The sequence below is a fragment of the Brevibacterium sp. p3-SID960 genome (genome assembly GCF_025144725.1).
GTDB lineage: Bacteria > Actinomycetota > Actinomycetes > Actinomycetales > Brevibacteriaceae > Brevibacterium.
Genome location: NZ_JALXKS010000019.1, coordinates 1 through 48,897 on the forward strand (window position 1 = coordinate 1; position 48,897 = coordinate 48,897).

At 67.4% G+C, this 48,897-nt stretch carries 49 protein-coding genes and 1 other annotated feature; of the genes, 19 read left to right on the plus strand and 30 right to left on the minus strand.

The genetic code is table 11. The features are described from left to right. Window positions 1-15 precede the first annotated feature (15 nt). Genes M3B11_RS07225 through M3B11_RS07235 form a run of 3 tightly spaced genes read right to left on the minus strand, consistent with a single transcriptional unit; the run spans window position 16 to window position 1,681 of the window. Window positions 16-174 (minus strand): hypothetical protein, encoded by a 159-nt coding sequence (locus M3B11_RS07225; protein ID WP_259876271.1) that lies wholly within the window; start codon window positions 172-174, stop codon window positions 16-18. After that, window positions 171-746: a CDP-alcohol phosphatidyltransferase family protein gene (locus M3B11_RS07230; protein WP_259876280.1), complete on the minus strand. Its 576-nt coding sequence runs from the start codon at window positions 744-746 to the stop codon at window positions 171-173. Before M3B11_RS07230 ends, M3B11_RS07225 begins: the two co-directional genes overlap by 4 nt. Beyond that, on the minus strand, window positions 743-1,681 hold the full coding sequence (locus M3B11_RS07235; protein ID WP_259876282.1) for an ABC transporter substrate-binding protein: 939 nt from the start codon (window positions 1,679-1,681) through the stop codon (window positions 743-745). Before M3B11_RS07235 ends, M3B11_RS07230 begins: the two co-directional genes overlap by 4 nt. Window positions 1,682-2,015: 334 nt before the next feature. Between M3B11_RS07235 and M3B11_RS07240 the strand changes: the two genes are divergently transcribed. After that, the gene (locus M3B11_RS07240; RefSeq protein WP_259876284.1) at window positions 2,016-3,332 is read left to right on the plus strand and encodes a C45 family peptidase; all 1,317 of its coding nucleotides are present in this window, start codon (window positions 2,016-2,018) and stop codon (window positions 3,330-3,332) included. 90 nt (window positions 3,333-3,422) lie between these two features. Then, a complete protein-coding gene (locus tag M3B11_RS07245) occupies window positions 3,423-5,723 on the plus strand; it encodes a thioredoxin domain-containing protein (RefSeq protein WP_259876293.1) in 2,301 nt (766 codons plus the stop codon). A gap of 103 nt (window positions 5,724-5,826) precedes the next feature. Here M3B11_RS07245 and M3B11_RS13400 read toward each other — a convergent pair whose 3' ends face one another. The 6 genes from M3B11_RS13400 to M3B11_RS07270 all read right to left on the minus strand — a co-directional run bounded on the left by M3B11_RS13400 (window position 5,827) and on the right by M3B11_RS07270 (window position 10,934). Continuing rightward, window positions 5,827-5,976, minus strand: a complete 150-nt coding sequence (locus M3B11_RS13400; protein WP_396121550.1) for a VOC family protein — start codon at window positions 5,974-5,976, stop codon at window positions 5,827-5,829. Window positions 5,977-6,216: 240 nt separating this feature from the next. Continuing rightward, complete coding sequence (locus M3B11_RS07250) at window positions 6,217-7,020, minus strand: VOC family protein (RefSeq protein ID WP_259876296.1); 804 nt, start codon at window positions 7,018-7,020, stop codon at window positions 6,217-6,219. Between the two features lie 113 nt (window positions 7,021-7,133). Further along, window positions 7,134-7,859, minus strand: a complete 726-nt coding sequence (locus tag M3B11_RS07255) for a helix-turn-helix transcriptional regulator (RefSeq protein ID WP_259845377.1) — start codon at window positions 7,857-7,859, stop codon at window positions 7,134-7,136. A gap of 100 nt (window positions 7,860-7,959) precedes the next feature. After that, the gene (locus M3B11_RS07260; protein WP_259876297.1) at window positions 7,960-8,526 is read right to left on the minus strand and encodes an endonuclease domain-containing protein; all 567 of its coding nucleotides are present in this window, start codon (window positions 8,524-8,526) and stop codon (window positions 7,960-7,962) included. Between the two features lie 589 nt (window positions 8,527-9,115). Then, window positions 9,116-9,373 (minus strand): hypothetical protein, encoded by a 258-nt coding sequence (locus M3B11_RS07265; protein ID WP_217006749.1) that lies wholly within the window; start codon window positions 9,371-9,373, stop codon window positions 9,116-9,118. A 163-nt stretch (window positions 9,374-9,536) separates the two neighbouring features. Next, on the minus strand, window positions 9,537-10,934 hold the full coding sequence (locus M3B11_RS07270; RefSeq protein ID WP_259876304.1) for a M18 family aminopeptidase: 1,398 nt from the start codon (window positions 10,932-10,934) through the stop codon (window positions 9,537-9,539). Between the two features lie 20 nt (window positions 10,935-10,954). On the opposite strand from M3B11_RS07270, the gene M3B11_RS07275 reads away from it, so the two are divergent. From M3B11_RS07275 to M3B11_RS07285, 3 genes are all read left to right on the plus strand, one after another. Further along, on the plus strand, window positions 10,955-12,364 hold the full coding sequence (locus M3B11_RS07275) for an MFS transporter (RefSeq protein WP_259876312.1): 1,410 nt from the start codon (window positions 10,955-10,957) through the stop codon (window positions 12,362-12,364). Between the two features lie 73 nt (window positions 12,365-12,437). Next, on the plus strand, window positions 12,438-13,940 hold the full coding sequence (locus M3B11_RS07280; RefSeq protein ID WP_259876313.1) for a DUF1684 domain-containing protein: 1,503 nt from the start codon (window positions 12,438-12,440) through the stop codon (window positions 13,938-13,940). A 45-nt stretch (window positions 13,941-13,985) separates the two neighbouring features. Beyond that, entirely contained in the window at window positions 13,986-14,249 is a 264-nt protein-coding gene (locus M3B11_RS07285; protein ID WP_259876315.1) for a hypothetical protein, read from the plus strand. A gap of 117 nt (window positions 14,250-14,366) precedes the next feature. Here the strand turns inward: M3B11_RS07285 and M3B11_RS07290 are convergent, their stop codons facing one another. Next, window positions 14,367-16,325 (minus strand): M13 family metallopeptidase, encoded by a 1,959-nt coding sequence (locus tag M3B11_RS07290; protein WP_259876317.1) that lies wholly within the window; start codon window positions 16,323-16,325, stop codon window positions 14,367-14,369. 179 nt (window positions 16,326-16,504) lie between these two features. After that, the gene (locus tag M3B11_RS07295) at window positions 16,505-16,993 is read right to left on the minus strand and encodes a DinB family protein (RefSeq protein WP_259876319.1); all 489 of its coding nucleotides are present in this window, start codon (window positions 16,991-16,993) and stop codon (window positions 16,505-16,507) included. 384 nt (window positions 16,994-17,377) lie between these two features. On the opposite strand from M3B11_RS07295, the gene M3B11_RS07300 reads away from it, so the two are divergent. Continuing rightward, complete coding sequence (locus M3B11_RS07300; RefSeq protein ID WP_259876321.1) at window positions 17,378-17,923, plus strand: low molecular weight protein-tyrosine-phosphatase; 546 nt, start codon at window positions 17,378-17,380, stop codon at window positions 17,921-17,923. Window positions 17,924-18,017: 94 nt separating this feature from the next. Continuing rightward, window positions 18,018-18,692, plus strand: a complete 675-nt coding sequence (locus tag M3B11_RS07305) for a copper resistance CopC family protein (protein WP_259876323.1) — start codon at window positions 18,018-18,020, stop codon at window positions 18,690-18,692. 131 nt (window positions 18,693-18,823) lie between these two features. Here the strand turns inward: M3B11_RS07305 and M3B11_RS07310 are convergent, their stop codons facing one another. The 5 genes from M3B11_RS07310 to M3B11_RS07330 form a co-directional block, all read right to left on the minus strand. Continuing rightward, window positions 18,824-20,017, minus strand: coding sequence for a glycerate kinase (locus M3B11_RS07310; protein ID WP_259876325.1), 1,194 nt, complete (start codon window positions 20,015-20,017; stop codon window positions 18,824-18,826). A gap of 259 nt (window positions 20,018-20,276) precedes the next feature. Continuing rightward, window positions 20,277-21,539: an MFS transporter gene (locus M3B11_RS07315; RefSeq protein ID WP_259876333.1), complete on the minus strand. Its 1,263-nt coding sequence runs from the start codon at window positions 21,537-21,539 to the stop codon at window positions 20,277-20,279. Window positions 21,540-21,672: 133 nt separating this feature from the next. Continuing rightward, the gene (gene pgm / locus M3B11_RS07320) at window positions 21,673-23,322 is read right to left on the minus strand and encodes a phosphoglucomutase (alpha-D-glucose-1,6-bisphosphate-dependent) (RefSeq protein ID WP_259876342.1); all 1,650 of its coding nucleotides are present in this window, start codon (window positions 23,320-23,322) and stop codon (window positions 21,673-21,675) included. Between the two features lie 162 nt (window positions 23,323-23,484). After that, complete coding sequence (locus M3B11_RS07325; RefSeq protein WP_259876344.1) at window positions 23,485-23,811, minus strand: rhodanese-like domain-containing protein; 327 nt, start codon at window positions 23,809-23,811, stop codon at window positions 23,485-23,487. 136 nt (window positions 23,812-23,947) lie between these two features. Then, window positions 23,948-24,580: a TM2 domain-containing protein gene (locus M3B11_RS07330; RefSeq protein ID WP_259876346.1), complete on the minus strand. Its 633-nt coding sequence runs from the start codon at window positions 24,578-24,580 to the stop codon at window positions 23,948-23,950. Here M3B11_RS07330 and M3B11_RS07335 point away from each other — a divergent pair. Continuing rightward, complete coding sequence (locus M3B11_RS07335) at window positions 24,579-24,737, plus strand: hypothetical protein (protein WP_259876354.1); 159 nt, start codon at window positions 24,579-24,581, stop codon at window positions 24,735-24,737. The two genes, M3B11_RS07330 and M3B11_RS07335, sit on opposite strands and share 2 nt — an antisense overlap. A gap of 300 nt (window positions 24,738-25,037) precedes the next feature. Here M3B11_RS07335 and M3B11_RS07340 read toward each other — a convergent pair whose 3' ends face one another. Further along, a complete protein-coding gene (locus M3B11_RS07340; protein ID WP_259876356.1) occupies window positions 25,038-26,543 on the minus strand; it encodes an acetyl-CoA hydrolase/transferase family protein in 1,506 nt (501 codons plus the stop codon). Between the two features lie 122 nt (window positions 26,544-26,665). Beyond that, a complete protein-coding gene (locus M3B11_RS07345; RefSeq protein WP_259876364.1) occupies window positions 26,666-27,328 on the minus strand; it encodes a TetR family transcriptional regulator in 663 nt (220 codons plus the stop codon). A gap of 271 nt (window positions 27,329-27,599) precedes the next feature. On the opposite strand from M3B11_RS07345, the gene M3B11_RS07350 reads away from it, so the two are divergent. From M3B11_RS07350 to M3B11_RS07365, 4 genes are all read left to right on the plus strand, one after another. After that, window positions 27,600-28,658, plus strand: a complete 1,059-nt coding sequence (locus M3B11_RS07350; RefSeq protein WP_165884371.1) for a phosphotransferase family protein — start codon at window positions 27,600-27,602, stop codon at window positions 28,656-28,658. After that, window positions 28,655-29,413, plus strand: a complete 759-nt coding sequence (locus M3B11_RS07355) for a histidine phosphatase family protein (protein WP_165884372.1) — start codon at window positions 28,655-28,657, stop codon at window positions 29,411-29,413. The genes M3B11_RS07350 and M3B11_RS07355 overlap by 4 nt, the downstream gene beginning before the upstream one ends. A 146-nt stretch (window positions 29,414-29,559) precedes the next feature. Next, window positions 29,560-30,321, plus strand: coding sequence for an SDR family NAD(P)-dependent oxidoreductase (locus M3B11_RS07360; RefSeq protein WP_102160812.1), 762 nt, complete (start codon window positions 29,560-29,562; stop codon window positions 30,319-30,321). A 310-nt stretch (window positions 30,322-30,631) separates the two neighbouring features. Then, entirely contained in the window at window positions 30,632-32,044 is a 1,413-nt protein-coding gene (locus M3B11_RS07365) for a sodium/glutamate symporter (RefSeq protein WP_259876374.1), read from the plus strand. Between the two features lie 135 nt (window positions 32,045-32,179). Here M3B11_RS07365 and M3B11_RS07370 read toward each other — a convergent pair whose 3' ends face one another. After that, on the minus strand, window positions 32,180-32,809 hold the full coding sequence (locus M3B11_RS07370; RefSeq protein ID WP_259876376.1) for a hypothetical protein: 630 nt from the start codon (window positions 32,807-32,809) through the stop codon (window positions 32,180-32,182). A 111-nt stretch (window positions 32,810-32,920) separates the two neighbouring features. Between M3B11_RS07370 and M3B11_RS07375 the strand changes: the two genes are divergently transcribed. The 5 genes from M3B11_RS07375 (at window position 32,921) to M3B11_RS07395 (ending at window position 37,790) form a co-directional block, all read left to right on the plus strand. After that, window positions 32,921-33,886: a type II CAAX prenyl endopeptidase Rce1 family protein gene (locus tag M3B11_RS07375; RefSeq protein ID WP_259876389.1), complete on the plus strand. Its 966-nt coding sequence runs from the start codon at window positions 32,921-32,923 to the stop codon at window positions 33,884-33,886. Between the two features lie 111 nt (window positions 33,887-33,997). After that, entirely contained in the window at window positions 33,998-35,602 is a 1,605-nt protein-coding gene (locus tag M3B11_RS07380) for a sensor histidine kinase (protein WP_259876392.1), read from the plus strand. Beyond that, window positions 35,593-36,255 carry a response regulator transcription factor gene (locus M3B11_RS07385; RefSeq protein WP_170274845.1) on the plus strand — a complete coding sequence of 221 codons (663 nt, stop codon included), beginning with the start codon at window positions 35,593-35,595 and terminating at the stop codon, window positions 36,253-36,255. The genes M3B11_RS07380 and M3B11_RS07385 overlap by 10 nt, the downstream gene beginning before the upstream one ends. A gap of 12 nt (window positions 36,256-36,267) precedes the next feature. Further along, on the plus strand, window positions 36,268-37,410 hold the full coding sequence (locus tag M3B11_RS07390; RefSeq protein WP_259876398.1) for a DUF4097 domain-containing protein: 1,143 nt from the start codon (window positions 36,268-36,270) through the stop codon (window positions 37,408-37,410). Window positions 37,411-37,532: 122 nt separating this feature from the next. Beyond that, a complete protein-coding gene (locus M3B11_RS07395) occupies window positions 37,533-37,790 on the plus strand; it encodes a metal-sensitive transcriptional regulator (protein WP_165884382.1) in 258 nt (85 codons plus the stop codon). Window positions 37,791-37,802: 12 nt separating this feature from the next. Here the strand turns inward: M3B11_RS07395 and M3B11_RS07400 are convergent, their stop codons facing one another. Further along, window positions 37,803-38,000 carry a hypothetical protein gene (locus M3B11_RS07400; protein ID WP_170274843.1) on the minus strand — a complete coding sequence of 66 codons (198 nt, stop codon included), beginning with the start codon at window positions 37,998-38,000 and terminating at the stop codon, window positions 37,803-37,805. 182 nt (window positions 38,001-38,182) lie between these two features. Beyond that, window positions 38,183-38,824 (minus strand): isoprenylcysteine carboxylmethyltransferase family protein, encoded by a 642-nt coding sequence (locus M3B11_RS07405; protein WP_259876400.1) that lies wholly within the window; start codon window positions 38,822-38,824, stop codon window positions 38,183-38,185. A gap of 100 nt (window positions 38,825-38,924) precedes the next feature. On the opposite strand from M3B11_RS07405, the gene M3B11_RS07410 reads away from it, so the two are divergent. Beyond that, window positions 38,925-39,314, plus strand: a complete 390-nt coding sequence (locus tag M3B11_RS07410) for a helix-turn-helix transcriptional regulator (RefSeq protein WP_259876410.1) — start codon at window positions 38,925-38,927, stop codon at window positions 39,312-39,314. Beyond that, entirely contained in the window at window positions 39,301-40,248 is a 948-nt protein-coding gene (locus M3B11_RS07415) for a cation diffusion facilitator family transporter (RefSeq protein WP_254221135.1), read from the plus strand. The genes M3B11_RS07410 and M3B11_RS07415 overlap by 14 nt, the downstream gene beginning before the upstream one ends. Window positions 40,249-40,442: 194 nt before the next feature. Here the strand turns inward: M3B11_RS07415 and M3B11_RS07420 are convergent, their stop codons facing one another. The 9 genes from M3B11_RS07420 to M3B11_RS07460 all read right to left on the minus strand — a co-directional run bounded on the left by M3B11_RS07420 (window position 40,443) and on the right by M3B11_RS07460 (window position 48,762). Further along, entirely contained in the window at window positions 40,443-41,324 is an 882-nt protein-coding gene (locus M3B11_RS07420; protein ID WP_259876412.1) for a ligand-binding protein SH3, read from the minus strand. Between the two features lie 151 nt (window positions 41,325-41,475). Then, window positions 41,476-42,108, minus strand: coding sequence for a vitamin K epoxide reductase family protein (locus M3B11_RS07425; protein WP_217006727.1), 633 nt, complete (start codon window positions 42,106-42,108; stop codon window positions 41,476-41,478). A gap of 4 nt (window positions 42,109-42,112) precedes the next feature. Beyond that, window positions 42,113-42,805 (minus strand): thioredoxin domain-containing protein, encoded by a 693-nt coding sequence (locus tag M3B11_RS07430; protein WP_217006726.1) that lies wholly within the window; start codon window positions 42,803-42,805, stop codon window positions 42,113-42,115. Window positions 42,806-42,827: 22 nt separating this feature from the next. Next, window positions 42,828-44,801 carry a bifunctional copper resistance protein CopD/cytochrome c oxidase assembly protein gene (locus tag M3B11_RS07435; RefSeq protein WP_259876414.1) on the minus strand — a complete coding sequence of 658 codons (1,974 nt, stop codon included), beginning with the start codon at window positions 44,799-44,801 and terminating at the stop codon, window positions 42,828-42,830. 30 nt (window positions 44,802-44,831) lie between these two features. After that, window positions 44,832-45,431 carry a copper resistance CopC family protein gene (locus M3B11_RS07440; RefSeq protein WP_259876416.1) on the minus strand — a complete coding sequence of 200 codons (600 nt, stop codon included), beginning with the start codon at window positions 45,429-45,431 and terminating at the stop codon, window positions 44,832-44,834. Window positions 45,432-45,563: 132 nt separating this feature from the next. Beyond that, window positions 45,564-46,816 (minus strand): IS3 family transposase gene (locus M3B11_RS07445; RefSeq protein ID WP_396121549.1). Its coding sequence is split into 2 segments (ribosomal slippage): window positions 45,564-46,522 and window positions 46,522-46,816, totalling 1,254 coding nucleotides; the frame shifts between segments, so codons are not numbered across the junction. Next, window positions 46,401-46,532: a sequence feature (AL1L pseudoknot), on the minus strand. Its footprint overlaps the gene before it by 132 nt. Window positions 46,817-46,837: 21 nt before the next feature. Continuing rightward, window positions 46,838-47,680: a cytochrome c biogenesis CcdA family protein gene (locus tag M3B11_RS07450; RefSeq protein WP_259876420.1), complete on the minus strand. Its 843-nt coding sequence runs from the start codon at window positions 47,678-47,680 to the stop codon at window positions 46,838-46,840. Beyond that, a complete protein-coding gene (locus M3B11_RS07455) occupies window positions 47,677-48,288 on the minus strand; it encodes a TlpA disulfide reductase family protein (protein ID WP_259876422.1) in 612 nt (203 codons plus the stop codon). The genes M3B11_RS07450 and M3B11_RS07455 overlap by 4 nt, the downstream gene beginning before the upstream one ends. 87 nt (window positions 48,289-48,375) lie before the next feature. Further along, window positions 48,376-48,762: a helix-turn-helix transcriptional regulator gene (locus tag M3B11_RS07460; protein ID WP_217006724.1), complete on the minus strand. Its 387-nt coding sequence runs from the start codon at window positions 48,760-48,762 to the stop codon at window positions 48,376-48,378. Between the last annotated feature and the right edge of the window lie 135 nt (window positions 48,763-48,897).

The following is a 48,897-nucleotide window of genomic DNA, read 5'->3' on the forward strand; positions in this document are numbered from 1 at the left end:
TACTGTTTGGGCACCTCAGCCGGCCACCGCCTCGGGCCCGGTGAGCAGCGCCTCGGGATCGGTGAGCAGCGCCTCGGGATCGGTGAGCACCGCCTCGGGCCCGGTGAGCAGCGCCTCGGGCCCGGTGAGCACCGCCTCGAGATCGGTGAGCAGCGCCTCGGGCCCGGAGCTCACGCTGCCGGACGCTGCCGGCCGAGCCGGATGAGCATGAGCGCGTAGTGGATGCCGGCGGCGAGGTGGAGGACGACGCCGATGCTCAGCAGCACGAGCGCGATCGTCTCGATCGGGGTGTCAGCCAGCTTCGGGGCGCTGCCGAGCAGCAGCAGCGGCAGCCCGGTCATGATGAGTGCGGTGCGGATCTTGCCCAGCCAGGTGACATGGGAGTCCTGGGTGGCGTGCATGCGGGTCGCGCCGACGAGACCGAGGCCGAAGTCCGTGAGCACGATGACGAGCAGCATCCACACCGGCAGGATCCCGAAGACCGTCATCGCCGCGCAGATGAACGCGATGCCCAGCCGGTCGGCGACCGGGTCGAGGACCGCGCCGACGCGGGAGGCCATGTTCCAACGGCGGGCGATGAACCCGTCGATCCAGTCCGTCGCCCCGAACACCGCCAGCGCGATGGTTGCGAGGATCCGGTCGTCGGGTTCGCGCATGAGCCAGATGACGATCGGTACGAGCACCACCAGCCGGATCACAGAAATGACGTTGGGCAGCGTGAGCACCTCGTGGCGCGTCGGTCTCATGAATCCAGGTCCTTTTCTGCCAGCCAATCGCGGGCGATCGGCGCGGTCTCGCGGGTGCCGTAGTGGCTGTGCCGGTTGAGCTGCTGGAGTTCGGTGATGTCGAGGCGCAGTGTCGCCCGGGCCAGCGCCTCGGTGAAGTGCGGGTGCAGGCTGGGCACCACCAGCGGGGTGACGAGCTGGGCGAGGACGAGCTTGCGCGGATCGGCCAGCACCTGCAGCTCGTCGCTTTCAAGCGCCGGATCAGCGGCTGGGATGAGCGCGACCGGCACCTCGCCGGCGGTGAGCATATCGCGGGCTGCCAGCGTGTCACCGGGGATCGTGTCGATGTACTCGGCTGTGACCTCGTAGGCGTCCTCCAGCCCGCGCGGTCCGTACGGGCGGTTTCGGACGTGGGCGCCGGCGGCGACCTTGACCGGCTCGTCGATGTCGCGCAGCTCGCCGATGTCGACGATCCGATGCTCCTGACCATACTCGCGGCGGATGACGAAGCACTCATGGTCCGCCGCCTCAGCAGGAGCGAGCACACGCATATTCGTCGGCAGCGCCGACTGCAGCGCCAATTGGATCTGGGCGGTGTCGACCTCGCGGATGTCGGGCTTGAAGTACTGCAGCAGGTGGCCGCCGTACTCCGGGAACACCTCGAGTCCGCCGGCCATGAACTGCGGCAGATAGTCCTCCCGCTGACCCAGCTCGAACTTCCGCTCCACCTCTGCGCCTGCGTCTTCGAGCACCTGGGCGAAGATCTCTGCGATGACGATGTTCGAGTAGTACGACTGCGAACCCACCCGCACCAGCGTGCCCGGCTCCGGCTTCTCCTTCTGCGGGGCCCGGATGATCGGCTTGGTGAGTCCGCATCCGGACAGCAGAGCCCCAGCCGCCGCCGAGGCGGTGAGTCCGGCTGCGGTCAGAAACCGCCGCCGAGGCAGTGGAGCCATGGTCTGGGTGCCTGTCCTTTCGTGCCGGGAGGGTGAGGGTGGTTGGCTGCCGGGAGGGCTTCGGCATCGAGTCTAGCGAGGGGAGATGGACACGCGCTGGCCGCATCCCGACAGGGCGGGCGACGCTAGACTGGCGTCATGCGACGCATCGACTTCCGTCGCGCGCCCGCACTTGCCGCTTCGACGACACCAGCGGACAGTGCGCCCGCCAGACCCACACCTGTACCGTCCGCGCGGACGCAGCGGCGCAGGTGCATGGCGGCGCGATTGGCCGCCGCACTGCAGCTGAGACGCACCCTTGACCAGGCTCGGCGCCCGCTGGAACCATGAGCCTATGGACGCCTCCCAGCCCTTCACCGAACCCCTGACCCCACCTGCCGACGTCGATCCGGCCACGCTCACGATCACCGGAGACACGCCTCGGGAGCGGGGCTATGCGCGCGGGCAGGCAGCCGCGGCTGACATCGCCCGCGCTGCGTCCGGGTATTCGGCGCTCTTCACCGCCGGCCAGATTCCGCCCCAGTCCCAGCGAGATGCCGCCGAGGCCTCGCTCACCGCGCTCGAGGCGTGGGATCCCCGCCAGGTCGAGGAGCTGCGCGGGGTGGCCGCCGGTGCCGCCGCGGCCGGTGCCGCGTTCGACGGTCAGCCGCTTCAGCTGTGGCATGTGGGTCTGGTCGTCGCCCGCACCGAGATCCTCACCCTGGCTGTCGAACCGACCCCGGAATGCTCGACGATCGCCTACGCCGCGCCCGGTCGCACCCTCGGCGTGCAGACCTGGGACTGGCACGCCGAGTTCGCCGGATACTGGCACTACCAGCAGGTCAGCCCGTACGGGGAGCCGGGCCTGTCGCACGCCGGGTTCGCCGAATACGGGATGCTCGGAAAGATCGGGCTCAACTCCGCCAGCGTCGGGGTGATGCTCAACATCCTCAAGAACCGCGACGACGCAGCCGGCGGGGTGCCCGTCCACGCGCTGCTGGCCGGGGTGCTCGACCGGGCGCGCAGCGTCGAGGAGGCCCTCGACATCATCGACTCCGCCCACACCACCTCGTCCTCGGTCATCACCGTCGTCGGCTGCGATGACGCCGTCATGGTCGAGATCAGCCCGCACGGCACGTCCCGGCTGCACCACGACAGCGAGGTCGTCGCCCTCGACGGTGAGCCGGTCGGCCCCGGCGCCCCTGCCCCGAACCCCGGACGGTTCCCGTACGGGCCCGGCGGCGGAGACCGGGGGATCGCCGCCAGTGGCGGATTCCTCATCCACACCAACCACTTCATCGCGCCTGATCAACAGGACGGCGCCCTGCCGCTGTCGGCGACGAGCCGCTCCGAGGAGCGCATCAGCCTGCTCGACGAGAGGCTGCGCGGCTTCGCCGCCACCACCTCAGCTGCCGGCGGGCCGCACCCGGGTGCCGACGATCTGCTTACCCTCATGTGCACCGGCGACGGCGATGCTCCGGTGTGCACGAGCGCGGATGTGCACGCGCCGTTCGGACGGCGCACCGCCACTCTCGTCACCGTCGCCATCGACCCGAACGCCGGGACCATTCGGATGTCCCCGGGCAGCCCACGCGAGCTGTTCGGCACCGACGCGCCCGGCGCCTCGGGACCGTACGAGGGCGCACGCCGGGTGACCTTCGAGGTCGGGTGAGCGGTAGGCCGTCGTAAGACACTGAAGCTCCGGGACGCCGCAGTCCCAGCGACCGGCCGTGACCGGCCGGAGAAGGGAAGGAAGCCCGCTGTGGTCAACAGACTTCGCGACGCCAGCAGCCCGTACCTGCGCCAGCACGCCGACAATCCCGTCGACTGGTGGCCGTGGTGTGCCGAGGCCTTCGACGAGGCCCGGTCCCGCGATGTGCCGGTGCTCGTCTCGATCGGCTACTCGACCTGCCACTGGTGCCACGTCATGGCCGCCGAATCATTCGCCGATCCGGACACCGCCGCCCAGCTCAACGCCGACTACGTCAGCATCAAGGTCGACCGCGAGGAGCTGCCGACCGTCGACGCCTACTACATGGACGCCTTGCAGGCGATGCGCGGGGCCGGCGGCTGGCCGATGACTGTCATCGTCGACCACGACGGCCGGCCCTTCTTCACCGGCACCTATTTCCCGCCGCGGCCCAGACCCGGCCAGCCGGCCTTCCGGCAGGTGCTCTCGGCGGTGACCGAGACGTGGAAGACCGAACGCGACCGCGTCGACGGGATCGCCTCTCACCTGACCGATGCGCTGGCGAGCGTGCACGAGAAGGTCGCCGCGAGTCTGCCTGCCGGTACCGCCGCCGAGGCGCCGGGCGCCGAAGAACTCACCGCCGCAGTCGAGATGCTCGAGGCGAGCTTCGACTCGCGCACCGGCGGATTCGGGCCCGCCCCGAAGTTCCCGCCGCTCATGACGATCATCCAGCTCATCACCCATATCGCGCGGGTCGGGGCCGGGGACGCTGGCGGCGATTCCGGCAGCGGAGCCGAGGCCGGCAGCGGGGCGCGGGCGCTGCGCATGGTGCGCACGACCATGGCCCACATCGCCGCCGGCGGCATGCGCGACCAGGTCGAAGGCGGCATCGCCCGCTACAGCGTCGACGGCCAATGGCATGTGCCGCACTTCGAGAAGATGCTCTATGACAACGCCCTGTACGTGCGTGCGACCACCGCGTGGTTCCGGCTCGAGCAGTGGCTGGCCGGCGGGGGAGGAGCCGGTGCCAAGCTCGCCTCCCGGTACGCGGCCCTGGCTGCCCGCGAGGCCCGCGACACCATCGTCTACCTGCGCACGACACTGACCCCTGAGGGCACCTTCGCTGCAGCGATCGACGCCGATTCGCTCGACGACCACGGCCGTTCGGTCGAAGGCGCCTACTACACCGTCGCCGCTGCCGACATGCAGGACATGTTCCCCGCCGGCAGCCTCTTCTCCGCCGCTGGCAATCTTGAGGGCCGCAGCGTCGTCACCGCCCCGGCGATTCTCGACTGGCTTGACTCCGAGCAGAATGCCCAGACCCCACCATGGGTGGGTGAGCAGGTTGAAGCCGACCGGCAGCTGCTGCTCGATATGCGCGCCGAGCGGGCCTTCCCGCATGTCGATGACAAGACGGTCACCGAGTGGAATGCGCTCGCCGTCACCGCCCTGGCCGAGGCCTCGCTCGTTTTCGCTGAGCCCGACTACGCTGTGACCGCGCGCGAGGTGTTCGCCGCCCTGCTAGCCACCGCCGACCTTCCGGCCGGGCGGCTGCCGCGCAGCTCTTCGGGTGGGAAGCCCGGTGACAATGCCGCAGGCCTGGCTGACTGGGCGGCCGTGGGCCGTGCCGCGATCGCACTCGAGCTCCTCGATGCCGGTCGCCGCCACGAAGTCGGCGGCAACCTCGGCGTCGCCGTCGCTGCTGCCCGGCATATCCGCTCCCACTTCATCGACACGAGCAGCGAACCGATGCGCTGCACCGACGGCACCGACCCGGTCATCGGCATCAGCACCTCCGACCCGGTAGACAACGTCACCCCGGCGGGCCGGACCGCGGCCGCGGAGCTGTTCCTGCTGCTGGCCGAACTCATCGTCCCGGCCATCGGCTGGCGGGAGCCCGGTGCTGGAGAGTCCGGTGATGCCAATGATCGCGAGGGTGATGGGGACCGCTGCGGTGACGGCGGCCGCATTGGGGACGGCACAGGCAGCGGCGGCCGGTCAGAGACCGGCGGCACGCAGCGGTCACGCAGGGCTGCCGAACTCGGGGCGGAGGCCAGCGACATCGTCTACGGCCTGCTGAGCGTCTACCGTCCGCTCATCCAGGAGGCTCCGCGCGGCTGCGGCTGGGCGCTGTACCTGTCTGAACTCCTCGAATCCCGCATGGTGCACGTCACGACCGCCAGCCGCATGCTCGCCGAGCGCGCTGCCAGGTATCCGCTCGTCGCCGTCGTCGAGATCGCAGCAGAAGGCCCCGGCGGATCCGTGCCCGAATCAGGGGCCACAGTCTGCCGGGACGCCATCTGCCTGCCGCCGCTGCCCGACGAGCAAGCACTCGCCCGGCAGCTCGACCGGCTCTCCCCGCTGCGCAGCTGAGCTGCGCTGGGAAGCAACCACCGCCTCGGGAACGGAGCCGAAACCGGTGTTCGCGGGCAAGAATCTGTCAGCTGAGCCCTAACCGGTCCTTGCACCAGCCGCACTACTCGAAGTCGGGCACATGCGACAGCGCCTCCCAGTAGTAGTCGATCTCGTCCTTCCAGTAGTAGTCGATCTCGTCCTGGTCCTGGCATGCGACGGTGAACGAGATCGCTTCGGAGAGCTGGAACGCCGGGCCGCCGTCGAGGCAGATGAACGAAACCCCGTTGAGGACGAACTCCCCGGTGAGCGCTTTGCCTGCATGCCGGCGAAGTGCTCACTGAGGGACTCCTCGAGGTATCCGGCCGCGGAGACGATGCGTTAGCTGGGGAAGGCGCTGACGTAGTACTCCATCTCCTCCCTGGCATGAGAGTCGAACCACGGGCATCGGCTGATCGGAAGGGTGGGGGTGATCGCGTTTCCCTACTGTGATGGGCGATTGTGACCGGGTTGGTCACAGCTCGTTGAGCATGAAGGTGGCGCCCTGCGGATCGGCGACCGGGCAGAAGCGGCCGAACGGCGACTGTCCGATCTCGCCGGTGGCAGCGCCGAGGCGCTGGGCGGTCTCCAGTGCCGCGTCGAGATCTGAGCAGCCGAAGAAGATCGACCACGTCGACTCCTGGAACTGCGGTGGCATGGCCGCGGCGTCGACGAGTCCGCAGACGGCTCCGCACTGCGTGCCATCGGGCAGTGTGCCGGTGACCGAGCCGTTGGTGGCGTAGCGCGGGGTGCCCTCCGGCCTGCCGTCCATCTCCACAACGGACCAGTCGAAGACTTCGCGGTAGAAGTCGACCGAGGCATCGAAGTCGGTGCTGCGGCATTCGAACCAGACCGGCGTGCCGTGTGTGAGCGGGAGCTCGAAGCCGGTGATCTGGTTCGGCTGCCAGGCGTTCAGGCCCGCGCCGGAGGGATCGGCCATGACGGACATCGAGCCGGCATCGCCGACCTGGTTGTTGTCGATGTACACGGTGCCGCGCTCGCGAGCCTTCTGCACAGTCGCGGCGAGATCGTCGGTGTGAAGGTAGACGTCGAATCGCGTGGGGATCTCACCGTCTTCAGGGCAGGTCATGCCGGAGACATCCATGAGCCCGCCGACGGTGCTGCCGTCTGCGGTGATGAGGTGGTAGTGGTTCATTTCGGCGCCGAGGTCGTTGAACTCCCAGCTGAAGAGCTCTCGGTAGAAGTCGAGGGAGCCGTTGAGATCATGGGTTCCGAGGTCGAGCCAGCAGGGAGCGCCGGTGCGGTACTGAGGTGACATGATGCAATTCCAATCGCAGGAGGGCCATCGGTCACGGCCTGGTGATGCCAATCTATGGCGGTTCGGTGTGGTGATGTGTGTCCGTTTTTGCGGTCGTGCCGATCAGCTGCGGATCAGCGCGATGGAGCCAGCACCGGCAGGGCCGCCAGCATAGGGACCGACGGCTCTGGTGCTGGGCCGAAGGCCAGGGTGATGTGCCCGGCTGTGGTCACCGGCGTTCCGTGGATGGCGACGACGGGAGCTGATGGTGCCAGGTGGTCGACCACCTCGGCGGCGGCGTCGACACTGAAGCCGAGCAGCCACGGGGCGCCAGCGCACAGCGGCAGGCGAATGCGCTGCTGACCGCGGCACAGCACTCCGGCCGCCGGCAGGCCGATGGGTGCCGGAGTCGGGAACCACCCGATCCAGGTCAGCGGCGGAAGGCGCAGCCCCGAAGGCGGTGCGCCGACGTCGATGGTGACGTGTGGGGCTGAGGCGTCGCCGATTGAGAACGGGGCCGGTGAACGGTCGGCGACCTGATCGGCGAGTGTTCGGAAGGCAGCTGGGCTGGTGCCGACGGCCTCGCGGAACCGGCGGGTGAACGAGGACACGGAGGTGAAGCCGACCTGTGTGCACACGTCGACGACGGCGTCATCGCCGGTCAGCAGCAGGTTCTTGGCGGCGTGGAAGCGCAGCGCAGCGAGGAACCGGCCAGGCGGAGTGCGCGTGGCGGCGGCGAACATGCGGTTGAAGTGGAAGGGACTGTAGCCGAGGTGGTCGGCGATGTCGGCAACGCTGATGTCCTCCGCAAGGTGCTCCATGGCGAAGGCTGCAGCGCGCTTTGCCGTGTCGGTGCTCACATTTGTGACAGTACTCCGTGGGCGGGTGCTTGTCACTGGTGGATTCGGATCGCGGGGTGGCCGGGCGGTTCCGGCCGGCTTCGGTCGCGGAGCTGTGGGGTCAGCTGGCGCGGCTGGCGTGAACGGGGGGATTCCGGCGTCGGCGGATGAGTGCGGCGCGCACGTCGTAGGCGACCCGGCTCATGTCGCTGCGGCGGGTGACCCGGATGACGATCCAGCCGAGCTGCTGGAGTGTCTGCAGGCGGGCGATGTCGCGGTTGTACTGATCCTCGTCGTCGCGGTGGTGGTCGCCGTCGTATTCCACCGCGACCTTCTCGCGTCGGTAGGCCATGTCGAGCAGATAGCAGTAGCCGGTGGAGGGATTCTCGACGCTGACGCAGACCTCGGGTTCGGGCAGGCCAGCGTCGACAAGGCTGAGGCGCAGGCGGGTCTCCTGCGGTGAGTCGACTCCGGGCCGGGCCCGGTGGAGCGCCTCGATGGCGAGTCTGCGGCCGGGGTAGCGTCGGGTGCCGGTGATGAGGTTCGACAGTTCGACTGGGGTGAGCTGGGGTGGGCCGTGCCAGCGGCCAAGGACAGCGTCGAAGCACTGAACGAGTTCGAGGAATCCGATCTGGCCGGCGAGGTCGAGAAGAGTCTGTCCGATAGTGGTGAATTGGAAGGTTGCCATCGTGAGGAGCTTGATGGCTCCGGCCTGGCGACACTTGACCCACGGGCGCTTGATAACTGTTGCGGATCGTTCGACGGTGACTTCCAGTTTGCTGGACGTTCCCCGAAGTGGGAGCCCGTGGAGATTCGCTGCAGAACGGTGAAAGACTACCGCGTGCGGTGCCACGACAGCCAGTGCCGTCGCCATCTCGAAGGTGCGAAGCCAGTCTTCACCGGCCCAGATAGGGATGCCGAGAGCGGTCGGCCCGTCTGGGTGGTCGTAGATGCCCTTCCCGTAGCGAGACTGGAGTTGACGCCGTCGATACCCGGTGAGGTTCCGTTGGACGAGGAACTCGTAGTCGGCGAACTGCGGGACGGATGCTCTTTTCAGACGTTGAGAGCGGCTTCGCGTGCTCATGAGGACAGCTTCATCGGCTGCAACCGGGATTGGAACGGCCCGGCCAAATCTGTGGATGACGGCCTTTCAGGCTGCCCGGCCCACTTATCGACGTTGACTACCACATCGAGCGAGTTCAGTGTGGTACTCAACGACTACGTTTGCCCGGATTCATAGTCATTGAGTACCACTTCGACGAACCTGGATGTGGTACTTAACGCACACCGGTGAAATCTATTGCCGCCGGTGCCCGATTCCGACGAGTGCGCTCGTATTGAGAGGTGAACCCATCGCAGTGGAGGCTGGCGAGGAAGTCCGCCCGAATCTCCTCAACCTGGTCTGCACTCAGCCCGGTGCACGTGCTGCTGAACCCTGATCCCGTGATGACCAGCCAGGCGAGTTCGTCATCGAGCTTCGGGGCGAGTCGGGAGTTGTCAGCGGCGGCGTCGGTGAAATGCTGCGAGTCGACCATGGTCGCACTGCAGAACCGGGCCGCCGAGGGCGATCAAGCGCCGATCGGCATATTTGGGGCCGGTGCGCCCTCGCGTCAGTCGCCGCCGCGTCAGTCGCCGCCGCCTCAGGCCCCTCGCGTCAGTCGCCGCCGTGTCAGGCCCCTCGCGTCAGTCGCCGCCACCTCAGGCCCCGCCCATGTAGGCATGTGCAATGTGGAACATGTCGTGCACGTCGGTGATCGCGCACATCTCGCGCGCCGAGTGCATGCTCCACAACCCGATGCCGATGTCGACGGTCGTCATGCCCAGCCGAGTCGCCGTCAGCGGGCCGATCGTCGAACCGCACGGCATCGAGTTGTTCGACACGAACTCCTGGTGGGCGACATCGGCAGCATCGCAGGCGGCGGCGAAACGGGCGGTGCCGATCGCATCGGTGGCGTAGCGATGCTGGGCGTTGATCTTCAGCAGCGGTCCGGCTCCCAGGCGCGGCCGGTTGACCGGGTCGTGGCGCTCGGGGAAGTTCGGGTGCACGCCGTGTCCGGTGTCGGCGGAGAAGCAGATGGAAGACGCCATCGAGCGCAGGTACATCTCCCGGCCCGCCGCCGCGCTGCCTCCTGAGTCGCCATCCCCGGCGGCTGCGGCGACGATCCGCTCGGTGATGTCGGCGAGGAACGGCCCGCAGGCGCCGGAACGGGTGTTGGAGCCGACCTCCTCATGGTCGAAGGCCGCCAGCAGTGGGATCTCACTGATCTCAGACGGGTCGATGAGCGCGAGCGCGCTCATCCCGGCATGCACGGATGACAGGTTGTCGAGTCGGGGGCTGGCGAGGAACTCATCGTGCAGCCCGAAGGTCGCCGGCTCCTGCGCGGCGATCGTGACGACATCGAATCCGGCGACGTCGGCGGCCTTGACCCCAGCCGAGGCGGCGAGCACCTCGAGCACATCGGTGCTCTGCATCCCGTCGCTTCCGGCCAGCCCGGTGAGATCCTCCAGGCCAATGACCGGCTGCAGGTGGCGCTGCTTGTCGAGCGCGAGCTTCTGGTTGACCTCACGGTCGAGGTGGATCGCCAGCTGCGGAATTCGGGCGATCGGCTTCGTGCGCGCCAGTACCGTCTGACCACCATGGGTCACGAGCCGCCCGGCGAGGCTGAGCTCCCGGTCGAGCCACGAGTTCAACAGCGGGCCGCCGTAGATCTCGACGCCGATCTGCAGCGCGCCCTCAGTCGTGAACCCCGGGTTGGGCTTGAGCTTGAAGGCCGGAGAGTCGGTGTGCGTGCCGAAGACCCGGAACACCGGGGCCGAGGCGCCGCTCACCTTGCCAGCGCCGCCCGCGTTCCCAGTACTATCACCAGCACCGCCTTCGGGCATCACCCAGGCGATCGCCGCGCCGTCGCGCACGACGACGTACTTCCCGCCTGCGCGCAGCTGCCAGGCATCGGCCTCGTCAAGCTCGCTGAACCCGGCCGACACAAGCCGCTCGCGCACATTGGCCGCCGCGTGGAACGACGACGGCGAGGCGTAGACGAAGGAGGACAGGTCGGCAGCAACGGTGCTCGGCGCAGATTCAGTCGTGATGCTCATACGTAGTAGCGTAGTCAATCGTGCTCTCGGTTCTCATGCGCCTGTTCGGCTGGACCTACATCCCGATCTCCGTCATCGCCAAGCTGCCCTTCGCGATGTCGGTCGTCGCCGTGCTCACAGCCGTCGCAGCCACCCGCGAGAGCTACACACTGGCCGGCTCGACCGCCGCGCTCGTCGGCCTCGGCACTGCGATCTCCGGCCCGCTCATCGGCGCGGCCGCCGACCGCTGGGGCCAGCGCATCGTCCTCATCATCACCGCGCTCGCCAACGCTGCCGCGCTCTTCGGCCTCGCCGTCGCCCTCCGCCTGGAGGTCACCACCCCGGTTGTGCTCGCCGCCGGCATGGCGATCGGCCTCACCAGCCCGCAGGCCTCCTCGATGGTGCGCACCCGCTGGCTCTACGCCATCCGCGCCACTCTCACCGGCACCGATGCCCGCAAGGTCACCTCGAAGGTGCTGTCCTACGAGTCGATGACCGATGAGCTCGTCTTCGTCTTCGGCCCGGTCATCGTCGGCATCGTCGCCGTCGCCCTCGGAGTCGTCGTCCCGCTCGACTTCGCCGCCGCGCTCACCGGCCTCGGCGTCCTAGCCTTCGCCGTCCACCCCTCGGCGCGCTTCACCACCGGCCACGTCCGCCAGCCGGCCTCCGCTCCCGAGGCGGCCGGTGCCTCGCAGCCGGACGTCGCCTCCCCGACGCGCGCCGGAGCCAGCCAGCAGACAGAAACCGCCGCCCAGCCTGCACCCGCCGCCCAGCCTGCACCCGCCGCCCAGCCTGCACCCGCCGCCCAGCCTGCACCCGCCGCCCAGCCTGTACCCGCTGAGCCGACACGCCCGGCCCCGGTACGCGAGATCTACCGTCTCATCGTCCTCGTCCCGGTGCTCGGCATGACGAGCATCGGCGTGTTCTTCGGTGCCTCGCTCACCTCGCTGAGCAACTTCATGGAGCGCTTCGGCCAGGCCGATGCCGCTGGCATCTACTACGGCATCATGGGGGTGGGCTCGGCGATCCTCGCACTGTCGGTTGTCCTGCTGCCCGATCGCTTCACCTTCACCGCCCGTTGGCTGGTCTTCGGCTCCCTCGCACTCGCCGGCTCGATCGTCATGCATGTCGTCTCCGCCCCGCTCGACGTCGTGCTGCCGCTGGTCATCATGGGCTGCGGCATCGGCCCTGCGCTTGTAACCCTGTACTCGATCGCCTCGGATGTTGCCCCGTTCGGGCGGACCACCACCGTCATGGCGATGATGTCGACCGGCGTGGTCGTCGGCCAGTCGGGATCCTCGGCACTCACCGGTGTCATCATCGACCGGTTCAGCTATGTGGAGGGCTTCCACATGATCACCGTCGCCACCACGCTGCTCGTCTGTCTGGGCGTTGTGCAGCTGCTGGCAAACCGACCCGAGCACCGCCGCCGCAGCACCCGCATCGCCTAGGATAGGACTAGCCGCCAGCCCGAACGGCTGACGGCCGCTGACCGCGCACCCCTATGCGAGTTCGAGGAGCCCTGTGGAACAGTACAGTGCCGAGTGGCAGGCGTGGCATGATGCCCGCATCTCCGATCTCGCCACCCCATTCGGGTGGCTGAGTGTCACTGGGCTCACGTGGCTGACGTCGTCGCAGCCGGTCACCTGGCCCGAGGCGCCGGGCACCTTCACCATGGACGGCGACTGGGTGCACTTCACCTTGGCTGTCGGGGTGTCGGCCGGTCCGAGCAAGGCCGCACTCGAGGTCATGAGCCGCCCGGCCGGACAGCGCTCCGGGGGAGATGCCGCCCATGATTCGATTCCGGCGCGCGCCTCCCACCCCTCCGCCGAGGTGAGGGTCGACTCTTCGGAATCGATGTCGGCCAGGCTCGATGATGGGGAGTCGCTCAACTGGTTCGTCGTCGACCACATCACCTATGAGCTCCTCCGCCGCGACGGGAACTACGGGATTCGCCGGCGGGATTCGAAGGCCCCGCTGCTGCAGCGCTTCATCGATATCCCGACCTTCCCGCTGAGCCGGGGGTGGATCGTCTCCGGTGTCTTCACCCCGTATCCCGATCCGGAGCAGCGCCGCATCGCCACCGCTTGCCCGGGCTTGGAGCTCGATGAGCAGCTTACGGGCGAGGTTCGGTTCACACTGTGCGATGTCGAGTATGTGTTCAAGACCTCCGGCAGCCCAGATCACGGTCTGCATATCAACTTCCACGACTACACCAACGGCCGCACGACGGCGACCTGGCGGCGCATCAACCTCGGACTGCCTGATGCTCAGGGTCATGTCATCATCGACTTCAACCGCACGATCAACTACCCGTTCGCCTTCATTCCGCACGCCACCTGCCCGGCGCCGGTGCCGGAGAACGTGTTGCCGATTGAGCTGCAGGCTGGCGAGCGCCTGCCGACACAGACGCTGTCGGAGTCCGGGATCAACACGCCGGTGCTGTTCATCGACCTGTCTCCGGAGATCGAGATCGGTGGGGTCATCGACCTGTGGACCGAACTCGGTCTCGACGTCACTCTCGTCAACCGCGACGAACCGCTGCCGCCGCTGCCCGGTTTCGCTGCCCTCGTCGTCTTCTGCTGGGGGCCCACAAGCGAGGTCCGCACTGAGCTCATCACCGAGATCGTCGAAATGGTCTCCGATGCGATGGCCACCCGGATCCCGGTCGTCGCCGTCGGCACCGCTACCACGATGCTCGCCGCCGCTTCGCTCGACGGTTCGCTGACAGCCGGGCGGATCACCTTCGAGAAGACCGCCGACAGCCTCGGGCCGATTCCGCTGGCTGTCACCGACACCGTGGCTGAGGACCGGCTGTTCCGCAACAACATCTCCCGCCTCGACCCTGACGGCGTCGGCTACATCGTCATCGACCGCGCCGAGGGCGAAGAGCTGCCGGCCGGGCTCAACGGCGACGCGGACCGTGACGAGGCCCGCCTCGAGGCGCAGCGGACCTTCGGCGCTCATGAGGTCGCCTGGCGCGATCTGGCTGAGCGGTTCGCGCGTCTCCTGCACACCACCATGTGACAGCTCCTGCCAGCACCGGCGGAATCCAGTGCGAGCGGTTGACCGGTGGGCATCGTTCCAGGAGTCGATGACCGCCTGCCGGTCGAGGATTCGGCTCTGCGTGAGAACCATGAGGCCGTCGCTGGTCAGGACCTGTCCGTCGAAGTCCGCGCCAGTGCTCTCGCAGAGGGACTTCCATTCCTGGTGTTCGGGTTCGAGCAGTTCGCTGAGCATGGTGGCGGGCTTCTTCGCTTCGCGGAGTTCCAGCCTACTGCCGAATGGTGCAACAGAACGATGGCGCGACAGAACGATGGCGCGACAGAACGATGACGTGACAGAACCCGGCCCGCGATGCGCGGACCGGGTTCTGTCGGGTTCGAGCTCAGCAGCCGCCGTTAGGCTGACGCGCAGCCTCCGGCAGGCTGACGCGCAGCTGCAGACTCAGTCTCACACCCAGATGTGGACGCGCTCCTCCGGCGGCAGGTACATCGGGTCGCCCTCGCTGACGTCGAAGGCCTCGCTGAAGGCGTCGATGTTCTTGACCACCTGGTTGCAGCGGAACTCCTCGGGCGAGTGCGGGTCGACGCTGAGCCGGCGCAGCCGCTCCTCCTTGCGCATCTTGATCCGCCAGGCCTTCGCCCAGGCGTAGAAGAACTGCTGCTTCTCCTCGGTGGTGACCTCGCGGCCCTCGTCGGCTGCGGCGATCGTCAGTGCCTTGTACGCGATCGACAACCCGCCGACATCGCCGATGTTCTCCCCGATCGTCAGTGCACCGTTGACGGTGTGCTTGGAATCGAAGCCGGCGGGCGCGAGCACATCGAACTGGTCGATGAGCGAGCGGGTGCGCTCCTCGAAGCGCTGCCGGTCTTCAGCGGTCCACCAGTCGACGAGGTTGCCGGTGCCGTCGTAGCGGGAGCCTTGGTCGTCGAAGCCGTGGCCGATCTCGTGGCCGATGACCGCGCCGATCGCTCCGAAGTTCACGGCATCCGGGGCGTCGACATCGAAGAACGGCGGCTGCAGGATCGCCGCAGGGAAGACGATCTCATTCATCACCGGATGGTAGTAGGCGTTGACCGTCTGCGGGGTCATGAGCCATTCGGTGCGGTCGATCTCCTCACCGATTCGCCCGACGTGCCGGTCGTGCTCAGCCTCGGCGGAACGGCGGATGTTGCCGAGCAGGTCGTCGGCGCGGATCTCGGCCGGGTACTCCCGCCACACATCTGGGTAGCCGACCTTCGGCGTGAACTGAGAGAGCTTTCTCAGCGCCCGCTGCTTCGTCTCCTCACCCATCCAGTCGAGGCTCTTGATCGAGGACTCGTAGGCGCGGATGAGTTTGTCGACCAGCTCGCTGATCGCCTCCTTCGCCTCGGGCGGGAACTCCTGGGCGACGTAGAGCTTGCCGACAGCCTCACCGAGCAGCCCCTCCACCAGGCTGACGCCGCGCTTCCAGCGCTCACGCAGCTGCGGAGTGCCCGAGAGCGTCCGGCCGAAGAAATCGAAGTTCTCCTCGACGATCTCATCGCCCAGCGCACTGGCCGAGGCGTTGAGCAGGGCGAACATCATCCAGCCCCGCAGCACCCCGACTGGCGTGTCGGCCCACACCCGGCCGGCGCCGGTGAGGAAGGAGGGCTGGCTGACGATGAGGTAGTCGGCGTGCTCGATGCCCGCTCCGGCCCGCCATGCGTCGAGGTCGAAGCCGCGGACGAGGTCGGCGACCTCGGGTACGGTGAACCGGTTGTAGGTCTTTTCCGCGTCCCGATTGGTGACCCGGTCCCAGTGGTGTTCGGCGACTGCGGTCTCGAACGCGAGGATCTTTTCGGCCAATTCCTCACCGGTCATCCCGGTGTGTTCCTGCAGCCCGGCCAGCTCGGACATCCGTGCGATGTGGGCGCGGAACTTCTCACGCAGTTCGGCGTTGTCCTCACCGCGGTAGTACGACTCATCGGGCAGGTGCAGGCCCGACTGCACGATGTACATCGCGTAGACGTCGGAGTCCTTGGCATCGGCGCTGACGAACCCGCCGAGCAGACCGCCGCAGCCTTCGCGGTCGAGCTCGCCCATGAGGCCGGCGAGCTCGCCGTGGTCAGCGGCGGCTTTGATGCGCTCGAAGCCCTCACGCAGCGGAGAGATCCCGAGCGCGTTGATCCGCTCGGTGTCCATGAACGAGGTGAACAGATCGGCGATCTTGGCCTCTTCGCTGCCCGGTGCCGGGGAGGAATCGGCTAAGCCGGTGATGAGGTCGCGAACCTTCTCCTCGGCAGCGTCGTAGAGCTCGCGCATCGCGCCGTCGCCGGCACGATCGTCGGGGATTTCGAACTCGTCGAGCCAGGCTCCGTTGACATGGCGAAACAGATCGTGGGTGGCGGCGACGTCGGGGTCGCCGTGCGGCAGCGAGATGTCAGTCATGGCTCCAACCTATCGCCTGCCCGCCGGGTTGTGGACGGTGGGAACCGGATTTCCGTGCCCGAGGCGGTGGGCACCTCAGCGTCAACAGTCTTCTCTGCGGTATGCGGTCGGCTGCGGTATGTGGTCGGCGAGCAGTCTTCTTCTGCGGTCGGTGCTCGGCGATGGGGTCGGCAGGATCGTCAGGGTCGTTCTGCGTCCCACCCCAGAGCTCCGCGGATGAACGCGGCCTGTCCGGCGTGCTGGGCGGCGTCGTCGATGAGCGAGACGAGCCGGGTGGCGCGGGTGACAGGGGGATCATAGGAGTCGTCGACGACATCGTCGAGGTCGTCCGGCTGCAGACCGCTGATGCTGGTGGACAACGCCTGTTCGACTGCGTCGAGATAGTCGCCCAGCGTCTGCGGATCGTCGATGCGCACGCGGGATGCCTCCGCGACGCTCTGCCCGAGACCGAAGCCCTCGGCGGGCAGCCCCAGGCGCGTGTGAAAGGCCTGCTCAGTCCACACCTCGGGAGCGGACGAGAGCGCCGCAAGCTGGACGTCGACCTCGCGCCCGGAGTGCCACAGCAGCCAGGCGATCGAGTTGGTGCCCGGCACCACATGGGTGTTGAGGTCATCGACGGTGATGCCGTCGAGCACCTGCCGACAGACCTCGAAGGGGCGGGAGAGCATGTCCGTAAGTATGGTGATGGCATCCACAGCGTCCTCCTCTGCGCACCGCCGGCCGGCTGATGACTCCGATTCTAGCGGCCATGCCTCGCTGGCCGGCAAGACCTGCGCAGGCGGAACCCCGAAGCCCGGGACAGGGTCTTGTTAGGAAACCCGGGACAGGGTCTCGTTAGGAAACCCGGGACAGGGTCTCGTTAGAGTGGGAGAAAGCGACTGCGCTTGCGCACGCGGCGACGATGACGACCGGCAGGAGGGCGGCCGGTGAGCCGTCAGGCGAGGTGTGGAAACCGCTGAAGCGTCCCGCAGCTGGGACCTGCGGCCGTGGGGATATGCACCTGCGACGTACCGCTGGTGCCGAGACAGGCACCTGCTGAGAAGAGAGGACACATGAGCACGGGCCACGACGCCACGACATCCACACAGCCCAGGGGGAGCGGACCGGTGCAGGCGAGTGCCGTCTTCGTGTGCACCGGCAACATCTGCCGCTCGGCGATGGCGGAGCGGATCGCAGCCGCTGAACTGGCTGATCTGCCGGTGCGCTTCGACTCAGCCGGCATCAGCGACGAAGAGCAGGGCAACCCGATCGATCCGCGGGCCGAACACGTGCTGCGCGAATACGGCTACGACACCGCTGACCACTCCGCCCGCCAGCTGACGCCGGAGTGGCTGGCCGACCGCGACCTCGCGATCGTCATGACTGAACGGCACCGCCAGGCCACTGAACGGCTGCTGGGCTCCGTTCCCGCAGCGCAGCGCCCGCAGGTGCGCATGCTGCGCTCCTACGATCCCGCCTGCCGAGACGCTGCGGGCTCGGACCTCGATGTCTTCGACCCGTGGTACGGCGATCAGGACGGCTTCTACCAGACCTATGAGATGATCACTGCTGCGATGCCCGGCATCCGCTCCCATCTGCAGCAGATGCTCGGATCGTAGTGAAGCCGTAATCTGCCGACCGCCGCACATGCAGGCTGCCTCCAGGTTGGTAAGGGACAATGAGGACAGTTTCTGTCGTGATTGGAGATTCCCTTTGACTATCCGCACCTTCTCGACTCCCCTGTTGGCGATCGCCGCAGCTGTGGCCCTCGGGTTCACGCTGCTGTGGTCGGCCCCCGTCAGCGCCCATGACCGACTCGTCAGCTCCAGCCCGGAACACGGCGATGAGCTCGACTCGCAGCCCGACTGGCTGGAGCTGGAGTTCTCCGGCAACGTCCAGGACGTCGGAGCTGAGATCAAGGTGATGCATGAGGGAGCAGACGTCTCTGCCGGTGAGATCACGGTCGAGAACCGCACGGTGAAATCGGCGCTGCCCGACGACCTTTCGCCCGGTGACTACACCGTCGACTGGCGAGTCGTGTCGGAAGACGGCCACCCGATCAGCGGCACTTTCGACTTCGCCATCAAGGACGACGGGTCCGGCGGTGGCGAAGCCCAGAGCGACGACGCAGCCGGCGACGAGGCGGCTGCAGCTGAGGAGACCGCGGGTCTCGGCGGCTCGGCAGTCGACGATCCGGACCGCGAAGCCGCCGATCGCGGCGAACTCACCAGCGACGACGCCGGCGGCGTGTCGCTGCCGATGATGATCCTGCTGGGCGTCGGCGGCCTGGCCGTTGTCGCTCTGGTGGTGCTGCTGTTCATGCGCAAGCGCCAGGGTCTGCCGGGCACTGAAGGCGACGGCACCGGAGGGCCGGCTCCGCGCAGCTGAGCGAGTTCCACGTAGCCCGCATGTGAGCGGGTTCCACGCGGCCCGCATGTGAGCGGGTTCCACGCAGCCCGCATGTGAGCGGGTTCCGGTCGGGTCGCGGTGATCTTCATGCGCGGTGGCGCCCTTCACCTTCATGCTCGGTGCTGTTCCTCACGCCGCTCGCTGTCCGCGGCCGCCGGCAGCGTTGCCGCGATCCGCTCTGCGAGTGCGGTCATCACCCGTTCGGGCTCGGTGAGACTGGTCTGCACAGTGGCGATGTCGGTCATGGCGTACAACCGCACCCGAGGCGGTGACTCGTGTGCGCCGCTGTCGGCGGATACGCTGCTGCCCAGGCCGGCGAGTTCATCTGCGCTGACGTCGGCGCTGCCGCACACCACGATGCGCAGCAGACCCCGCGCCCCAGCTGCGGCGAGCACCGCTCCGGGACCTTTGCCTGACAGCGTCTGGTCGTCGATGCGGCCCTCGCCGGTGATGACGGCGTCGGCCTGTCCGAGAGCGGCGTCGAAGCCGAGGAGGTCCATGATGTAGCCAGCCCCGGGCATCGGTTCGGCGCCGAGGACGGTCATCGCCGCGAAACCGATCCCGCCCGCGGCCCCAGCCCCGGGCCGGTCGCTGTCGTCTGCCGAGCCGAGCAGACCGGCCAAGTGCGCGAGTGCGGAGTCCAGACGCCTGACCTCCTCGGGCCCGGCGCCTTTCTGCGGACCGTAGACTGCGGCGGCACCCCGTGGTCCGCACAGCGGGTTGTCGACGTCGAAGGCCAACTCCAGCCGCACTGGGGGATCGGCGCCGACGAGCCGGGGGTCGAGTCCGCTGAGGTCGATGTTCACGAGTTCCTCCAAGCCGGCGCCGCCGGGAGGGATCGGCGTGCCGGCAGCTGTGTGCAGCCGTGCCCCAAGAGCGGTGAGCATGCCGGCACCGCCGTCGGTGGTGGCTGAGCCGCCGACGCCGAGGACGATCGTGGTGCATCCGGCGTCCAGGGCAATGCGGACGAGTTCGCCGGTGCCGAGCGTTGTCGCCTGCAGCGCGGTTTCGGGGGTCGGCAGGATTAGGTTGATGCCGGAGGCCTGAGCCATCTCGATGACGGCGACTTCCCCGCGACGGGCCCAGGCTGCAGTGACCGGTGTGCCCAGTGGTCCGGTGACCTCTGCGGTGTGTTCGGTGAATCCGCAGGCGGCGACCGCCGCAACGGTGCCGTCGCCCCCGTCGGCCAGGGGCAGCGCCGAGGTGCTGTGGCCGGCGGCCTGCAATGCGGGGGCGAGGAGTTCGGCGATGCGGGTGCTCGTCAGAGTGCCTTTAAAGGAGTCGCAGGCCAGCAGAATGTGCATATCCTCACGCTACCGCCCATCCTGGACTACCGTCGGGTAATCATCGCAGGTTCCGCCGCGCAGTGAGTGCACACTGGGTCATCCCCACCTCGGATGCAAGAGAAACCTGAGGCCAGCGCACCACTGAGAGGGCGATGGAATGCCATGACAGCCACGCAATCTCTCAGCCTGGCCGCCATGGCTGCTCAACTATAACCGCTGAGTAATCCTCAGCGCCAGCGTCCGGCTGTGGTGCGGGCGGCATGCCGCAGCTGCGTTCTCAAGGGCTGGTTCCATCCGCATCGTCGTCGGTGATGGTGTTGATGACCGTGCGGTTCTGCCGCGCGGCATGGCTGCGCGTGGCCGGATCCATCTGCCGGTTGAACGCGATCGCGAGGACCGCGGCCAGGGTCGCGCAGACAGCCGGGAGGATGAGGGCGTTGCGCGCGCCGAGGGTGTCGATGATGACGCCGGAGACTGCCGATCCGATCGAGACGCCGAAGCCGAGCGCCGTGCCGATCCAGGCCAGCGCCTCGGTCAGCCGGTGCGGTGGGGCGAGCTCCTGGATGACGGAGGCGGCAGCGATGAGCGAGGGGGCCAGGGTGAGGCCGACGGCGAAGATCGTGAGCCCGAAAGTCAGCATCGAGCCTGCCAGCAGCATCGGCCAGGTGAGCGCGGCCAGGCATGTCAGTGCGGTCGCCAAACGGTGCTGAACGGGGGCCTTCCAGGTGCGCACACCGTAGAAGATGCCGGCCAGCAGAGAGCCGAGCGCCATAGCGCTCACGAGCACACCGGCCATAGGCTTGTGTCCGGATTCCTCTGCGAAGGCGACGGCGATGATGTCGAGGGCGCCGAAGTTCACACCGAGCACGGCATGGGCGACGATGACCATGAAGATGCCGAGGTTCGAGAGCACTCTGCCCTTGTCGGCTCCGCGCTTGCGCGGCTGCGGGGCCGGTTCGGTCGTCTTCTGGGAGTAGAACAGGATCGAGCCGACGATCGTCGTCACCATTGAGGCGACGATGCCGGCGGCCGGGTAGATCATCGTGGCGAGGAAGGTGACGATCATCGGGCCGGTGACGAAGAGCATCTCGTCGGCCACGGATTCCCAGCTGAAGGCGGTGTCGAGCTGTTTGCGGTCGGCGACGATCGCGTTCCAGCGGGCACGCACGAGCGAGCCGAGCGAGCCGATGGTCGCACCGCTGACGCCGGCGAAGAGGAAGACCAAGCCGATCCACCAGCGCTGGTAGACGGCCGTGAGCAGCAGCACCAGGCCAACGATGTGAATGGCGACGATCGGCAGCATGACGCGGGCCTGGCCATGGGCGTCGACGAGACGGGCGATGATCGGATTCGAGATCGCCTGCACGAGCATGAAGGCCGCAGCGACGAGGCCGGCGAGCGCATACGAGCCGTGCACGCCCTGGATGAACAGGACGATGCCGAGGCCTAAGATGGCGATAGGGAAGCGCGCGATGAGTCCCGCCAGCGAGAACTTCAATGCTCCGGGCAGAGAGAAGATCTCCTGATAGTTGCGGAACACTAGGACAGTCTATCCCGCACTCGCACCCCGGCAGACTCGGCTCCCTGGTGTGATTGGTCACCGCGGCGCCGGTCCCGAGGCGGTGGGCCGGTCGTCGACGAGATCGTCGTCTGACCACCAGCCTCAGGCGAGCTCAGGGCTGTGATCCGGTGACCCCGTCGACGACAGCCTTCGCCTCGGCCTGGACTTCGGCGAGATGGTCGGCGCCCCTGAACGACTCGGCGTAGATCTTGTAGACGTCCTCGGTGCCGGAGGGGCGCGCTGCGAACCAGGCGCTCTCGGTTGTCACCTTGAGACCGCCGAGCGCCTCGCCATCTCCTGGAGCCTCCGTGAGCTTGGCCGTGATCGGCTCGCCGGCGAGCGTATCGGCACTGACCTGCGCGGGGCTGAGCTCCTTGAGCGCGGCCTTCTGCTCGCGGGTGGCCGGGGCGTCGATGCGGGCGTAGGCGCTTTCGCCATGCTCGGCGGCCAGCCCGGCATACAGCTGCGAAGGAGTCTTGCCAGTCACTGCGGTCATCTCAGCAGCCAGCAGGCACAGCAGCATGCCGTCCTTGTCCGTCGTCCAGGCGCTGCCGTCGAAGGCGAGGAACGAGGCGCCTGCCGATTCCTCTCCGCCGAAGCCCACGTTGCCGTCGAGCAACCCGGACACGAAGTACTTGAAGCCCACCGGCACCTCATACAGTTCCCGGCCGCGGGCGGCGGCGATGCGGTCGATGATACCGCTGGTCACCGCAGTCTTGCCGATCTTCGCGCGCTTCGGCCAGTCCGGCCGGTGGGTGAAGAGGTAGTCGACGGCGGCGGCGAGGTAGTGATTGGGGTTCATGAGTCCGGCATCCGGGGTCACGATGCCGTGCCGGTCGGCGTCGGCGTCATTGCCGGTGGCGATGTCGAACCGGTTCCGGCTGTCGATGAGTGAGGCCATCGCGTGCGGCGAGGAGCAGTCCATCCGGATCTTGCCGTCCCAGTCCAGCGTCATGAACGACCATGTCGGGTCGACCTCGGCGTTGACGACGTCGATGTTGAGGTCGAGGCGATCGGCGATGATCGGCCAGTAGTCGGCAGCCGCTCCGCCCATCGGGTCGGCGCCGATGTGCAACCCGGAGCCGCGGATCGCAGCGACGTCGATGACCTTCTCCAGGTCGTCGACATAGCTGGAGGTGAAGTCGAAGTTCAGTGTCTCATCGAGGTGGAAGGCCCGCTGAAACGCCTGCCGGGGGATCTTCTCCCAGCCGGCTTCGAGCAGTTCGTTCGCCCGGTTCTCGATCCAGGCGGTCACCGACGAGCCGGCTGGCCCGCCGTGCGGGGGATTGTATTTGAAGCCGCCGTCTGACGGCGGGTTGTGGGAGGGCGTGATGACGATGCCGTCGGCCAGGCCCTGCGTGCTGCCGCGCGAGGCGTTGTGCTTGAGGATCGCGTGCGAGAGCACCGGGGTGGGGGTGTAGCCGTCGCGCTCATCGATCATGGTCGGCACTTCGGCGGCCGAAAGCACCTCCAGGGTCGTCAGCAGTGCCGGCTCGGACAGTGCATGGGTGTCCCGGGCCAGGTAGAGCGGGCCGGTGTATCCCTGCTCCCGGCGGTACTCCACGATCGCGGCCGTGATCGCGGTGATGTGCGCTTCGTTGAACGACCCGGCGCTCGAACTGCCTCGGTGCCCCGACGTTCCGAAGCTCACCCGCTGGGCGGGATCACTCGGATCGGGGACGATGTCGTGGTAGTCATCGAGCAGATCGGGGATTGAGACCAGATCCGACTCGGCTGCGGGTTCTCCTGCACGAACATTCATAGACACACTTTCTCAGAGCCCCGCGCCGAAACGTAGTCGAAAGCTGAATCATCTCGCCATGCGGCCGGCACACCGAGACCACCTCGGGTGCGGCGTCCCAGTTCGTGAGAACACCGCGCCCGAGGCAGTGGTTGGGTGGTGAGTCGGCATGCCGCTGCGGGGTCACTTGACGTGCGGTTCTTCGTCGGTATCACCGACGATCGGACGGTCGTTGTCGAGGTGCCAGGCACCCATGCCGCCGTTGACGCTGATGGCATCGAAGCCGTTCTTGTTCAGCCACTCGGTTGCGGTGCGCGAGCGCCCGCCGGAGCGGCAGATGACGTAGACGTCCTCATCCATCGGCACCTCGCCGTAGCGCACAGGCAGGTCGGAGAGTCTGATGTGCTGGGCGCCGTCGATGTGGCCGGCGGCGAACTCATCGTCCTCGCGGACATCGAGGATGTTGGCGCCCTCGGGGATCTCAGTGATGCTGCAGCTTGGAATGCTCATGCCGGCCATTCTAATCGCCGTACCTGCCGGCGGGCAGGGACAGAAGCGCACTGCGGTGAGGGGCGAGCGCAGCGCCCGTGCCTCACCGCAGTGCTAACCGCCGGCTGCGGTGAGGAGGCTCACCGCAGCCGGGTGATCAGCTGTTGTACACGACCGGCGCTGATGCTGCCGCAGCGATGGCGATGATGATCCAGACGATCGTCGACAGCACGCCGATGGCGATGAGGATGAACGAGATGATCATCGTGAGCTTCCGGTGTTCTTCGTAGCCTTCGAGCGGCCTGCCCTCGGAGTCGGTGCGCTTGCCGAAGATCGTGAGGAAGACGTCGATGATTGCCCAGATGCCCAGGCCACCGCCGGTCAGCAGCTTGGCCACGCCGGTGCCGATCCTGCCGAGGTAGAAGTGGTCGATGCCCCAGCCGCCGAGGAACTGGGCGAAGACCCATGTGAGCATGTAGGACTTCTGCGGTGTGCCGCCGTAGCCGGCGCCGGCCTGCGGGCTGCCGTAGGACTGGGCACCGTAGGCGGAGCTGGGGCCCTGGCCGGGCTGCTGGGCGACCGGACCACCGGGCTGGGAACCGTAACCGGGCTGCGGCTGTGCACCGGGCTGGGAGCCGTAACCGGACTGCAGCTGTGCATCGGCTTGCGGTTGTGCACCGGGCTGGGAGTCGTAACCGGGCTGGGCGGAATGGGAGTTGCCGGGCTGGCTGCCAGCGGGCTGGCCGTACGGCTGCGGTGAGCCGCTGGGCTGTGACGGGATGTCGGTCATGGATGATCCTCCTGTGGGTGCGCTGGGGACTCGGCCCCCATGGTACGGCGGGGTCGCCGCGCTGAAACCAGGGTGCGGCGGAGTGCTGACCCCGCTGGAGGGCACCTGCGCGCCGACGATCGGCGGCGGCGGGCGACGCCCGCCGCGCATCGGCTGATCGTGCTCACTCATGGTCCCTCCCTGTGAAATCGGCGGGGATGAGCCTCATGGCTCACTGTCGCTTCGATCGTATCCGAGCCGCGACCCGAACCCGCGCCGCTGTCCGGCTGTGTGTCAAGACTGGCACAACCGCTCCCGAGGTGACGCTCACCGCGCTCGAAGTGCTGCTCACCGGTTCTTTGGCGCTGCTCACCGCCCCGAGGCGCTGCTGACAGGCCCCGAGGCGCTGCTGACAGGTTCCGATGCGCTGCTGACAGGTCACGAGGCGCTGCTGACAGGTTCCGATGCGGCTCCCGCCTCACATGCGGCCGGTGTCGCGCAGATTGCGATGCCAGCTCAGCGCCTCATCGAGCAGATGCGGCGTATGGCGTGCGCCATCGGAGGCGGCCCAGGCCCGGTCGAAGTAGTCGTGCAGGCGCTCGCGGTAGTCCGGGTGGGCGCAGTTGTCGATGATCCTCTTCGCGCGCCGGCGCGGGGCGGTCCCGCGCAGATCGGCGATGCCGTTCTCGGTGATGACGACGTGGACGTCGTGCTCGGTGTGATCGACATGCGAGACCATCGGCACAATCGACGAGATCGCCCCGTCCTTGGCAGTCGAGGGTGAGACGAAGAAGTTGAGGAAGGCGTTGCGGGCGAAGTCGCCGGAGCCGCCGATGCCGTTGATCATCTTCGCGCCGAGCACATGGGTGGAGTTGACGTTGCCGTAGATGTCGGCCTCGACCATCCCGTTGATCGCGATGACCCCGAGCCGGCGGATGATCTCCGGATGGTTCGACATCTCCTGGGTGCGCAGCAGGACCTTGCCCTTGTACGACTCAGCGTTGGCGTTGAACTTCTCAGCCACCTCGCGCGAGAGGCTGAACGCGGTCGCCGAAACCGAATCCATCTTCCCGGTGTCGATGAGCTTGAGCAGGTTGTCCTGCATCACCTCGGTGTAGGAGTGCAGATGCTCGAACTCGGAGTCGGCCAGGCCTTCGAGCACGGCATTGGCGACATTGCCGACACCGGACTGGAGCGGCAGCAGATTCTTCGGCATCCGCCCAGCCTTGACCTCATGGCGCAGGAAGTCGATGAGGTACTCGGCCATCGCCTCGGACTTCGCATCGACCGGGGCGAAGGTGTTGTCGCGGTCCGGAGCATCGGTCTCGACGACGGCGACGACCTTGTCCGGGTCGACGCGCAGGTACGGATCGCCGATGCGCTGGGTGGGCTCCAGGATCTGGATCGGGTTGCGGTGCGGGGGCAGCTTGGTGCCGTAGTAGACGTCGTGGAAGCCTTCGAAGGCCCGCGGGTGCCAGGAGTTGACTTCGATGATGACCTTGTCGGCCAGGTCGAGCCAGGTTTTGTCATTGCCGACCGAAGAGGACGGCACGAGCAGCCCGTTGGGCAGCGCCGCCGCGACCTCGACAACGGCGACATCGAGGTTGCCGTAGAAGCCGAACCACACCTGCTGGGCCAGGTGGCTCAGGTGGGTGTCGACGTATTCGACCTCTCCGGAATTGATGCCTGCGCGCATGTCCGGGTCCGTGTTGAACGGTGCCCGCAGGTGCACGCCCTTGGACTTGGCGAGCACTCCGTCGAGCTCATGTGCGGTCGAGGCGCCGGTGAGCAGCCCGATGCTGAACTCGTCGCCGGCGGCGTGCGCCTTCTCGATCTGCTCGGCGAGTGCACCGGGGACGGCTTTGGGGTAACCGGAGCCGGTGAAGCCGCTCATGGCGACGTTGTCGCCGTTGCTGATGTGGGTCGCGGCCTCGTCAGCGCTTGTCACCCGCTGGGCCAGAATGGGGCATGTGATACGGGACATGTACCCATTATCTACCTGCCAGCAGATGCGTTTCACTCAGGTCAGCCTGAATGTCCTAACGCAGGGAAAGCGGCCCGGGCGTCCGTCCGGACCGGCACTCCGCATGCCTGGGGGTGACCGGTTCAGTCGTCGGGCGGAGCGATGAAGTCGAGCTCCTCGGCCACAGCCAGGGGATGTTCCATCAGTCTGTCGAGCTCGGTGTCATCGGGGGAGTGGCCGAGCAGCCGCAGGCAGTACTGCAGATACGTCCGCTCCAGTTCGGCCACGCTGATCGGCCCGTCCGCGCGGTACCACAGTGCGATCGAATTGCAGATCGAGAGCACCGCCCGGCCGGCCAGCTCAGCGTCTTCGACATCGAATACCCCGGCTGCCTGGCCGGCTGCGATCCGGTCGTTGAGCACTGCACGGGAGGCGCGCTGCTGTTCGTGGATGACCTCGAACTTCTCCGCATCCAGGCGTTCGGTATCGCGGACGACGACCCGGGAGATGAGCTGGTTGTGCGCCCGGTAGCGCACGAGCAGCCGGACGACAGCTGCGGTCTGGTCGATCGGGTCGTCCCCGGCGTCGGCGATGACGCGGGTGGCGGTTTCGATGTAGCCGGCAAACGCCGAGCGGATGAGCTCGAAGAGGGCATCCTGCTTCGAGGGGAAGTAGTAGTACAGTGCCGACAGGCTCAGGTCCGCCTCTTGGGCGATGTCGCGGATCGAGGCGCCGTCGAAGCCCTTCTTGGCAAAGGTGTTGCGGGCGGCGGTGAGGATGACGGACCTGCCGTTGGACGATCGCATGCTGGCTCCTGACGTGTCTCGATTCGCGGGGGCCAGGCGGCGCAGGCGGCAGCCGGGGCGGCGCACCTCGTCGTGGCCCGCTTTCAGTCTAGCGGGCATTCTATCGAGCAATCGCTCAATTTCTTCATCCGTGCCCGAGGCGGTGGCCGGCCGCCGTGCCCGAGGTGCCGGTCGCCGGCGGGTGCCTGCGTGCGGGTGGTCCTCTTGACAGCGGCCGCCCGGCCTCCATATTTTGAATGTAGACGAACGTTTGTTCACAAGGAGGTTTAGGGTGGTCGACAAGGAGCAGCAGCCGGAGCACAGCTCAGTCCCGGCAGGCATCGACGCCGAGCGGGTCGGTGCATGGATCGCCGAACACCACGGTGCCGACCCCGGCAGGCTCAGCTATGAGGTCATGTCGGTCGGCCGGTCGAACCTCACCTACACGGTCCGGCATGACGGTGAGCCCCGCTGGGTGCTGCGCCGTCCGCCGCTGGGCCACACCGGCGGCAGCGCCCACAACGTCGCCCGCGAAGGCCGCATCATGGCGGCGCTGAAGGACACCGACGTGCCGGTCGTCAACGTCTTGGACATCGTCGACGATGAGAACGTCCTCGAAGTCCCCTTCGTCTTCATGGACCACTGCGCCGGCTTCCCCCTCAACACCCCCGACGACCTCGGTCGCATCCCTGCTGACCAGCGCCGGCAGACCGCCTTCAACCTCGTCGACTCACTCGCCGCCATCCACCGCGTCGACATCGATGCCGTCGGCTTGGGCGACTTGCGCCGGCCCGGCGGCTTCGTCGAACGCCAGCTGCGCCGCTGGCTGGGCCAGTACGAGGCGATCACCACTCGCGACCTGCCGGCCATCCGCGAGGTCCACGCCGAACTCGTCGCCCGCATGCCCGATGACTCCCAGGCCGCCGTCGGCCTCGTCCACGGCGACTTCAAACCCAACAACGCGATCTTCACCCCTGCCGGCGAGATCGCCGCGATAGTCGACTGGGAGCTGTCAGCCATCGGCGAGGTCGTCACCGACCTCGGCTACCTGGTGGCGATGCTGTACTCGGATCCGAAGCTCACCCACATCTGGGTGCCGAGTGTCGCCGAGGGCTTCCCGGAGAAGTCCGAGCTCATCGCCCGCTACGAGGAATCCGCCGCCCGGGAGGCCGCCCACGTCGACTACTACGCCGGCTTCGCACTGTGGAAGCTCGCCTGCATCTCCGAAGGCGTCTACACCCGCATCCTCAAAGGCCAGATGGGCGACACCGGATTCGACCCCGAACAGGCCGGGCAGGGTGTTGAGGAGCTCGCCCTCGCCGGACTCGACCTCATCACCGGCAGCCGATGAGCAGCTTCCTCGGCCGCACCCTCGGCGCCGCCCTGCTGACCCGCGGCACCGACTGCCTCGATGTATTCCTCATCCGCCACGGCCAGCAGACCCGGCCCGGCCCCGACGCCCCGGAGGCCGCCTCCTACGACCCGCCGCTGTCCGATACCGGCCGCGCCCAGGCCGAGGCCGCCGCCGACGCCCTGGCCGCCCACCCGATCACCGCGGTCTACGCCTCTCAGCTCGCCCGCGCCCATGACACGGCCGCCGCGATCGCCGCCCGCCACCGCCTCGGCGTCGGGGTCGATGAGCGGCTGGCCGAGGTGGGGATCTTCCAGCAGGTGCCCGCCCACCTCAGCTTCGAACAGGCCGTCGGAGCCCAGGCCGCGGCCGAGGCGGCGGAGACGATGGTGCGCACCCGCAAGTGGGATGCCCTGCCGCTGGGCGAGGGCTCGCAGGCCTTCCGCACCCGCGTGCACACCGCGATCTGGGAGCTGGCCCGCCAGCATCTGCCCGAACCGGGCACTGCGGCACAGGCCCGCGCGGCGGCTGAGCAGAATGGTGAACCGGTCCCGCACCCGCAGGCAATCGCCATCGCCTGCCACGGCGGGGTCATCAACGCCTTCCTCGCCGAGGAGTACGGGCTGGAGGCCGACTTCCTCTTCCGGCCCGCCCATGCCGGGATCACCCGGGTGCGCTTCGCCGCCGACCGGGCGGTCATGCTCACCGGAAACGAACTCGGCCACCTCGAAGACCGCGACCTGCTGACCTTCTGATCACCACCGCCTCGGGCGCGGTAAGGATCATCGCTGGGACTGGGCCGGGACCGGTTCGGGGCCTGGCCGGGACCGCCGCACAGGGCTCTGGCAGACGGTCGGTATAGTGCTCAGCGTGCCCCGTGAGTGAAAGGAATCACACCGCAATGGAACTCAACAACGCCGTCGCCCTCGTCACCGGAGGTGTCTCCGGTCTCGGCCGTGCGACCGCCGAACGCCTGCTGAATGCTGGTGCCACCGTCGTCCTGCTCGACCTCAACGCCGAAGCCGGTGAAGCCGCCGCCGCCGAGCTCGGCGACAAGGCCCACTTCGTCGCAGCCGACGTCACCAGCGAAGACGACGTCCAGAAGGCCGTCGACCTGGCCACCTCGCTGGGCAACCTGCGGGTCGTCGTCAACTGCGCCGGCGTCGCCACCCCCGGCAAGCTCGTGAGCAAGCGCGGCCCGCTGGGCCTCGACGACTTCGCCAAGGTCATCAACATCAACCTCGTCGGCACCGTCAACGTCTGCCGGCTCGCCGCTGCCGCCATGCAGCAGCAGGAGGCCGACGGTGAGGAGCGCGGTGTCATCATCAACACCGCCTCGGTCGCGGCCTTCGACGGCCAGATCGGCCAGATCGCCTACTCCGCCTCCAAGGGCGGCGTGCACGCCGTGACCCTGCCGATGGCCCGTGAGCTGGCCAGCTCGCTCATCCGCGTCGTCACGATCGCCCCGGGCATCTTCATGACCCCGATGATGGCCGGTCTGCCGCAGGCCGCCCAGGACTCGCTGGCCGCCTCGATCCCGCACCCAGCCCGCCTCGGCCAGCCGGCCGAGTACGCCCAGCTCGTCGAGTCGATCGTGGCCAATCCGATGCTCAACGGCGAGACCATCCGCCTCGACGGCGCCATCCGCATGGCACCGAAATGATCCGCACCACCTGACGCGGAGACGTCCCCGCGGGGACGTGACAGCCCGCAGCACAGGCGCCGGTCGACCACACGGTCGGCCGGTGCCTGACGCGTACGCGGGCAGTCCGCATGCGCACAAGGGCACTTGCGCCCATGACAGAGGCGACCGAGACCCGGAAGGGCTATCTATTGGCAGGCCCGCACGATAGGGTGTTCACAGGGAATACTCAGCTCTCCTGGTGGGCTGGATCGTGGTGGGCCGGGGTTCCCGGCACCCGGGCCGAGAGCGTATCGCGCCGGCGGCGACGCACACGACCAGGAGGACCCTGATGGAGTACACCCCCTACACCCTGCTTGTGGACATCGGCCTCATCTCAGCGCTGCTGCTCATCGGCAAGCTCATCCGCGCCTACACCCGTCCGGTGCAGAGCCTCCTCATCCCGTCATCGATCACCGCCGGCATCCTCGGCCTCATCTTCGGCCCTGCCGTGCTCGGCTGGCTGCCCTTCAGCGACCAGCTCGGCACCTATTCGACGATCCTCATCGCAGTGGTCTTCGGTGCGATGCCCTACAGCATGGAGTTCTCCGGCCGCGTGCTCAAAGGCGCTCGGGCCATGTGGTCCTTCTCCACGGGGATGTACGTCCTGCAGTGGGGTGCTGCAGTGCTCTTCGGGCTCATCGTCCTGTCCTTCCTCTTCGACACTCCCGACTGGTTCGGCCTCATGCTGCCTGTCGGCTGGGTCGGAGGCTTCGGCACCGCTGCCGCGATCGGCGGCAGCCTGGAGGACAGCGGCCAGGAAGCAGCGATGACGCTCGGCTTCACCTCGGCGACGATCGGCACACTCGTGGCGATCATCGGCGGCATCATCATGGCCAAGTGGGGTGCCAAGACCGGTCGGACCGCGCAGATCGGCGACACCTCTGAACTGCCCGAGGAGCTGCGCACCGGCCTCATCTCGATCATCGGCCAGCGCCCGGCCATCGGACACGCGACCTCCTCGCCGTCCTCACTCGAACCGCTCGCTCTGCACGTCGCCGTCGTCGGCATGACGACCATCGGCGCCTACGGCCTGCAGCAGGGCGTGGCTGCGCTGTTCCCCGAGGTGAGCATCCCGCTGTTCGCGCTCGCCTTCGTCGTCGGCATGGCCGGCCGCGGGATCCTGGAGATCACCAACGGCAAGAAGTACGTCGACCAGGACACCGTCTCAGCCGTCTCCGGTTCGGCAACCGACTTCCTCGTCGCCTTCGGTGTCGCCTCGATCGTCCCGGCGATCGTCGCCGACTACGCGATCCCGCTCATCATCCTCATGGTCTTCGGATTCGTGTACTGCTTCATCATCTTCCGCTTCGTCAGCCCGGCGATGTTCGGTGAGCAGTGGATCGAGCGCGGCATCTTCGGCTGGGGCTGGTCGACCGCCTCGGTCGCCACCGCGATCGCGCTGCTCAAGATCGTCGACCCGAAGATGAAGTCGAAGACGCTCGAGGAGTTCGGCGTCGCCTACGTCGGCTACTCGCCGTTCGAGATCGGCATGACGATCGCCGCCCCGCTGCTCATCATCGCCGGGTTCACCTGGCCCTACGCGATCGTCGTCACCCTCGGCGGCATCGCCGTGTTCGTCCTGGCCTTCATCCTCGGCTGGACGAAGAACGGCGATGAGGACGACGAGGGTGAGGAGGCCGAGGCCGAGGAATCGGCAGGCGGCTCGCACGCCAGCGGGCTGCCGGACAAACCCACCGGCTGACTTTCCGGCAGGCCATAAGTCATAAAGCTGGAAAAGCTATTCATGGTCAGATGCCCACTGACCATGAATAGCTTATCTAACTTTCGAGTCGGACGGACTGGAGGCATGCCGGACCGCCGAGTCGCGCCGAGGCGATCATGACTGGCGCTGCAGGTCGGCGCGCTCCTGGCGGCGCAGCACGACACCGCGGATGCTGCCCATCGCGATGAGGGTCACCGTCAGCAGCACGGCACCGAGGGCGAAGTGCGGGGAGGCATCGGCCTGGGCGAGGGCGAGCTGGAAGACGATGATCGACAGCAGTGAGGCGCAGAAGGCCGGGATCGTCCAGTTCGCTGATAAGCGCGCGGCGATCGAGATGAGCACCACCGCACCGGCTGGGGCGGCGAGCACTGAGACCATCCACACACACAGGATCACCAGCCCGGCCACGAGTGCTGAGGGCGGGCCGACATAGGAGTCCTCACGCTCCATCGGGTCGTGCTGGATGGCCGCCGGCAGCATCGCAAGAGCGAGCGTGCCGAGGGTGACGTCGACGATGAGGTGCACGCTCGGGATGCCCGGCTGGATCGCCCGGCCGAGCGCGGCACCGGAATTCAGCTGCAGCCAGTGGTAGGCCGCGCACATGATGACCCCGGAGACTGCCGCCAGCCAGAACAGCACCATCGTGCGCGTCTGCGAGCGCAGCGGCTGGGGCGCCCGGACAGCAGGGCGGGGGCCGGTGGCCACCGGGTGGCGGGGCGAGTGCGCAGAACGGCTACTATTCATATGAGGAACTCTACGAGCCCGACCCGAGAACTCGCCGTGCCACGCCTCGGTGCCGGCTGTCCGTGTCTGTGCCGAGTGACCATCTGCCAGGAGGGAGAGGCGACGGGCCGCATGCGCAAGATCCATCAGCCTCCCTACTACGATCCTGCCAAAGCGCCGGTGTTCCGCTACTTCCGGATGGCCGAGACCTATCCGCACATCCGCTGGTGGCGTCCGCTGCTCGTCGGGGTGCTGACGATGGTGTACTTCCTGCTATTCTCCAGCCTCATCATCACCCCGGTGATGCTGCTCTCAGACCACTTCGCCCCGAACCTTTTCGACCCGATCCGCCGGGAGGGCGTCCCGCTCATCGCCAGCCCGGTCACGCTGTTCTTCACCGTGCTCGTCACCATCGCCCTCATTCCCGCCTGCCTGCTGGCGATGAACGTCTCCGGCCGGCCGCTGGGCACCCTGTACTCAGTCGAGGGCCGGTTCCGGTGGCGGCTGTTCGGGCGCAGCACCATGCTCGCCGTGCTCATCACGGTGCCGATCACCTCCCTGCTCATGATCTTCGACCCGGTCGCCCACGATCACTTCCGGTGGCCGGATCACAACGGCTTCATCCTCATCGTCATCACCCTGCTGCTCGTGCCGATGCAGGCCGCCGGCGAGGAGTTCGTCTTCCGCGGCATCCTCGGGCAGATGATCGGCTCGTGGCTGGCACATCCGGTATGGCCGATCCTGCTGCCGCTGCCGCTGCTCATCCTCGGGCAGAACTACGGGCTTGTCAGCCAGGTCGACATCGCGATCTTCGCCCTCGGGGCCGGGTTCGTCACCTGGGCGACCGGCGGGCTGGAGGCCGCGATCGCCCTGCACATCGTCGGCAACGTCGTCTTCTACGGCCTGGCCGCCTTCAACCTGCTGCTGCCCAACAGCCTCGACGGCGGGTCGATGGTCCAGCTGCTCGTCTCCACCCTCATCGTCGTCATCTACTCCACCCTCGTCGTCACCCACCACGACGCCGTCAAATACCCCAACCACGCCCGCGCCCAGCCCGGCGCGCTCGTCGGCCGGGTCATCAGTCCCGGCGGCATGTGACATGACCGGCCGGCCGTTCCCGAGGTGGGGGAGACCGAGTAGGGAAAACCCGCCTCACGTGGATGGTTGGCTCCATGTCCGGCATGCTCGCAGCGAAAATACAGTGAAGCTATGAACACCACACCCAGCCCAGACGGGGCCCGCGAGGACGTCAAGCGTCCGACCATCCCCCTGCCGCAGGGCACACCGAGCACACCCCCGGAACCCGCCACCCCCGACCCGACCGCCGTCATCCCGACCGGCGACGAGAACGACCAGAACCACCAGGCCGACGCAGCCGCCCAGGTCGACCGCGCTGATGAGACCGAGGCGGCCACCGCCTCGGGCACGGACACCGCAGCAGGCACAGGCGGCACTCCGCCTGCACCTCCGGCACCGGTTCCGGGCGCGGCAGAGACCCCGGCCCCGCAGCCGTCGGCTGCTGAGCTGACTGAGCGGAAGTGGCGCAAGGGCTACCCCGGCTTCTTCGGCATCGCCAACGTCATCGTCTCCGGCGTGCTCGCCGTCGTGTGGCTGTGGCTGCCGGTCGTCGTGCTCATCGCCGGCCTCAGCGGCCTGTTCGCACTCGGGCTCGGGCTGCTCGCCCTGTTCGTGTGGTTCGTGCTGCAGCGCGGGATCAACCGGGTTGAGCGCTTCCGCGCCGAGGCGGTCTACGGCGACGGCATCGCCTCAGCCCCGACACCGGAATCGGCCTATGCGCCTGGCTTCAGCCGCTTCATGCACAACCAGTGGCTGGTGTTCAAGTCCCCCAGCTTCTGGCGCTCGACCGCCCACCACTACATCAAAATCATCTACGGCGGTTTCGTCTGCCTGCTCGCAGGCGTCGGCCTGACCTTCGCCGGACTGCTCGCGGCCGCCGCGCTCAACCCCGAGTTCCTCCCCGGACAGCTGGGCGACTTCTCCCGCCTCGGCAGCGGCCTCATCGCCCTGGCCGCCTTCGTCTCCACCGTCCTCATCCTGCTGCTGAGCCCGTACCCGGACCGCGCCCTCGACCGCGCCCTGCTGCCTGCGACCCGCACCGAGGCGCTGCGCGCTGAGGTCAAGACCCTCGACCGCGCCCGTGCCGGTGCCGTCGACGCTGCGACGAGTGAGCGGCTGCGCATCGAACGCGACCTCCACGACGGAGTGCAGCCGATGCTCGTGGCGACCTCGATGAAACTCGGGATGGCCAAGGCCAAGATGGACACCGACCCCGAGGCGGCCAAGGCGCTGCTGACCGAAGCCCACGCCGAGTCGAAGGCGGCGATCACCGAGCTGCGCCAGCTCGCCCGCGGCATCCACCCGGCTGTGCTCAGCGACCGCGGCCTCGACGCCGCCGTCTCGGCCCTGGCCGCCCGCTGTGCCGTTCCAGTCCGCGTCACCGTCGATCTCCTCGACCACTCCGCCGCTCAGCTCGCCGGTGTCACCGGCTCGGTGCCGCTAACGAAGGTGAGCAGCGAAGCCGAGGCCGTGGCCTACTTCGTCGTCGCCGAGGCACTGACGAACGTGAGTAAGCACTCCCTGGCCACCGAGGCCCACGTCAGGATCTATGTGCGCGACGGCCGGCTGCACATCAGCGTCAGCGACAACGGCCGCGGCGGCGCACGCGTCGACCCAGTGGTCGGCTCGGGGCTGGCCGGGTTGGCTGACCGTGTGACCGCAGCCCGCGGCACATGGGCCCTGACCAGCCCGGTCGGTGGCCCGACAACTCTCGTTGTGGAGGTGCCATGCGCATAATCATCGCCGAAGACGCCGTGCTGCTGCGGGAGGGCCTCGTCAGGCTGCTGACCGACGCCGGACACGAGATCGTGGCAGCCGTCGGGGACGCCAACGAGTTCCTCGCTGCGATCAACACCGCCGCCCAGTCGCCTGACGGGCCACCGGATCTGGCGATCGTCGACGTGCGGATGCCGCCGACCTTCACCGACGAGGGCATCCGGGCCGCGGTGCTCGTGCGCTCGCAGAACCCCGAGGTCGGCGTCATCGTCCTCTCCCAGTACGTCGAGGAGCGCTACGCCCGCGACCTCATCGCCGACAACTCCGGCGGCTTCGGTTACCTGCTCAAGGACCGCGTGGCCGATGTCGAGGACTTCCTCGCAGCCGTCACCGAAGTCGCCGGCGGAGGCACCGTGCTCGACCCCGAGGTCGTCAGCCAGATCCTCGTGCGCACCCGCAAGCAGGACGGCCTGTCCGATCTGACCGCCCGGGAGCGCGAGGTCCTCCAGCTCATGGCCGAGGGCAAGTCGAACTCCGCGATCGCCGGCAGTCTCTACCTCAGCGCTGGTGCTGTCGAGAAGCACATCAGCTCGATCTTCACGAAATTCGGTCTCATGGCCGACACATCAGAGAACCGCCGCGTCCTTGCCGTGCTGCGGTTCCTCGGGGCCTAGGAGGTACCCGCCATGTCATTCCCGCAGAACCGACACCAGAACCCCAGCCAGCCGAACCCCCAGCCGTCCTACCAGTCGGCAGGCTCCCAGCAGCCAGGCCAGCCCGGCAGCCAGCAGGTGCGCTCGAACCCGGAGACCGCCTTCCGGCCCGAGCGCGTGACCTCCGGTACCCGCACCGGGATCCGCGCCGTCATCGCGATCGTCGCAGCTCTGGCCGTGCTGCTGCCGCTGTCATTCGGCGGAACGATGTTCGCCCAGGCCCTGCAGACCCGTCACTACGAGACAAGCGAATCGTTCACCCCAGGTGCCGACGGCCTGCTCGTCGACGTGCCCACCGGCGTCGTCGACATCAGCACCACCACAGCCACCGCGGCACAGGTGAACCTGGAGTACAACGGCACCAAGCACCAGCCCGACCTCACAATCGAAGAAGACGCCGACGGCCGCACCGTCATCTCCGTTTCCCGAGTGGCCGGACGCACCTTCGGACCTGCCGGCGACCTGTGTGTCGACGTGCAGGTGCCTGAGGAGATGGCGGAGAAGATACAGCTTGAAGCCCGTTCACAGGTCTCGGCGGTCTACATCGCCGGGCAGTTCGACCAGGTGCGCGCTTTCAGCGATCTCGGTGCGATCGACACGGAGGGGCTCACCACCCGCGAGCTGACGATCGAGACGAAGACCGGAGCCGTCGAGCTCAGCGGCCGCCACGAGATCGTCAACGTCACCGCCGATCTCGGCACCATCAACGGCGAAGCCCTCACCGTCACCGACCAGCTCACCGCCCTCACCGATGCCGGCGCCATCGACATCGGGCTCAGCACGGAGGCGGTGCCGGCCAGCGGCATCGATCTGGCTACCAGCTTCGGGTCAGTCGATCTGCGAGTGCCGCGCCTGTCCGACGTCCCTGGTGCTGATGCCGACGGCTACCTGGTCAACACCGCAGGCAACGGCACGGCCGATGTCAACATCGACACCATCCGCGACGGCCACGGCAAGACCGTCGTGCCGATCAGCATCCGCAGCACCAGCGGTGCCATCGCAGTCGACTACGTCAGTGGGAACACCTCCGGTGAGCTCAGCGACCAGGACGCCGACGACCAGGATCCAGACGACACAGACGGTGACGATCCGGACGCCACCGGCAACGGTTCCTGACCGGCAGCACCCCTGTCCGTCACCGCTTGAGACGCGGCCGTGCAGACAACAGCGGCGGCGCCTGCAGAAGCCAGTAAGATGACTTCAGACAGGCGCCGCCGTGGCGTTGGGAGGAGGACACGATGCAGGTCAACACTGAGACGCTCAAGCCGGCGATCAACCGGCTCAAGCGGGCCAACGGTCAGCTCGCGGCCGTCATCCGGATGGTCGAAGAGGGCAGCGAATGCCAGGACGTCATCAACCAGCTGGCCGCTGTCTCCTCAGCCGTCGACCGCGCCGGATTCGCGATCATCGCCGACACGCTCCACCACTGCATCGCTGAAGGCGGAGCCGATGTCGACGTGCGCGAACTGGAGAAGATGTTCCTCTCCCTGGCCTGAATACGGTCGCGCTCAGCTCCTGCGGCTACTGAAGAGGCGGGCGAAGAATCCGCCGCCGCTCTTGGCGCTCGCGGCCTCCTTCTCAGCCTGGGTGTGCTTGCCGTTGCACCACTGCCCGGACGGCACCTGGGCCTTGACCTGGGAGATGTGCTGGCCGCAGCCGGCCCACGTCGTCTTCTCGCACACTTTGCAGCGCACTGGTCGGCACATGGTGTGCCTCCTTCCTGTGCTGCCGCTGAGGCAGCCTCGGGGTCTCGTACATGGAAAAATACCCTAGGGGGCATAAAACATGTCAAGCGGCGCATACCCGTTAGCCGGAAGCGTTCGATCACGTGGGTGTCGTCTAGACATGTGTGTCCAGTGCTGAGGGCTTGGACTGACGTGGATCTTCCCTAGGCGCGTGATTCGTCCCGGCGTGAACTTTTCAGCCGGCCGATTCCGGGCAAGAAGCGGCCCACGCGTGCCGCGTAGCGCGCGTAGATGTCTCCGTAGGTGCGGAGTAGATACGGTTCTTCGACGCGTCTGACCTGGAGCTCGACGGCGGCGAGCAGGACCAGCGGGGCGGCCGCGGACACCGGGGTGGGGGCCAGCAGCACCATTCCGGCGAGGGCGGCCAGCATCGCGGTGAAGACCGGGTTGCGGACGAAGGCGAAGGCTCCGCTGGTGACGAGTTCCGTGCGTTCGGTGGCGTCGACCCCGATCCGCCAGGAAGTACCCATGCCGGACTGGGCAGCCAGCACGCCGAGCAAGCCGGCGACGGTGACGACCAGCCCGACCCAATGTGTACCGGCGGGCAGCGCCCACGGCGGTGTGACGCCGGTCAAGGCGAAAAGCGGCCCGGCGGTGCCGAGCACCAGGGCTGCGGCGAAGAGGATCCCACCCCACCACTCGGCCGATCCGGGAGCCCCAGTCAGGCCCCGGAACCCGGAGGATCCGGTGCGCAGGCGATGCAGCCAGGTGCGCACACAGAAAGCGGTGATCGGCCCGGCCAGATAGAGGCCGAGAGCGAGGGCGGCGGCTGTGCTGGTGGTCATACTGGGCCTGTCTGGGAAAGTGGGCCGGCGCGAGAGGCAGGGGTCACGGTCGATACAAACCGCCCCTCGAAACATCGTCAGTTAATGCTATCATCGCTATATGGCGATTGATGGTGTTGCTGAAACCGTTTGGTCCGAAGACCGCAGCGCTTATGCAGCGCTGTTCCATGCGCTGGCCGAGCCGACGCGCCTGGCGCTGCTGGAGCATTTGGCCAGCGGCGAGCACCGAGTGCGGGACCTGGTCCACCACATGCATCTGGCGCAGTCGACAGTCAGCAAGCATTTGGCCTGTCTGCGTGATTGCGGACTGGTCACCATGCGTGCTGAGGGCCGGTCCTCGTGGTTCTCGCTGGCCGATCCGGCCCGACTGGAGGATCTGGTCGAGAGCGCGGATGAGCTGCTGAGGGCGTCCGGGGTGTCGCTTTCATTGCGTGACCACGACCATCACGAGTCGATCGTTGAGGAGGATGAGGGGTATGGCGGAAACTGACCGGGGTGGGCACGTGCACAGTCATGTCCCGGAGCGGGCTGATCGGGGGACCCGTCGTCGGCTGTTGATCGCGTTCTGCATCATCGCCGTCATTGTGGTGGCGCAAGCGGTGGGCAGCGTGATCACCGGCAGCCTGGCTCTGCTGACGGATACCGCTCATGCGCTGGCTGATGCGGCCGGGCTGTTGGTGGCGGTCATCGCGGCGACGATGATGCTGCGTCCACCGAGCAGTGAGCGGACGTGGGGTTTCGCCCGGATCGAGGTCATCGCCGCGCTCGGGCAGGCTGTGCTGCTGCTCGTGGTCGGCACCTATGCCGCCGTCGAGGGTATACGCAGACTGTTCGAACCTGCCGAGGTGCCCGGCACGGAGCTGCTGGTGTTCGGTGTGATCGGCCTGGTCGCCAATATCGCCGCGATCGCTGTGCTGGCATCCAACCGCGAGGCGAACTTCAATATGCGTGCGGCGTTTCTCGAAGTGCTCAACGATGCCCTGGGGTCGCTGGGCGTGATCATTGCGGCGATCGTGATCGAGACCACCGGGTTCCAGCGCGCCGACACCATCGCCGGGCTGTTCATCGCGGCTTTGATCGTCCCCCGCGCGTTCCGGCTGCTGCGCGAGACGGTGCGGGTGCTGATGGAGTTCACGCCCAAGGGAGTCGATCTCGAAGAGGTCCGCGCCCACATCTTGGAGCTCGAGCACGTCCGCGATGTGCACGATCTGCACGCCTCGATGATCGGCACCGGCCTGCCGGTCATCTCCGCGCACGTCGTCGTTGACGACGACTGCTTCGAATCCGGTCACGCCCCGCAGATCCTGGAGGCGATCCTCGCCTGCGTCAAGGAACACTTCCCCGTCGCCTTCGACCACGCCACGATCCAAGTGGAAACGGCTGCCCTGCGAGACCGGGAACTGCCCGCAGTCCAACACGCCTGACGAGCCCGGTGTTCGGCGCGCTTTCAGCCCGGCGAACACGACTGCCAGGTTCGACGCCGCCTGTCCGGGGTTAGGCCCGCAGCACAGCAGTGGCTCATGGTGAGGCGTCCTGTTGCCAGATGTGGTCAGGATCGCCCGGGGATGGGACCGGCCGCTGCGCCCTTGGGGGTTGGGGCAGCGGCCGGTCGGCTTTTTCAGTTGAAGGAGATGTGGACGTGATCCATGTGGTTGGCGGTGGCCGAGCCGCGGTCCTCCATGGGCCGTCCCTCCCAACCGGTGTAGGGGGCGTAGAGCTTCTGCTCGAAGATCACGTACTTCACTCCAAGCTCGGATGCGTGCTTGATCCCGAAGTCCGTGATCCGGTCTCCCGTCGAGCCGGAGATCATGATGTCGAGGGCCTGTCCGGTGTGGTGGTCAGATCCGGGATCGTTGCGCGGTCCGCCGAAGGTCTTCACCTCGGGGAACTCGGCGCAGACCGCCGGGTAGCCCTTCTTGGCGTTCGCGGTGAGCTGGGATTCGATTCCGCTGGACACCGAGCAGGGCTCGTCGGAGAGGCCCGAGGATTCGCGGCTGTCGGAGCGCGAGGACTTCGAACCTCGGTCCGAGGACCCTCCGTCGGAGGTCTCCGACGAGCCCTCCTTCGAAGACTCAGGGGCCGGCAGTGCGGCCTTCACCTCTGACTTCTGGTTGTACTTCGGGTCGTCCTCGAGGGACTTCCGGTACTCCTCGGCGGCCGCCTGCCGCTCCTTCTCAAGTTCTTCAGCATCCTGCGTGGGAACGTCTGGGGTGCCGGGCTCCGCGCTGGCGGTGGCCGCCTGGTCCTCGGCCTTGACGACGCCGGCGGTGTCTGCGGGTGCGAAGGCGAACGAGGAGGCCACGATCGCGGTCGTGGCGGCTGCCGGCAGTGCGATGGCGGCGACCACCGGGCGGCGCCTGGCTGATTCGAGTACCCCGGTGGCGGTACTCGGCTCCTGACCATGGCGGCCGGCGCGCTTGCGGCCGCCCGCGGCGACGTCCCGGATGAGGGAGCGCGCATGCGCGCTCCAGGACGGCTGCGGATCCGAGTGCTTAACCATTACGACTAACCCTTAATGCAGATGTGACCGTTTCGTTATCTGTGAGTGTACTGACGCACGAAGAGATGACAAAACGGTAACGACCCGGATAAGGGTGAGAAGTGTTACACGGTGTTGCGCTGGGGACAGCCCGCCCCCGCGGCGGGTTGTCTCAGAGGGGGGAGGTGAGAGCGGGGAAGAACCGGATGAAGACGGAGGCCGCGACGGCGAGGTAGGTGAGGGCGACGAGCGTTCCCGCCCAGTCCGCGGTGAAGCGGACCAGCCCGGCCGGTGCGGGGATGGCTCCGTGGACGAGATTGCGGATCGTCAGGAGGAGGACGAGCGGGATCATCGCGGCCCACACGATCATGCAGTACAGGCACAGCAGGTAGAGGTCGAACAGGGCCTGGGACCACAGCCAGATGACGAAGACGCTGCCGAGGCTGACCCCGATCTGCAGACCGATCCAGTACCAGCGCGCCAGCTGCGCCCCGGCCAGGAGGGCCATTCCGGTGGTGATCACGACGGCGAAGGCGACGATCCCGATGAGGGGATTGGGAAACCCGAACAGTTCGGATTGCCAGCTGCCCATGACCTTCCCGCAGGAGACCCACGGATTGATGTCGCAGCTGGTGACGTGGGCCGGGTTCTCGTACAGGGCCAGCCGTTCGGACACGAGGATCGCCGAGGCGACCCAGCCGATGACCCCGGTGGCCAGCAGCACGACGGCGAACGGGACGTGTCGGGCGAACACGGGCACAGCGAGCTCAGGCGATGGGCGGACGGCGGCGGGTGATTCTGCCATGTGATCAGTCGGCTGCCGCAGCAGCCACCGCGGCTTCGAACTCTTCGAGGCTGTCGGGGGTGAGGAGCTGCCCGTCGAGGAAGAAGGTCGGTGTGCCGCTGACGTTCAGGGCGATGCCGTCGGCCTGATCGAGCTCGACTCGTTCCCGGGTGGCCGGGTCTGCGACTGCCTGGTCGTAGGCGTCCATGTCCAGGCCCAGGTCGTCGGCGAAGGAGCGGAAGACGGCGCTCTTGTCGTCGGCGGATTCGCCCCATTCGGGTTGGGTCTCGAACATCTGCTGGTACATCGGCTCGTAGGCGCCCTGCTGGGCGGCGGCCTCCACGGCCACGGCCGCGTTCATCGCGTTGCGGTGTCCGGGCAGCGGGAAGTAGCGGTGGACGAAGGTCACGGAGTCGGCGTACTCGACCCGCAGCTCCTCGACGAGGGGATAAGCTGCCCGGCAGCCCTCGCATTCGAAGTCGAGGAACTCCACCAGTACCGCCTTCTCGTTCGGCGCCTGCGACAGCACACGGCTGTTCTCGCGGACGAGCTGCCCGGTCTCTGCCGTCCCTGCCGGCGTGGCGGACTCGGCGGTCGTGTCGGGAGCGTTGCCGCGCACGATGACGACCACGACGATGGCGGCGATCACGGCGGCAGCCATCAGGATCCAGACAAGGGACTTGCTCTTCACGAGAACGCTTCGGTTGGCGGGGTTCATGGATGATCCGTTTCCTATCCGGTCAGTGGGAGGCGGTGGAGGAGGGTTGAGGGGCACCCGCGGTGCCAGTGGGCCTCGGGCGTGGTCGGTGCAGGAGGAGCGTGGTGAGCAGAACCGCGAGCGGGGTCACTCCGGCCAGCAGCACGGCGGTGCCCGCACGCTGCTGGTCGGCGGTGATGGGCGGCCCCCAGGTGCGGGCGAGGTTGCCGAACCAGTCCACCTCGAGGACGGGGGTGACACCGGACGCGAGCACGGTCGCCCAGAGCAGGAGCGCCCCGGCCAGCCCGGCCACGGCAACGGTGCGCCGGGACAGTGTTCGTGCCGCGGTTCGGGGGCGGGTCACCGTGGTCATGAACCAGAACCCGATGAGCAGGAAGTACAGGTTGGCCATCTGGTGGGCGATCCAGAAATCCAGGGCCAGGCGCAGCAGCGGGGTGTAGTAGAGCAGACCGAGCGAGACGGCCACCACCGCACCGCTGAGCAGCGGGTTCCGCAGCGCTGGGCCGGCGGCTGAGCCGGCGGCGTGCAGCCATTCCCGGGGTCCTCGGCTGCCGTCGGTGCGCCGGTCCACGGTCAGGGCCAGCAGGTCCAGCGGAGCCCCGAGGGCCAACAGCAGCGGGATGACCACGGTGATGGCCAACAGCATGACGGTGTGCACGCTGATGAGCACCATGCCGTAGATCGTCGGGGCCGCGCAGGTCACATAGACGAGGACGAGCAGTCCGGTCAGCCAGGTGGCGGTGTGCTGCCACGGCCACCGATGCCCGACAGCGCGTGCCTTGCGCACGCCGAGGAGATACACGGCGGCTGCGGTGAGGGCGAAGGCCACCCAGAGCCAGTCCCACCGCCACTCGGTGAACCACCGGGACCAGGTCAGGTCCGGCGGCAACAGGTAGCCGGTGAGGATTTCGGCCGGGGTGATCGCCGGTTCCGGTTCCCGGGGGACCGGCGGAGCGGTCCGGCCGAGGGCCCCGGTGACCCCGATGACTCCGGCCATGATGAGCACTTCGGCGATGACCAGCCGCCAGGCCGTCTGCCCGCCGGGCTTGCGCCCGACCTGGGCGATGGCCCAGCTGCGATAGGCCAGCCCGATGGCGCCGAGCAGCAGGGTTGCGGCGAGCTTGATGAGGATCAGCTGACCGTACCGGCTCAGCAGCCCCTCCCACCCGCCGAGGCGGAGCACGGAGTTGAGCACGCCGGAGGCCAGGACGAGGAAGAACGCCACACCGGCCAGCGCCGAGAAGCGGGAGAGCACCGATTTCGCCAGGTGGGCACCGTGGTTGGAGGCGAGGATCGGAGCGGTGACGGCCAGGGCCGCCACACCGCCGACCCACACCAGCACGCCGAGCCAGTGCACGGCCAGCGCACCGACGCCGGCGAAGTGGTCGTCGCTGCCGGCGGCGTGCCCGATCAGCGAGATCGGGACGATGGTGGCCAGGGCGAGCAGGGCCGTGCCGGCCAGGCCGGTGGTGGAGCGGACGAGGAAGGTCAGGTTGCACACGAGGAAGGCAATCAGGGTGATCGCACCCCACGCCTGCCCGACGAGCAGATCGGTGAGGAAGTAGGCCAGCTGGCTGGCGAACTCGGCACTGTCCGACACCGGCTGGCCGGCGAGATTGGCATAGGTCAGCACCAGCACGACCACCGCAGCTCCCAGCCACACGAGGGACACGACGGCGGCGACCGCCCGCACGCGGGCGAATGCCGGGTGCGGGCGCGAAGGCCCTGGTGCCGACTCGTCATCTCCGGGGGGCAGGATCGTTGCCGCGAAGATCAGGCAGCCAGCAACCACGGCCAGCGCCAGGTGGTGCACGGTCAGCGCGATCGGCAGCGCCCAGCGCACGAACGCGCCGGGATCCAACGCTTCGCGTTCTGCCGCCGCCCCGGAGAACGCCGCGCTTGCCACGACAGCGGCGACCGCGACCGCAAAGGCGGCCACGAGCCAGGCCGCGGAGCGCCGGCGCCCGGCCGGAGCTTCGGTTGGGGCGCTACCCATCGGATGGCATTCGGAGTCCGGGGGCACCGGTCATGCCTCGTCGCTTTCCAACCGCCGGCGGCGGGCCACTACGGCGACGACGACAAGCCCCAGCGCGATGACGAGGAGGGCCAGGACGATCACGAAACTGAGCGGCACTCCCGTGTCGGCTTCGTCGGCGGCCGCCTGCTGAGTCTCCGCCTGCGGCTGCTCCGGCGCGGCGGGCTCGGCCACGGGCTGCGCCGGCTGGGAAGACCCGGCCCCTGCCTGTTCCGGGTTGGGGGAGGAGGAAGCACCGGCACCGTCGGTCGCGGTGAAGGAGAACGAGCCGTCGATCGGATGGGAATCCGAGGACACGACCCGCCAGGTCACCGTGTACTCACCGGCGGGCGCCTCGGGATTGACCGGCTGGACGGCCATGTTGCCATCGATCTCGACGCCTCCCTCGGCCCAGTTCGTCCCCGCCGCGTCCTTGATCAGGATCTCCGACCCCATCGACAGAGGAGCGTTGGAGAAGGAGACCTCAATCGCCTCGGGGACGGCATCCAGGCTCTGCCCGTCTTCGGGATTCGTCCCGGTCACGACGTCATGCGCCGACGCCGGAGCGACCGGCAGCAGGACGACCGCCACCAGCACTGCCAGAACGCTCACGAGGCGGCTGACCGGCCGCACTGCAACGCTGCGAATCAATTTCTACCTCCTGTAGAGAACGGGGTCAGGGTACCAGCCCGCGCCTGTGACTGTGGGGGAGCAATGTGGATCGCCCCGAGTTCGGTGGAGAGCTCATAGCGGTACGCCAGCCACCTCTGGCCGACTGGTTTCAGTGTAGTAGTGTTCCTCGAACTGCGCTGGAGCGAGGTCTCCGCAGTACGAATGCGGGCGGGTGTGGTTATACCAATGAACCCATTCCAAAGTCGCGAATTCCACAGCATCACGACCGGTCCACGGGCCCTCGCGCCACACCACCTCTTTCTTATATAGTTTATTCAGCGCTTCTGCTGCGGCATTATCATAAGAATCTCCAGTCGAACCGACCGAGGCTTCTATTCCAGCTTCACGTAGACGCTCTGTATAAGCAATGGAAACATACTGGCTCCCCTTGTCCGAATGATGAATTAACTGGTCGATGCTCCTGTTCTTTCGTTTCCTTTCCCATAACGCGTGCTCCAGAGCATCCAGCGCCAAATCGGTTCGTAGAGTCGTGTCGACTCGCCACCCAACAATCATTCGGGAAAACAGATCCGTGACGAAAGCGACATAGGCGAAACCAGTCCATGTCGGCACATAGGTGATATCGGCGACCCAGCGAGTATCAGGAGTATCTGCGGTGAAATCCCGCTGGACGAGGTCACCCGGATACGAAGCGGTCTTGGTCTGCCGTGTCGTAGTCGTCGACCGGGCATTGGACACCCCGGCCAGCCCCAGGGCGCGCATACGGCGTTCGACCGTGCACCTGGCGATCGGCTCGTTCGGGTAGAGCCGGCGCAGCATCACCCACACTTTCCGTGCGCCGAACAATCCACGATTGTCAGAATGCACTTTCCGAATCCGATCATCCCATTTCGCGTCAGCTTGTTTCCGGGCTGAGACCGGTCTCGTCTTTCTCGCGTAATACGAGCTCGCAGCGAACTGTACACCTGTCTGAGACAGTGTTCGACAGATCGGCTCGACTCCGAACTCATGGCGATGATCATCGATGAAACCATCGATATCTGTCAGCGGCGGTCGAGCTCCGCCTGGGCAAAATACGCACTCGCTTTCCGCAGGATCTCATTAGCCCGGCGCAGTTCTCGAACTTCCTTTTCCAAGTCCGTGATGCGTTGTTTGTCATCGCTCGTCATTCCTGGCGCTTTACCGGAATCCACATGGTTTTGCTTCACCCAATTACGGAGGGTGTTCTTGTTGATTCCGACCTGTTCACCGACCAGCCGGCACGCGGCACTCACAGCCAGTGCGGGTTCGCAGGCCAGCTTCTCGTTGACCATACGCACAGCACGGTCACGGACTTCTGCAGGGTACTTACTCGGTGCGGGCATGTTCCTATCCTCTCGGTTAAATCAAACCCTCCACCAGACCCGGGGCGATCCAATGGCGAACCCTGGGTGGACGCATCTGGCCCATCCGATGGTGGTCTGGAAGCCGCCGATCATGCCCTGCAGGCTGTTGACCCAGTGGGTCCAGACCCCGGTGACCAGGAGCAGTCCGATGATGATGAGCATCCCGCCGCCGATCCGGCTGATCAGGATCTGATGGTCTCTGGCCCATTGCAGTCTGCCGGTGCCCTTGACGATGAGCACGGCCACGACGATGAACGGCACCCCGAGTCCGAGGCAGTACATCAGCGTCAGCGCCGCGCCGCGCCAGATGCCGTCGGTGCCGGTGGCGCCGAAGCTGGTCGACAGGGCCAGAACCGCTGCCAGTGTGGGGCCCATGCACGGGGCCCAGCTGAGCGCGAAGGTGGCACCGAGCGCGGGCGCACCCCACAGGCCGGCGGGTGGCCGCTTGCTGATCTGGGTGCTGCGCTGGAACATGCCGATGCCGCCCATGAATACGATGCCGGCGATGATGACGACGATCCCCATCACCCGGTTGAGGACATCGGCCCACTGGCTGAGCAGCACACCGGCCGCGCTGAACGCCAGGCCTATGGTGACGAAGACGACGGCGAAGCCAGAAATGAACAGCGATACCCCGATGATGACCTTGCTGGTCTTCCGGTCGGTCAGCGCGGTGGCGCCCAGCCCGGTGACGTAGCCGACGTAGCCGGGGACCAGCGGCAGAACGCAGGGGGAGAAGAACGAGACCGCCCCGGCCAGGACGGCCACCGGGATCGCCAGCAGCATCGGCCCGGTCAGCACGGTCTGCGAGAACACCTCGCCGATGGGAGCCGCCAGTGTCATGCCGACTCGTCCAGCACGTCAGCGATCAGCGCCTTGAGGGTGGACTCATCGACCGCCCCGACCACCCGGGCCGCCGGCCTCCCCTGGGCGTCGAGGACGACCGTGGAGGGCACCGCCTGCGGCGGCAGCACGGTGCTCAGTGCTGCCACCCCGATCCCGTCCTGATCCAGCATGGACGGAAACGTCAGGCCGAAGGTGTTCGCGAACGCCTCGGCGGCCGGGGCCCGATCGCGGACGTTGATGCCCAGGAACTGCACGCCGTCGTCCTGGTACCGCTCGTAGTTGGCCTGCAGGGCGGGAGCCTCCTTGCGGCACGGGGGGCACGCGGCGTACCAGAGGTTGAGCACCACCGGGGCACCGCGCCAGTCGGCGATGTCGAAGCTGGTGCCATCGGTGTACTCGGCGGCCAGCTCGATCGGTTCGCCCCGCTCGCCCACGGCAAGCTGGGTGATGACACCAGATCCGGCTACATAGCCCTGCTCGCTGCCGGCCTGCCCGGCCAGCTCATCATCGGCGCCACCGCACCCGGCCAGCCCGAGCGCGATGATGGCGGTGAGAGCACCGGACCGGCGGATCAACGACCGGCGTGACACCTGCGGGGACAACACTCTTTTCAAACTCCTGACGATGAGCAGCTCGACTGTTGACGGCTTCACGCCGATGGGACGGGTTCCAGAGTCTCGGGGCAACGGACGTCACGCATCGCATCCTCCCGGAAGGGACTGCTGCTCGGCGGCGCGCACGTAGTTGCAGCACACGTTGTCCGACTTGCCAGTGACAGTCAGCAGCGCCTCGACCTGAGCGAGCAGCTCGAGCACCTCGGGCCGGCTCAGCGAGTAGTGCACGCTGCGCCCCTGCGCCCTGCCGGCGACCAGACCGCAGTCGCGCAAGCAGGCCATGTGTGCAGACACCGTCGATTGGGCCAGCTCCAGCTCGCTCACCAGATCGGATACGCGCGCCTCCTCCACCGCCAGCTGCTTGACGATGGCCAACCGCGTCGGATCGCTGAGCGAGTGGAACACGGCCGCGACAGGAGCAAGCCCCCTGGCACGGTCCGACCGCGCCTCACTGATAATCGTCACGCGCCGATGATATCCGGAATCCTGATCTTCTCCGCACGGGGCCTCCACGGACGAAGCGAGAAGGAGTCGAAGGTGGAAGCACGCTCTGGCCACTCCGATACGTGCGAAGGACGAGGCAGGCACCACGCCCACGTG

Coding starts and splice junctions, on each gene's coding strand:
- M3B11_RS07230 (WP_259876280.1), bottom strand. CDS start 746: ATGAGACCGACGCGCCACGAGGTGCTCACGCTGCCCAACGTCATTTCT.
- M3B11_RS07235 (WP_259876282.1), bottom strand. CDS start 1,681: ATGGCTCCACTGCCTCGGCGGCGGTTTCTGACCGCAGCCGGACTCACC.
- M3B11_RS07240 (WP_259876284.1), top strand. CDS start 2,016: ATGGACGCCTCCCAGCCCTTCACCGAACCCCTGACCCCACCTGCCGAC.
- M3B11_RS07250 (WP_259876296.1), bottom strand. CDS start 7,020: ATGTCACCTCAGTACCGCACCGGCGCTCCCTGCTGGCTCGACCTCGGA.
- M3B11_RS07260 (WP_259876297.1), bottom strand. CDS start 8,526: ATGGCAACCTTCCAATTCACCACTATCGGACAGACTCTTCTCGACCTC.
- M3B11_RS07265 (WP_217006749.1), bottom strand. CDS start 9,373: ATGGTCGACTCGCAGCATTTCACCGACGCCGCCGCTGACAACTCCCGA.
- M3B11_RS07270 (WP_259876304.1), bottom strand. CDS start 10,934: ATGAGCATCACGACTGAATCTGCGCCGAGCACCGTTGCTGCCGACCTG.
- M3B11_RS07290 (WP_259876317.1), bottom strand. CDS start 16,325: ATGACTGACATCTCGCTGCCGCACGGCGACCCCGACGTCGCCGCCACC.
- M3B11_RS07295 (WP_259876319.1), bottom strand. CDS start 16,993: ATGCTCTCCCGCCCCTTCGAGGTCTGTCGGCAGGTGCTCGACGGCATC.
- M3B11_RS07300 (WP_259876321.1), top strand. CDS start 17,378: ATGAGCACGGGCCACGACGCCACGACATCCACACAGCCCAGGGGGAGC.
- M3B11_RS07310 (WP_259876325.1), bottom strand. CDS start 20,017: ATGCACATTCTGCTGGCCTGCGACTCCTTTAAAGGCACTCTGACGAGC.
- pgm (WP_259876342.1), bottom strand. CDS start 23,322: ATGAATGTTCGTGCAGGAGAACCCGCAGCCGAGTCGGATCTGGTCTCA.
- M3B11_RS07325 (WP_259876344.1), bottom strand. CDS start 23,811: ATGAGCATTCCAAGCTGCAGCATCACTGAGATCCCCGAGGGCGCCAAC.
- M3B11_RS07335 (WP_259876354.1), top strand. CDS start 24,579: ATGGATGATCCTCCTGTGGGTGCGCTGGGGACTCGGCCCCCATGGTAC.
- M3B11_RS07330 (WP_259876346.1), bottom strand. CDS start 24,580: ATGACCGACATCCCGTCACAGCCCAGCGGCTCACCGCAGCCGTACGGC.
- M3B11_RS07340 (WP_259876356.1), bottom strand. CDS start 26,543: ATGTCCCGTATCACATGCCCCATTCTGGCCCAGCGGGTGACAAGCGCT.
- M3B11_RS07345 (WP_259876364.1), bottom strand. CDS start 27,328: ATGCGATCGTCCAACGGCAGGTCCGTCATCCTCACCGCCGCCCGCAAC.
- M3B11_RS07355 (WP_165884372.1), top strand. CDS start 28,655: ATGAGCAGCTTCCTCGGCCGCACCCTCGGCGCCGCCCTGCTGACCCGC.
- M3B11_RS07360 (WP_102160812.1), top strand. CDS start 29,560: ATGGAACTCAACAACGCCGTCGCCCTCGTCACCGGAGGTGTCTCCGGT.
- M3B11_RS07365 (WP_259876374.1), top strand. CDS start 30,632: ATGGAGTACACCCCCTACACCCTGCTTGTGGACATCGGCCTCATCTCA.
- M3B11_RS07370 (WP_259876376.1), bottom strand. CDS start 32,809: ATGAATAGTAGCCGTTCTGCGCACTCGCCCCGCCACCCGGTGGCCACC.
- M3B11_RS07375 (WP_259876389.1), top strand. CDS start 32,921: ATGCGCAAGATCCATCAGCCTCCCTACTACGATCCTGCCAAAGCGCCG.
- M3B11_RS07380 (WP_259876392.1), top strand. CDS start 33,998: ATGAACACCACACCCAGCCCAGACGGGGCCCGCGAGGACGTCAAGCGT.
- M3B11_RS07385 (WP_170274845.1), top strand. CDS start 35,593: ATGCGCATAATCATCGCCGAAGACGCCGTGCTGCTGCGGGAGGGCCTC.
- M3B11_RS07390 (WP_259876398.1), top strand. CDS start 36,268: ATGTCATTCCCGCAGAACCGACACCAGAACCCCAGCCAGCCGAACCCC.
- M3B11_RS07395 (WP_165884382.1), top strand. CDS start 37,533: ATGCAGGTCAACACTGAGACGCTCAAGCCGGCGATCAACCGGCTCAAG.
- M3B11_RS07400 (WP_170274843.1), bottom strand. CDS start 38,000: ATGTGCCGACCAGTGCGCTGCAAAGTGTGCGAGAAGACGACGTGGGCC.
- M3B11_RS07405 (WP_259876400.1), bottom strand. CDS start 38,824: ATGACCACCAGCACAGCCGCCGCCCTCGCTCTCGGCCTCTATCTGGCC.
- M3B11_RS07410 (WP_259876410.1), top strand. CDS start 38,925: ATGGCGATTGATGGTGTTGCTGAAACCGTTTGGTCCGAAGACCGCAGC.
- M3B11_RS07415 (WP_254221135.1), top strand. CDS start 39,301: ATGGCGGAAACTGACCGGGGTGGGCACGTGCACAGTCATGTCCCGGAG.
- M3B11_RS07420 (WP_259876412.1), bottom strand. CDS start 41,324: ATGGTTAAGCACTCGGATCCGCAGCCGTCCTGGAGCGCGCATGCGCGC.
- M3B11_RS07425 (WP_217006727.1), bottom strand. CDS start 42,108: ATGGCAGAATCACCCGCCGCCGTCCGCCCATCGCCTGAGCTCGCTGTG.
- M3B11_RS07430 (WP_217006726.1), bottom strand. CDS start 42,805: ATGAACCCCGCCAACCGAAGCGTTCTCGTGAAGAGCAAGTCCCTTGTC.
- M3B11_RS07435 (WP_259876414.1), bottom strand. CDS start 44,801: ATGGGTAGCGCCCCAACCGAAGCTCCGGCCGGGCGCCGGCGCTCCGCG.
- M3B11_RS07450 (WP_259876420.1), bottom strand. CDS start 47,680: ATGACACTGGCGGCTCCCATCGGCGAGGTGTTCTCGCAGACCGTGCTG.